This window comes from Stenotrophomonas sp. (assembly GCF_032103445.1).
In the GTDB taxonomy this organism is placed as follows: domain Bacteria; phylum Pseudomonadota; class Gammaproteobacteria; order Xanthomonadales; family Xanthomonadaceae; genus Stenotrophomonas.
The window spans coordinates 1-57157 of the sequence record NZ_DAMDFR010000023.1; the positions used below are offsets into that span (position 1 = coordinate 1).

The 57157-nt window shown below is 65.5% G+C and carries 52 protein-coding genes (1 of these 52 cut by a window edge); 24 read left to right on the top strand and 28 right to left on the bottom strand.

Annotation, left to right across the window (positions count from 1 at the left end):
- Positions 1 to 515, top strand: a 515-nt coding sequence (locus RT551_RS10375; RefSeq protein ID WP_313458269.1) for a M23 family metallopeptidase, incomplete at its 5' end; no start/stop codon positions are given.
- Between the two features lie 90 nt (positions 516 to 605).
- Positions 606 to 1466: a PA4780 family RIO1-like protein kinase gene (locus RT551_RS10380; RefSeq protein ID WP_313458272.1), complete on the top strand. Its 861-nt coding sequence runs from the start codon at positions 606 to 608 to the stop codon at positions 1464 to 1466.
- A 231-nt stretch (positions 1467 to 1697) separates the two neighbouring features.
- Here the strand turns inward: RT551_RS10380 and fghA are convergent, their stop codons facing one another.
- The 5 genes from fghA to RT551_RS10405 form a co-directional block, all read right to left on the bottom strand.
- Positions 1698 to 2528: an S-formylglutathione hydrolase gene (gene fghA / locus RT551_RS10385; RefSeq protein WP_313458274.1), complete on the bottom strand. Its 831-nt coding sequence runs from the start codon at positions 2526 to 2528 to the stop codon at positions 1698 to 1700.
- 1 nt (position 2529) lies between these two features.
- Positions 2530 to 3639: an S-(hydroxymethyl)glutathione dehydrogenase/class III alcohol dehydrogenase gene (locus RT551_RS10390; RefSeq protein WP_282296304.1), complete on the bottom strand. Its 1110-nt coding sequence runs from the start codon at positions 3637 to 3639 to the stop codon at positions 2530 to 2532.
- A 53-nt stretch (positions 3640 to 3692) separates the two neighbouring features.
- Positions 3693 to 3968, bottom strand: a complete 276-nt coding sequence (locus RT551_RS10395; protein ID WP_282296305.1) for a metal/formaldehyde-sensitive transcriptional repressor — start codon at positions 3966 to 3968, stop codon at positions 3693 to 3695.
- Positions 3969 to 4121: 153 nt separating this feature from the next.
- Positions 4122 to 4373, bottom strand: a complete 252-nt coding sequence (locus RT551_RS10400) for a hypothetical protein (protein WP_313458277.1) — start codon at positions 4371 to 4373, stop codon at positions 4122 to 4124.
- A gap of 10 nt (positions 4374 to 4383) precedes the next feature.
- Positions 4384 to 4653, bottom strand: a complete 270-nt coding sequence (locus RT551_RS10405) for a DUF2845 domain-containing protein (protein ID WP_313458280.1) — start codon at positions 4651 to 4653, stop codon at positions 4384 to 4386.
- Between the two features lie 138 nt (positions 4654 to 4791).
- On the opposite strand from RT551_RS10405, the gene RT551_RS10410 reads away from it, so the two are divergent.
- A complete protein-coding gene (locus RT551_RS10410) occupies positions 4792 to 5199 on the top strand; it encodes a VOC family protein (RefSeq protein ID WP_313458282.1) in 408 nt (135 codons plus the stop codon).
- 60 nt (positions 5200 to 5259) lie between these two features.
- Complete coding sequence (locus RT551_RS10415; protein WP_313458284.1) at positions 5260 to 6063, top strand: DUF3658 domain-containing protein; 804 nt, start codon at positions 5260 to 5262, stop codon at positions 6061 to 6063.
- Positions 6064 to 6067: 4 nt separating this feature from the next.
- Here RT551_RS10415 and RT551_RS10420 read toward each other — a convergent pair whose 3' ends face one another.
- Positions 6068 to 6472: a hypothetical protein gene (locus tag RT551_RS10420; RefSeq protein WP_313458286.1), complete on the bottom strand. Its 405-nt coding sequence runs from the start codon at positions 6470 to 6472 to the stop codon at positions 6068 to 6070.
- A 61-nt stretch (positions 6473 to 6533) separates the two neighbouring features.
- Positions 6534 to 7418 (bottom strand): AraC family transcriptional regulator, encoded by an 885-nt coding sequence (locus RT551_RS10425; protein WP_313458288.1) that lies wholly within the window; start codon positions 7416 to 7418, stop codon positions 6534 to 6536.
- A gap of 117 nt (positions 7419 to 7535) precedes the next feature.
- Here RT551_RS10425 and RT551_RS10430 point away from each other — a divergent pair, with 117 nt between their 5' ends.
- The gene (locus RT551_RS10430) at positions 7536 to 8603 is read left to right on the top strand and encodes an aldo/keto reductase (RefSeq protein ID WP_313458291.1); all 1068 of its coding nucleotides are present in this window, start codon (positions 7536 to 7538) and stop codon (positions 8601 to 8603) included.
- Between the two features lie 4 nt (positions 8604 to 8607).
- On the opposite strand, the gene RT551_RS10435 is transcribed toward RT551_RS10430, so the two are convergent.
- Positions 8608 to 9501, bottom strand: a complete 894-nt coding sequence (locus RT551_RS10435) for a LysR family transcriptional regulator (protein WP_313458294.1) — start codon at positions 9499 to 9501, stop codon at positions 8608 to 8610.
- A gap of 104 nt (positions 9502 to 9605) precedes the next feature.
- On the opposite strand from RT551_RS10435, the gene RT551_RS10440 reads away from it, so the two are divergent.
- The gene (locus RT551_RS10440) at positions 9606 to 10658 is read left to right on the top strand and encodes an NAD(P)-dependent alcohol dehydrogenase (protein ID WP_313458297.1); all 1053 of its coding nucleotides are present in this window, start codon (positions 9606 to 9608) and stop codon (positions 10656 to 10658) included.
- Between the two features lie 391 nt (positions 10659 to 11049).
- On the opposite strand, the gene RT551_RS10445 is transcribed toward RT551_RS10440, so the two are convergent.
- The gene (locus RT551_RS10445; RefSeq protein ID WP_313458298.1) at positions 11050 to 12414 is read right to left on the bottom strand and encodes a glutamate--cysteine ligase; all 1365 of its coding nucleotides are present in this window, start codon (positions 12412 to 12414) and stop codon (positions 11050 to 11052) included.
- Between the two features lie 178 nt (positions 12415 to 12592).
- Between RT551_RS10445 and RT551_RS10450 the strand changes: the two genes are divergently transcribed.
- The gene (locus RT551_RS10450; protein WP_313458299.1) at positions 12593 to 13429 is read left to right on the top strand and encodes a helix-turn-helix transcriptional regulator; all 837 of its coding nucleotides are present in this window, start codon (positions 12593 to 12595) and stop codon (positions 13427 to 13429) included.
- Positions 13430 to 13528: 99 nt separating this feature from the next.
- Positions 13529 to 14503 (top strand): MBL fold metallo-hydrolase, encoded by a 975-nt coding sequence (locus tag RT551_RS10455; RefSeq protein ID WP_313458300.1) that lies wholly within the window; start codon positions 13529 to 13531, stop codon positions 14501 to 14503.
- A 6-nt stretch (positions 14504 to 14509) separates the two neighbouring features.
- Here RT551_RS10455 and yihA read toward each other — a convergent pair whose 3' ends face one another.
- Positions 14510 to 15133, bottom strand: a complete 624-nt coding sequence (gene yihA / locus RT551_RS10460; protein WP_313458302.1) for a ribosome biogenesis GTP-binding protein YihA/YsxC — start codon at positions 15131 to 15133, stop codon at positions 14510 to 14512.
- 153 nt (positions 15134 to 15286) lie between these two features.
- On the opposite strand from yihA, the gene RT551_RS10465 reads away from it, so the two are divergent.
- The 4 genes from RT551_RS10465 (at position 15287) to RT551_RS10480 (ending at position 18557) form a co-directional block, all read left to right on the top strand.
- Positions 15287 to 16069: a c-type cytochrome gene (locus RT551_RS10465; RefSeq protein WP_313458305.1), complete on the top strand. Its 783-nt coding sequence runs from the start codon at positions 15287 to 15289 to the stop codon at positions 16067 to 16069.
- Between the two features lie 103 nt (positions 16070 to 16172).
- A complete protein-coding gene (locus RT551_RS10470) occupies positions 16173 to 16823 on the top strand; it encodes a thiol:disulfide interchange protein DsbA/DsbL (protein ID WP_313458308.1) in 651 nt (216 codons plus the stop codon).
- 109 nt (positions 16824 to 16932) lie between these two features.
- On the top strand, positions 16933 to 17763 hold the full coding sequence (locus tag RT551_RS10475) for a thiol:disulfide interchange protein DsbA/DsbL (RefSeq protein ID WP_313458310.1): 831 nt from the start codon (positions 16933 to 16935) through the stop codon (positions 17761 to 17763).
- Positions 17764 to 17789: 26 nt separating this feature from the next.
- Positions 17790 to 18557 carry an endonuclease/exonuclease/phosphatase family protein gene (locus tag RT551_RS10480; RefSeq protein WP_313458312.1) on the top strand — a complete coding sequence of 256 codons (768 nt, stop codon included), beginning with the start codon at positions 17790 to 17792 and terminating at the stop codon, positions 18555 to 18557.
- 111 nt (positions 18558 to 18668) lie between these two features.
- Here the strand turns inward: RT551_RS10480 and RT551_RS10485 are convergent, their stop codons facing one another.
- A complete protein-coding gene (locus RT551_RS10485; protein WP_313458314.1) occupies positions 18669 to 19538 on the bottom strand; it encodes an EamA family transporter in 870 nt (289 codons plus the stop codon).
- Positions 19539 to 19641: 103 nt separating this feature from the next.
- A complete protein-coding gene (locus RT551_RS10490) occupies positions 19642 to 20124 on the bottom strand; it encodes a VOC family protein (protein WP_313458315.1) in 483 nt (160 codons plus the stop codon).
- Between the two features lie 271 nt (positions 20125 to 20395).
- Between RT551_RS10490 and fhuE the strand changes: the two genes are divergently transcribed.
- Positions 20396 to 22567, top strand: a complete 2172-nt coding sequence (gene fhuE / locus RT551_RS10495) for a ferric-rhodotorulic acid/ferric-coprogen receptor FhuE (RefSeq protein WP_313458317.1) — start codon at positions 20396 to 20398, stop codon at positions 22565 to 22567.
- Positions 22568 to 22762: 195 nt separating this feature from the next.
- Positions 22763 to 24268, top strand: coding sequence for an arylsulfatase (locus RT551_RS10500; protein ID WP_313458319.1), 1506 nt, complete (start codon positions 22763 to 22765; stop codon positions 24266 to 24268).
- A gap of 62 nt (positions 24269 to 24330) precedes the next feature.
- On the opposite strand, the gene RT551_RS10505 is transcribed toward RT551_RS10500, so the two are convergent.
- Both RT551_RS10505 and RT551_RS10510 read right to left on the bottom strand, forming a co-directional pair.
- Positions 24331 to 27201, bottom strand: a complete 2871-nt coding sequence (locus RT551_RS10505; RefSeq protein ID WP_313458322.1) for a TonB-dependent receptor — start codon at positions 27199 to 27201, stop codon at positions 24331 to 24333.
- Positions 27202 to 27398: 197 nt separating this feature from the next.
- Positions 27399 to 27809, bottom strand: a complete 411-nt coding sequence (locus RT551_RS10510; protein ID WP_313458324.1) for a biopolymer transporter ExbD — start codon at positions 27807 to 27809, stop codon at positions 27399 to 27401.
- A 173-nt stretch (positions 27810 to 27982) separates the two neighbouring features.
- Here RT551_RS10510 and RT551_RS10515 point away from each other — a divergent pair, with 173 nt between their 5' ends.
- Together RT551_RS10515 and RT551_RS10520 are read left to right on the top strand one after the other, a co-directional pair.
- Entirely contained in the window at positions 27983 to 29956 is a 1974-nt protein-coding gene (locus tag RT551_RS10515) for a transglycosylase SLT domain-containing protein (protein WP_313458326.1), read from the top strand.
- 48 nt (positions 29957 to 30004) lie between these two features.
- Positions 30005 to 31231 carry a multifunctional CCA addition/repair protein gene (locus RT551_RS10520; protein ID WP_313458328.1) on the top strand — a complete coding sequence of 409 codons (1227 nt, stop codon included), beginning with the start codon at positions 30005 to 30007 and terminating at the stop codon, positions 31229 to 31231.
- On the opposite strand, the gene RT551_RS10525 is transcribed toward RT551_RS10520, so the two are convergent.
- From RT551_RS10525 to RT551_RS10560, 8 genes are all read right to left on the bottom strand, one after another.
- Positions 31209 to 32141 carry an aminotransferase class I/II-fold pyridoxal phosphate-dependent enzyme gene (locus tag RT551_RS10525; RefSeq protein WP_313458377.1) on the bottom strand — a complete coding sequence of 311 codons (933 nt, stop codon included), beginning with the start codon at positions 32139 to 32141 and terminating at the stop codon, positions 31209 to 31211. The genes RT551_RS10520 and RT551_RS10525 overlap by 23 nt on opposite strands.
- 9 nt (positions 32142 to 32150) lie before the next feature.
- Positions 32151 to 32480: a hypothetical protein gene (locus RT551_RS10530; RefSeq protein WP_313458331.1), complete on the bottom strand. Its 330-nt coding sequence runs from the start codon at positions 32478 to 32480 to the stop codon at positions 32151 to 32153.
- Positions 32481 to 32554: 74 nt separating this feature from the next.
- Positions 32555 to 35350 (bottom strand): autotransporter outer membrane beta-barrel domain-containing protein, encoded by a 2796-nt coding sequence (locus tag RT551_RS10535; protein ID WP_313458333.1) that lies wholly within the window; start codon positions 35348 to 35350, stop codon positions 32555 to 32557.
- 129 nt (positions 35351 to 35479) lie between these two features.
- On the bottom strand, positions 35480 to 36556 hold the full coding sequence (locus tag RT551_RS10540; protein WP_313458335.1) for a heparan-alpha-glucosaminide N-acetyltransferase domain-containing protein: 1077 nt from the start codon (positions 36554 to 36556) through the stop codon (positions 35480 to 35482).
- Positions 36553 to 37701, bottom strand: a complete 1149-nt coding sequence (nagA, locus tag RT551_RS10545; RefSeq protein ID WP_313458336.1) for an N-acetylglucosamine-6-phosphate deacetylase — start codon at positions 37699 to 37701, stop codon at positions 36553 to 36555. Before nagA ends, RT551_RS10540 begins: the two co-directional genes overlap by 4 nt.
- Positions 37701 to 38729, bottom strand: coding sequence for an SIS domain-containing protein (locus RT551_RS10550; protein WP_313458337.1), 1029 nt, complete (start codon positions 38727 to 38729; stop codon positions 37701 to 37703). The genes nagA and RT551_RS10550 overlap by 1 nt, the downstream gene beginning before the upstream one ends.
- Before the next feature lie 7 nt (positions 38730 to 38736).
- Complete coding sequence (locus RT551_RS10555; protein WP_313458338.1) at positions 38737 to 39804, bottom strand: LacI family DNA-binding transcriptional regulator; 1068 nt, start codon at positions 39802 to 39804, stop codon at positions 38737 to 38739.
- A gap of 42 nt (positions 39805 to 39846) precedes the next feature.
- On the bottom strand, positions 39847 to 41139 hold the full coding sequence (locus RT551_RS10560; protein ID WP_313458339.1) for a sugar MFS transporter: 1293 nt from the start codon (positions 41137 to 41139) through the stop codon (positions 39847 to 39849).
- Between the two features lie 268 nt (positions 41140 to 41407).
- Here RT551_RS10560 and RT551_RS10565 point away from each other — a divergent pair, with 268 nt between their 5' ends.
- From RT551_RS10565 to RT551_RS10590, 6 genes are all read left to right on the top strand, one after another.
- Complete coding sequence (locus RT551_RS10565) at positions 41408 to 42421, top strand: glucokinase family protein (RefSeq protein WP_313458341.1); 1014 nt, start codon at positions 41408 to 41410, stop codon at positions 42419 to 42421.
- A 119-nt stretch (positions 42422 to 42540) separates the two neighbouring features.
- Positions 42541 to 45204, top strand: a complete 2664-nt coding sequence (locus RT551_RS10570; protein WP_313458342.1) for a TonB-dependent receptor — start codon at positions 42541 to 42543, stop codon at positions 45202 to 45204.
- 106 nt (positions 45205 to 45310) lie between these two features.
- Positions 45311 to 47647, top strand: a complete 2337-nt coding sequence (locus RT551_RS10575) for a family 20 glycosylhydrolase (protein ID WP_313458344.1) — start codon at positions 45311 to 45313, stop codon at positions 47645 to 47647.
- 1112 nt (positions 47648 to 48759) lie between these two features.
- Positions 48760 to 49113, top strand: coding sequence for a HigA family addiction module antitoxin (locus tag RT551_RS10580; protein ID WP_313458346.1), 354 nt, complete (start codon positions 48760 to 48762; stop codon positions 49111 to 49113).
- Positions 49107 to 49499, top strand: coding sequence for a hypothetical protein (locus RT551_RS10585; RefSeq protein WP_313458347.1), 393 nt, complete (start codon positions 49107 to 49109; stop codon positions 49497 to 49499). The genes RT551_RS10580 and RT551_RS10585 overlap by 7 nt, the downstream gene beginning before the upstream one ends.
- Positions 49500 to 49717: 218 nt before the next feature.
- Complete coding sequence (locus tag RT551_RS10590) at positions 49718 to 50047, top strand: hypothetical protein (RefSeq protein WP_313458348.1); 330 nt, start codon at positions 49718 to 49720, stop codon at positions 50045 to 50047.
- Positions 50048 to 50261: 214 nt separating this feature from the next.
- On the opposite strand, the gene RT551_RS10595 is transcribed toward RT551_RS10590, so the two are convergent.
- A complete protein-coding gene (locus tag RT551_RS10595; protein WP_313458350.1) occupies positions 50262 to 50648 on the bottom strand; it encodes a VanZ family protein in 387 nt (128 codons plus the stop codon).
- A 7-nt stretch (positions 50649 to 50655) separates the two neighbouring features.
- The gene (locus RT551_RS10600) at positions 50656 to 51840 is read right to left on the bottom strand and encodes a class I SAM-dependent methyltransferase (RefSeq protein WP_311192600.1); all 1185 of its coding nucleotides are present in this window, start codon (positions 51838 to 51840) and stop codon (positions 50656 to 50658) included.
- Between the two features lie 54 nt (positions 51841 to 51894).
- On the opposite strand from RT551_RS10600, the gene RT551_RS10605 reads away from it, so the two are divergent.
- Complete coding sequence (locus RT551_RS10605; RefSeq protein WP_313458354.1) at positions 51895 to 52632, top strand: pteridine reductase; 738 nt, start codon at positions 51895 to 51897, stop codon at positions 52630 to 52632.
- Between the two features lie 111 nt (positions 52633 to 52743).
- On the opposite strand, the gene folK is transcribed toward RT551_RS10605, so the two are convergent.
- Entirely contained in the window at positions 52744 to 53232 is a 489-nt protein-coding gene (folK, locus tag RT551_RS10610; RefSeq protein WP_313458356.1) for a 2-amino-4-hydroxy-6-hydroxymethyldihydropteridine diphosphokinase, read from the bottom strand.
- Between the two features lie 84 nt (positions 53233 to 53316).
- Here folK and RT551_RS10615 point away from each other — a divergent pair, with 84 nt between their 5' ends.
- The gene (locus tag RT551_RS10615) at positions 53317 to 54072 is read left to right on the top strand and encodes a 20S proteasome subunit A/B (protein ID WP_313458358.1); all 756 of its coding nucleotides are present in this window, start codon (positions 53317 to 53319) and stop codon (positions 54070 to 54072) included.
- Between the two features lie 112 nt (positions 54073 to 54184).
- Here RT551_RS10615 and RT551_RS10620 read toward each other — a convergent pair whose 3' ends face one another.
- The 3 genes from RT551_RS10620 to RT551_RS10630 form a co-directional block, all read right to left on the bottom strand.
- Positions 54185 to 54814, bottom strand: coding sequence for a hypothetical protein (locus tag RT551_RS10620; protein WP_313458361.1), 630 nt, complete (start codon positions 54812 to 54814; stop codon positions 54185 to 54187).
- Positions 54815 to 54987: 173 nt separating this feature from the next.
- Positions 54988 to 55473, bottom strand: a complete 486-nt coding sequence (locus RT551_RS10625; RefSeq protein WP_313458363.1) for a hypothetical protein — start codon at positions 55471 to 55473, stop codon at positions 54988 to 54990.
- 243 nt (positions 55474 to 55716) lie between these two features.
- Positions 55717 to 57157, bottom strand: the 3' portion of a protein-coding gene (locus RT551_RS10630) for a response regulator (protein ID WP_313458364.1). 71 nt of this gene lie beyond the right edge of the window; only the last 1441 of its 1512 coding nucleotides appear in the window; its start codon lies off the right edge, out of view; the stop codon is at positions 55717 to 55719.

The following is a 57157-nucleotide window of genomic DNA, read 5'->3' on the forward strand; positions in this document are numbered from 1 at the left end:
CGGTGCCGCCGGTTGCGGCCGGCAGCGCGGAGGGCCGGCCAACGGCCGGCGCTACCGGGGAGGTTCCGCCTGGGCTGCTGGTGCCTGTGCAGGGGGTCCTGCCCGACCAGCTGCAGGACACCTTTACCGATGCCCGCAGCGAGGGGCGGGTACATGATGCGATCGACATCATGGCCCCTACTGGCACGCCGGTGCTGGCGGTGGCGGATGGCACCATCGAGAAGCTGTTCACAAGTGAGCGCGGTGGGTTGACGGTGTACCAATTCGAGCCAGATGGGGTGTATTGCTACTACTACGCGCACTTGGACCGGTATGCGGATGGGCTGGCGGAGAAGCAGGTGATCAAGCGGGGGGATGTGATCGGGTATGTGGGCAGTACCGGGAATGCCAGCCCGGATGCGCCGCACCTGCATTTTGAGATTCACCGGCTGGGGCCGGAAAAGCAGTGGTGGAAGGGGGAGGCCCTCAACCCCTACCCGGTGTTAAGGGGAGCAGGCGACCCGGCACCGCGTTGACGCGCATGGCGCGTCGCTACCACCTCGGGCTCCGCGAAGCCACGCAGGGCGTGGCTCTACGGGTCACGGGGTCTGTGCGAAAATGGGCCCATGAGAACCCCTGAAAGCCTGCAGGCGCTGATTGACGACGGCGTCATCGATGAGGTGCTGCGCCCGCTCAAGAGCGGCAAGGAAGCAGCCGTGTACGTGGTGCGCAGCGGCGATGACGTGCGCTGCGCCAAGGTCTACAAGGACATGGCCCAGCGCAGTTTCCAGCAGCGCGTGCAGTACCAGGAAGGCCGCAAGGTGCGCGGTAGCCGTGAGGCCCGTGCCCTGGCCAAGTCCAGCAAGTACGGTCGCAAGCAGCAGGAGACCGCCTGGAAGAACACCGAGGTGGATGCGCTGTACCAGCTGCGCGATGCCGGTGTGCGTGTGCCTGAACCCTTTGGCTATTACCACGGCGTGCTGGTGATGGAGCTGGTCACCGACGCTGAGGGTTACTCGGCGGCGCGGTTGGGCGAGGTGGAGCTGAGCGCCGAGCAGGCGCGCGCCTTCCATCAGGTGCTGGTGCGCCAGGTGGTGCTGATGCTGTGCTGTGGCCTGATTCACGGCGACCTTTCACCGTACAACGTGCTGGTCGGGCCGGACGGCCCGGTGGTGATCGACTTCCCGCAGGTGGTCAGCGCCGGCGGCAACAACAACGCGCGCACCATGCTGCTGCGCGACGTGAACAACCTCACCGCGTATCTGGGGCGGTCGGCACCGGAGCTGTTTGATACGTGGTACGGCGAAGAGATGTGGGCGCTGTTCGAAGCCGGCGAGCTGCGGCCGGACAGCGTGCTGACCGGCTCCTTCGTGCACGACGAATCTGACGTGGACCTGGACAGCGTGCGCCACGCCATCAACGATGCGCGCGAGGAAGCGCTGATCCGGCAGCAGGGTCGGGAGGCGGCCGAGGCGATGGACGACTGAGGCATTGGGCCACGTGTGCCTGCGTGCTGCTTTGGTAGCGTCGGTCGACAGACGACGGCCGATATCAATGATCTGCACGTTAACGCATGACCACCAACGCAGAAGCGTGCGGTTCCATCCGCAGGTCATGCGTTAAAGAGCGTTGCGATGTCATCGGCCGTCGTCTGTCGACCGACGCTACCCATGCTCGCCTCTCCGTGTAGTTGGAGAGGCGGCACCAATACAGCTGGGTTACGCCTTCAGCGCCTCGGCGTGATACGCGATGTGCTCGCCAATGAAACTGCTGATGAAGTAGTAGCTGTGGTCATACCCCGGCTGCAAACGCAGCTGCAGCGGATGCCCCGCTGCCGTACACGCGGCCTGCAGCCACTGCGGCTGCAGCTGGCTGTCGAGGAATTCATCGCCACCTCCCTGGTCCACCAGCAGTGGCAGCTTTTCTTCAGCGACGGCCACCAGCTCACTGGCGTCCCACTGCGTCCAGCCGGCGCGATCCTCACCCAGGTAGGCAGCAAACGCCTTCTGCCCCCAGGGCACGCGCGCGGGGGCCACGATCGGCGAGAACGCGGACACGCTGCGATAGCGCCCGGGGTTGCGCAGCGCGATCACCAGCGCACCATGGCCCCCCATCGAATGCCCGCTGATGCTGCGTGCATCGGTAGCCGGCAGGTGCGCTTCGATCAACGCCGGCAGCTCCTGCACGATGTAGTCGTACATGCGGTAGTGCGTCGCCCACGGTTCCTGCGTGGCATTGAGATAGAACCCCGCACCCTTGCCCAGGTCGTAGCCCTCGGCATCGGCCACGTCGTCACCACGCGGGCTGGTGTCCGGGGCCACGATGATCACACCGTGCTCGGCGGCGTAGCGCTGCGCACCGGCCTTGGTGATGAAGTTCTGCTCGGTGCAGGTCAGCCCGCTCAGCCAGTACAGCACCGGCAGCTTCCGGGTGGCGGCCTGCGGCGGCAGATACACCGCCACGTTCATGTCGCAGCCCAGCACCTGCGAACGGTGCCGGTACACGTCCTGCCAGCCGCCGAAGGCGGCGCGATGTTCGATGCGTTCCATGTCAGTAGTGCACCACCGAACGGATCGACTTGCCTTCATGCATCAGGTCGAAGGCGTCGTTGATCTGCTCCAGATCCATGGTGTGGGTGACGAACGGAGCCAGCTCGATGGTGCCCTTCATTGCATCTTCGACCATGCCCGGCAGCTGGCTGCGGCCCTTGACCCCGCCAAACGCGGTGCCCATCCACTTGCGGCCGGTGACCAGCTGGAACGGACGGGTGGAGATTTCCTGCCCGGCACCGGCCACGCCGATGATCACCGACTGTCCCCAACCCCGGTGCGCGCATTCCAGCGCCGCACGCATCACCTGGGTGTTGCCGATGCACTCGAAGCTGTGATCCACGCCCCAGCCGGTCATTTCCACGATGACCTGCTGGATCGGCTTGTCGTGATCCTTCGGGTTCACGCAGTCGGTGGCACCGAACTGCTGGGCCAGATCGAACTTGGTCGGGTTGGTGTCCACGGCGATGATGCGGCCGGCCTTGGCCTGGCGCGCGCCCTGGATCACCGCCAGGCCGATGCCACCCAGGCCGAATACGGCCACGGTATCGCCTTCCTGGACCTTGGCGGTGTTGTGCACCGCGCCGATGCCGGTGGTGACACCGCAGCCGAGCAGGCACACGTGCTCCGGGTTGGCTTCCGGGTTGATCTTCGCCAGCGACACCTCGGCCACCACGGTGTACTCACTGAAGGTGGAGCAGCCCATGTAGTGGTAGATCGGCTCGCCGTTGTAGCTGAAGCGGGTAGTGCCGTCGGGCATCACGCCCTTGCCCTGGGTGGCGCGCACGGAGACACACAGGTTGGTTTTGCCCGAGGTACAGAACAGGCACTCGCCGCATTCAGCGGTGTACAGAGGAATGACGTGGTCGCCCGGCTTCACGCTGGTGACGCCCTCGCCCACTTCGACCACGATGCCGGCACCCTCATGACCGAGCACCGCCGGGAACAGGCCTTCCGGGTCATCGCCGCTCAGGGTGAAGGCATCGGTGTGGCAGACACCGGTGTGGGTGATCTTGACCAGCACTTCGCCCTTCTTTGGCGGGGCGACATCGATCTCAACGATCTTCAACGGCTGACCGGGACCAAACGCTACAGCGGCACGGGATTTCATCACTAGCACTCCAGAACAGGAAAAGAGGACACAGCGGCGCGGCGGAGCCGCGCTTACTTCAGGTAGGAACGAATCAGCGCGCTCATGTCGCGCACGCGTTCAGCGCGCTGCGCATCGGACTGCGCCGGCTGGCCGAACTCCTCGCGCAGATGCGCTTCCATCACTTCGGACATCAGCCCGTTGACCGCACCGCGGATGGCGGCGATCTGCTGCAGCACCGGGCCGCAGTCGGCCCCGGCTTCCAGCGCCCGGTCCAGCGCATCGCACTGGCCCCGGATGCGGCGCACGCGGGCCAGCACCTTCTTCTTTTCTTCGGGGGAATGCGGCATGGGCAGATCGGACCGGAACTATACTGGGGGATAGTATACACAGCCGTAGAACCTGACATGCAACCCGCATCGTTGGCACATTCATGTAGAGCGGGGCTTGCCCCGCTGCGGTCAGCGTTCAGCGGGGCAAGCCCCGCTCTACAATGCCGCCATTCAACGACCTGTAAACAGGCTCCGTATTCGACTGCAGAGCGGATGCAGCACCCAGGTGTCAAACGCTGCCCAATGCTGGCGAAACTGGATGACCAGCAGCAGCACGAACACATCGATGCCGATCATGTCGACCAGCAGAATCCCGGACAGCAATTCGGGGTTCAGCACGAACAGCAGCAGCACTCCGAATCCAAGCAGTGCCGCCCACCGCTTCGCGGCGGGCGAGTTCAGCCTGGCAAGCAGAAAACGCATCGCGCCGTTATCAGTTGAACATTTCGCGGATGTCGGTCACCTTGCCATCCTCGAAGGTGATGAGAATGGTCTTGCTGGACTTGTAGTACTCCCAGCGCTCGCCGGTGTTGGCACCAAACCGGTTCTCCAGCTGGACAACCCGGTCCGGCTTGCCGGCGACCTGGTTCACCTTGCCTGCGGTATCTCCGCTGGACACCAGCCGACCGCCAAACTCCACACTGCTGGCCATGGCAGTGCCTGCAAGCAGGCAGAGGGCCAACGACAGAATAATCCTGTTCATGTTGCTTCTCCTTGAAGCGTCGTGGGTAATGTCTGCCGCTACTCTGCCACACTGCGGGCGACTCAGCACCCTGCCCCCGGTAGTGATGGGCAGACAGCTGAATAGTGGCGTTGAAGTCATCTGACAGCGGGGAATGGCATGGATTTTCTGGTCAACATCGACGTGGATAATCTGGCCTCGGCAGAGGCGTTCTACACACGTGCCTTCGGGCTGACCCCAGGCCGCCGGTTTGGTGCCGACGGGGTGGAACTGCTGGGCGGCCCTGCGCCGATTTACCTGCTGGTGAAGGCGTCTGGCACGTCCGCCACGCCGCAGGTGCGGGATCGCCGCGACTACCGTCGGCACTGGACGCCGGTGCATCTGGACTGGGTTGTTGACGATCTGGACGCCGCGCTGGACCGGGCCGTGGCCGCCGGGGCGCGGGTGGAACAGGCACCGGCGACCCATGCCTGGGGCCGGATCGCCCTGCTGGCCGATCCGTTCGGGCATGGTTTCTGCCTGCTGCAGTTCCTGGGCCGGGGCTACGACGAGATCGCCGGCACCTAGCGACGGATGTAGCATCGGCGGTGGGGAGACATCCTGCTTACCGCTGGCGGAGGCAGGCACATGCAGGATCTTCATATCGTCGACGGTGACAGCGCAGCGGGCTGTCTCAGGCATGCCATCGTCACCGGCCAGCTGTCCGGCGAGGTGTTCGCTCTCAACGATTGGCTTTCGGTTGGGCCGCTGGGAAGCGCCGCCGGACGCACTGACTTTCTGAGTACGCAGTACCTGCCACCGCCACCCGGCGCAGGCGAGCCCGATGATCTCGAGCCAGGCGACGACGTGTTCGCACGCTGGGATGCGCTGAAGACACGTTTCCAGGTTCCGGGCAGGGCAATCCTGTGGATCAGTGGAAACGCCTCGGATCATGTCCTGTTGCGAATGGCCTGCCACATGCTGGAGGCGACCCGTGTCAAGCTTTGGCAGGTATCGGTCCCCGCATTCGGCGATTGGTTCGAGTCAGTGGCCACGCATCCGCCTGAAGCGCTTGCGCGCTTCGCGCCGACCGCCCGCCCCTTGAGCTCAGCCACTGTTGCGAACCTGGCACGGGAATTCATCGCCATCGCCGCCCATCCAGAGCCGGTGCGCCACCTGGATACAGACGGCACCCTTCGCTACCGCTCGATCGACCTGCACGACGCGCTGCTGCTGACCTGCTGTCCGTATCAGTGGACACCAGCCAACTACGTGGCCGGCAATGCCATGTCACGCTGCGAACGGCGCAACGGTCTGAGTGACCACTTCTTCGCAGCGCGATTGCGTGCACTGATCAATAGGGGGCAAATTGAGAGCCGCACGCCGCTGTCGGATGCGGGGTGGGACTGGCGAATCAACGTGCGCCGCGCGGGCGGCACGGACCTGCGGTAGCCACTCAGCGATTGCGGAACCGGTAGGCCACCGATTCCGACGACGGGCGTGCATACGAGCGCCCGCCCACTTCCACCACGGGCAACTCGTACATGCCATTGCGCAGCAACCCGGCGTGGCGGAACCGGCTGTCGAACTGCGCCTCAATCGCCGGCACGTCGATGTCGTAGTAGCGCACCGGAATACCGGCGCCCTGCAGGTCGGCCAGCATGCGGCGGGTGAAGCCGCAACCGGTGCGTCCGTAAACATCGACGGCAGGGCCGGTCACCTGAGCCGCAGGCGTTGCCGGAATCGGATTGGCCATCAGCGCTTCAGCCTGCTGCGCACGGCTCGGGAAGAAGGTGCGCTTCGCGTGCAGCACGCCGCCCAGCAGGCTGAGAATCATCAGCAGAACAAACACGCGGTTCATGGACATCCCTGTCAGACGGGCGTTGTGCCCCGGCGCACGCTACCACGCCGCCATGCAGCGCTCAATCCGGCTGACGCAACCGCTGCGCGTCACGTGCGGGCGGCAGGCCAAACAGGCGGGCGTATTCCCGGCTGAACTGCGAGGGACTGTCATAGCCCACCCGGTGCCCCGCCGTCGCCGCGTTCAGCCCCTCGCCCACCATCAGCCGCCGTGCTTCCTGCATGCGCAGCTGCCCACGGAAATCCAGTGGACTCATGGCGGTGACCGCCTTGAAGTGTGCGTGGAAGCTGGAACGGCTCATGCCCGCCACTTCGGCCAGGGTTTCGATCCGACTGGCATCGCGATAGTTCGCGCGCAACCACAGGATGGCGCGGGCGATCTGCGCCTGGCGGGTATCGGTGCGCGCCATGTGGTGGAACACGTCGCCGTGCTCGCCGCTGATCAGGCGGTAGAGCAGCTCCCGCAACGCCAGCGGTGCCAGCGGGGCGATGTCCTGTGGCGTGTCGAGCAGTTTCAACAAGCGAGCAACTGCCTCAAGCAGCGGGGATGTCATTGCACCCAGCGTCAGCCCGGCACTGTCATCCATCGCCGCCGACAGCGGACGTGCATGCTGCAGCGTCAGCTCACCGAGCAGTGCCGGATCCAGATCCAGCTGCATGCACAGATACGGGGCCGCTTCACTGGCTTCCACCACCGCGCCCATCACCGGCAACCCCACCGTGGCCACCAGGTAGCTGGCCGGATCGTAGTGGAACACCCGCTCGCCCAACGCCGCGCGCTTGCGGCCCTGCGCCACGAAGCACACCGTGGGTTCGTAGATCACCGGCATCGGCAGCGTCGGGCTGGCGCAGCGGATCAGGGTCACGCCCGGCAACGCGGTGGCGAAGGTGCCATCACCCGGCGCGTGGCGGGCAATGGCATCGCGGAAGGTGAGCAGCGCGGTCATGGCCGCATCATCGACCACCCCTGGACAATCGTGCAAGCATGCCGGCGAGGCGTTCTACCGTCTGGTGTGGATGGCTGCCGAGAATGACCCCCATCACCTGACGATGGGAACTGCACCATGCACACCGCCATATCACTGGACCACTACCGCCTGCTCGGCCGCTCCGGCCTGCGCGTTTCGCCGCTGTCGCTGGGCACCATGACCTTCGGTGCCGACTGGGGCTGGGGTGCCGACGAGAGCGAGGCCCGCCGCATCTTCGATACCTATGTGGATCGAGGCGGCAATTTCATCGACACCTCGGTGAACTACACCAATGGGGCCGCCGAACAGATTCTCGGCCGCTTCGCCAAGGCAAAACGCGACCAGCTGGTACTGGCGACCAAGTACACGATGGCCCGCGACGCCGCCAACATCAATTCCGGCGGCAACCACCGCTACAACCTGGTGCGCTCGGTGGAGACCAGCCTGCGCCAGCTGGATACCGACCGCATCGACCTGATGTACGTGCATGCCTGGGACTTCACCACCCAGCCTGAAGAAGTGATGCGAGCTCTCGACGATCTCGTTCGCGCCGGCAAGCTGCTGTACCTGGGCATCTGCAACACCCCCGCGTGGCGGGTGGCGCAGATGCAGACCCTGGCCGACCTGCGCGGCTGGTCGCCGCTGGTGGCACTGCAGATTGAGTACAGCCTGGTCGAGCGCACGGTGGAACACGAACTGCTGCCGATGGCGCAGGCGCTGGGACTGGGCGTGCTGCCGTGGTCACCGCTGGGCGGCGGCATTCTTACCGGCAAGTACAGCGCGGCCGATCTGTCCGACGACAACAGCGCGGAAGTTTCGGGTGACCGCAAGGGCGTGATCGCCTCCATTGGTCACCTCAACACGCGTTCGCTGGCGATTGCGGACGTGGTCGGCAGCGTTGCTGACGAGCTGGGGGCTTCGCGCGCTCAGGTGGCATTGGCGTGGACACTGGCACAGCCTGGCGTGGTGTCGCCGATCATCGGCGCGCGCACGCTGGCGCAGGCTGAGGACAATCTGGGCGCGCTCGCGGTGTCGCTGAGCTCTGACCAGCTGCAGCGGCTGGAGGCCGCCAGCGCCCCTGACCCGATCTTCCCGGAGCGCTTCATCGGCCGCCCGATGGCGCAGCAGCTGATCTTTGGTACCGCCACGCTTCAACCGCGATGAACGCTCAAGGTTCCGTGCTGCGCAGACTGTCCACGAACGCACGCAGCGCCGAAGACATCTGCCGCTGTCTCGGGTAATACAGCACGAAACCGGGGAACGGCTCGCTCCAGTCTTCCAGCACGGCCTGCATCTGGCCGGCGTCGAGGTACGGGCGGGCCGCGTCCTCCAGCACATACGCCAGACCAAAGCCATCCAGCACCGCACGGATGATGGTGGTCTGCTCGCTGAGCGTGAGCCGGCCCTGCACGTCCAGTTCCAGCGACTGCCCGTCCCGGTCGAACTGCCACTTGTACAGGTGCCCGCTGGCGAAGCGGAAGCGGATGCATTCATGCTGCAGGAGGTCACGTGGGTGCTGCGGGGCGGGATGGCGTTCCAGATAGGCCGGTGACGCCACGATCATCCCGCGCAGCGGCCGGCCCAGCGGCACCGCCACCATGTCCTCGGGCACGAACTCATGCAGGCGCACGCCGGCGTCGAAGCCTTCGGAGACGATGTCGACCAGACCGTCATTCTCGGTCAGCTCAAGGCGCACGTCCGGGTGGGCATGCAGGAACCGGGTCAGGCGCGGGCCCAGCTGGGTCGGCACGGCAGCGCGCGCCGCATTGATCCGTAGCAGTCCGGCAGGGGCGGCGCGGAAATGGTTCATCTCCTCCAATGCATCGCTCACCTGGTGCAGGGCCGGCTGCAGCCGGTCCAGCAGCCGCTGGCCGGCTTCGGTCAGGGCCACGCTGCGGGTGGTGCGGTGGAACAGCCCCACGCCCAGGCGCTCTTCCAGCGCGCGGATCGCATAGCTCACCGCCGAGGTGGACAGCGCCAGCTCGGCCCCGGCCTTGCGGAAGCTGCGGTGGCGGGCCACCGCCGCGAAGGCCGCCAGGTGGGTCAGGTTGTCAGTGGCCATGATTGTGCAGTCTGCCTTGATGACACATGCCGATATCGGGACTCCCGGTGGCCCGGGCGCGGGGGTATTGTAAAGCGCCTTTCCACAAACCCCAGGAGACCCCCATGTCACTTGCCCATGGCTATGCCGTGCATGACAACCAGGCCCCGCTGGTGCCGTTCACCTTCGAGCGCCGCGCCGTCGGTGCCGATGACGTGCGCATCCAGATCCTCTACAGCGGCATCTGCCACTCCGACCTGCACCAGGCCCGCGACGACTGGGGCGGCGCGCTGTTCCCGATGGTGCCGGGCCACGAGATCATCGGCCGGGTCACCGAGGTCGGTGCCAATGTCACCCGCTTCAAGGTCGGCGATTTCGCCGGCGTCGGCTGCATGGTCGACTCGTGCCGTCATTGCGACGCCTGCGAACACGACCTGGAGCAGTACTGCGAAAAGGGCCCAACCTACACCTACAACAGCAAGGAACGCAGCAGCGACCAGCTGACCTACGGCGGCTATTCCGACCACGTGGTGGTGGAGCAGCGCTTCGTGGTGAAGGTGTCGGAAACGCTGGACCTGAAGGCGGCCGCGCCGCTGCTGTGTGCGGGCATCACCACCTATTCGCCGCTGCGTCACTGGAAAGTTGGTCCGGGCCAGAAGGTCGGCGTGATCGGTCTGGGTGGCCTCGGCCACATGGGCGTGAAGTTCGCCAAGGCGATGGGCGCGACCGTGGTGATGATCACCACCACCCCGGAAAAGGGTGCCGACGCCAAGCGCCTGGGCGCAGATGAAGTGCTGGTCTCGCGTGACCCGGCGCAGATGAAGGCGCATGCCGGCAGCTTCGATTTCCTGCTCAACACCATTCCGGTCAGCCACGACACCAACCCGTACATGTCACTGCTCAAGCGTGACGCCACGATGTGCCTGGTCGGCGTGATCACCGAACTGGATCCGCCGCTGTACGGCTCCAGCGTGATCTTCGGCCGCAAGCACGTCACCGGCTCGGCGATCGGCGGCATGGCCGAAACCCAGGAAATGATGGACTTCTGTGCCGAACACAACATCGTCAGCGACGTGGAAGTGATCGACATCAAGACCGTCAACGAAGCCTGGGCGCGCATGGCGAAGAACGACGTGCGGTATCGCTTCGTGATCGATATGGCGACGTTGGCTGCGTAAAGCGCAAGGCGTAGAAGCCTTCGCCTGCTGATCTACGTGCTTGGGGCGGCGGGCACGGGGGTACGGGACACGCCGTGGACCCATCCATGGGGGCTCGTCGAAAACATCCATGTTTTCAACGGTCCCGTACCCCCGCACCCGCCGCCCCGAGAAAGTTGGTCGGTAGCCAAAGAACAGCAAAAAGCCGGCCATTGGCCGGCTTTTGCATCTCAATCCGCATTGCGCGATCTATCGGGGAGGCCATCGGGTAGCCCCCGGAGAGACACTCCACGGCATGGATGCCGTGGAGTAGCCTACAAGGATGTACTTGCGGCGTGTCTCGGAGCGGGGCTGCCCGATGGCCTCCCCGCACTGAACAACTGAAGCGCTGCTCTTGGCGCAGAACGCAAAATCAGTACGCGAACTGCGAGAACACCGGGTCCACGTTCTGATTCCACTCGCCGTGGTACAGCGCCAGCTTGCGCTCGGCCGGGGTCAGGCCGGACTCGACGATTTCCTGCAGCACGTCCAGGAAATGGCTTTCGTCCTGGCCGTCAGCATTGCGTGCGGCGCGGCGCTGCAGGCCGGCCACTGCGATCTTCACTGCCTCGCGGGCCAGGTCGCGCACGGTGCCGTTGCGGAACGGCAGGTTCATCGCCTGGCGCGGCACGCCGTCGCGCAGCGCGTGGCGCTCGGTCAGGCTGAAGTCCTTGACCAGATCCCACGCCGCGTCCAATGCAGTCTCGTCGTACAGCAGGCCCACCCAGAACGCCGGCAGCGCGCACAGGCGGCTCCACGGGCCGGCATCGGCACCGCGCATTTCCAGGTACTTCTTCAGGCGCACTTCCGGGAACGCCGTGGTCATGTGGTCCGACCAGTCGCGCAGGGTCGGCAGTGCGCCCGGCAGTACCGGCAGCTTGCCCTGCATGAAGTCGCGGAAGCTCTGGCCGCTGGCATCGTGGTAGACGCCATCGCGGTAGGAGAAGTACATCGGCACGTCGAGCAGGTAGTCCACGTAGCGCTCGTAACCGAAACCGTCCTCGAACACGAAGTCGAGCATGCCGGTGCGGTCAGCGTCGGTATCGGTCCAGATGTGCGAACGGTAGCTGAGGTAGCCGTTCGGCTTGCCTTCGGTGAACGGTGAATCGGCGAACAGCGCCGTGGCAATCGGCTGCAGCGCCAGCGACACGCGGAACTTCTTCACCATGTCCGCTTCGGTGGCGTAATCCAGATTCACCTGCACCGTGCAGGTGCGGGTCATCATGTCCAAGCCCAGCTGGCCCACCTTCGGCATGTACTCACGCATGATCCGGTAGCGGCCCTTCGGCATCCACGGCATGTCCGCACGCGACCACTTCGGCTGGAAGCCCATGCCCAGGAAGCCCAGTTGCAGCTCGGCGGCCACCTGCGCCACCTCGTTGAGGTGGGTGCCGGTTTCCACGCAGGTCTGGTGGATGCTTTCCAGCGCCGCACCCGACAGTTCCAGCTGGCCGGCCGGTTCCAGCGTCACCGATGCGCCATCACGGACCAGCGCGATGGTGCGGCCGCCTTCCTGCACGGGCTGCCAGTTGAAACGGGTCAGCCCGTTGAGCAGCGCCTCGATGCCGCGCTCGCCGTCAAAGGTCGGCGGACGCAGGTCGTCCAGACGGAAGCCGAACTTCTCGTGTTCGGTGCCGATGCGCCATTGCGCCTTGGGCTTCTCGCCGGAGGCCAACGTGGCGACCAGTTCATTGCGGTCGGTGATCGGCGTCTCGGCGACGTGGCTGGGGCTCGACAAGGGCAGGCTCGCAGAATTCGGGGCGGGGGAACGGGATGTGGGGCTGGGGGCCCGGCATCGCAAGGGCGCACTATATCGTGGTGCCCGCGTGCATCGTGTCACCGTGGCGGGTTGCTGCATTCCACCGGATGCCCCTTGACGCTGCACCGGGCCGCACCGGGCCGCCTACACTGTGGGCATGGCACTCACCTCCACCCTGCCCCACCCTGACCTGCTGGCCGAGATGGCCACCCTGGCCGACTGCCAGCGCGCCGAGGGCTATGCCTGCATCACCGCCCGGCGCGAGCACGGCGCGTCATCGGTGGAGATTCCGCAGCCGCAGTTCGCGATTCTGCTGCAGGGGCGCAAACAGGTCAGCACCGCGCAGCAGTCGCTGACCTTCGTGCCCGGCGATCTGTTTCTGATCACCCAGCGCTGCCGCATTGATGTGGTCAACATTCCCGATCCGGCCAGCGGCGTGTACCTGAGCGCGATTGTGCCGCTGTGCAGTGAAGCGCTGAGTGCGGCGCGCACGCTCTGGAACGAACCGCTGCCCGCTGCCGGCCTGCCGTTGGCACAACTGGCGCTGGATGCACACGCCGACACCCTGCGGCAGTGGCGTGCGGCACTGGAACGCGGGCACTACACCGAGGCACGGCTGGCCCTGGCGACCCTGATCGTGGCGTTCTGCCGCCGTGGCCACGGCAGTCTGTTGCTGCCGCCCGAACCGAGCCTGGGCGAGCGCCTGCGCGATCTGATCGCTGCCCAGCCCGAGCGCGACTGGCAGTCGCATGACTTTGAAAGCCACCTTGGCATGAGCGGGGCCACCCTGCGCCGACGCCTGGCCAGCGAACAGCTGAGTGTGCGTGAGCTGATTGCCGACGCGCGCCTGGCGTATGCCATGCAACTGCTTTACGCCACCCGCCTGCCGCTGAAGACCGTGGCCGCGCGCGTGGGGTATCGCTCGCTGGGCAGTTTCAACCGGCGCTTTGCCGCTCGATACGGGCTGGACCCGGCGGAGATTGGCAACAGCTGAAGCCGGCGAGCGGTTGGCGCGGCATTGTGAGCGCATCGCGCGAAGCGACCCGGGCAGCATGGCGCTGTCGCGGCGCTGCCGCATTGCCAGGAGGCTTTCATGCCCCGTTTTCTGAGTGGTCTTGTCCGGTTGAGCCCGGCGTTGTTGGTGTTGGCCGGCGCGGCGCAGGCCGCCACCGGCCATGTGGTCGAGCAGCAGGTACCGGGCGTGTACCACCAGCAGATCGGCACGCTGCAGGTCACGGCCCTGTTCGATGGCACCGTGGCGCTGGGCCGACAGGAACTGGTCGGCATTGAACCCGGCGCGGTGACCCGCCTGCTGGATCACCGCTACGTGCCCGAGGATGGCAAGGGCCTGCAGACCGCAGTCAATGCCTATCTGGTGCAACGCGGCCGGCACCTGACCCTGGTCGATACCGGCACCGCGCAGTGCTTCGGTCCCGGCCTGGGCCAGGTGCTGGGCAATCTCCGCGCCGCCGGTTATGACCCGGCTGAGGTCGACGATGTGCTGCTGACCCACGCCCACCCGGACCATCTGTGCGGCCTGCTGGATGCGAATGGCGAAGCGGCCTACCCCAACGCCACGGTGTGGCTGTCGCAGGCCGACGCCGATTACTGGTTGAACCCGGCCAGCGAGGCCAAAGCACCGCAAGGCGTGCGCTTCGCTTTCGCCCTGGCCCGCCAGGCAGTGGCTCCGTACGACGTGGCTGGCAAGGTCAGGCGCTTCAGTCCCGGGCAATCGCTGCCCGTGGGCGTCACCGCGCTCGACAGCCACGGCCACACCCCGGGGCATGTGTCCTGGCAGCTGGATGGCGGCAGCCAGCAGTTGCTGGTGTGGGGCGACATCGTGCACTTCCACGCGGTGCAGTTCGCGCAGCCGACGGCCAGCTATGAGGCCGATAGCGACAGAACAGCGGCCATCACCAGCCGCCGCGCGATGATGGCGCAGGCCGCCGACCACGGCTGGTGGGTGGCGGGTGCGCACCTGCCCTTCCCGGGATTGGGTCATGTGCGACACGAAGGCGACGCCTTCGCGTGGGTCCCGGGGGAATTCGCGCCGTTGCCAGCGCGGTAACCCGTCTTACGCGGTTTCCGGTGCTGGCTTGTTCAAGCCCAGCCAGCCACCAATGATGCCGCGTGCCTCGTCCACGCCCTGGCGGGCCGGGCCGGAGAAGGTCTGCACGCTCACGGTGTCGCCGAACGAGGACTGCAGGTCCTTGCGGACCTTCTGCAGGGCAATGCCCTGCTGGCCACGGCCGAGCTTGTCGGCCTTGGTCAGCAGCGCGTGGGCCGGAAGGCCGCGCTGCACGGCATAGCCCAGCATCTGCCGGTCGTAGTCCTTCAGCGGGTGACGGATGTCCATCACCACCACCAGTCCGCGCAGGGCCTCGCGGGTGCGGAAGTACTGGTCGATGAAGGCCTGCCAATGCGCCTGCAGGTCCAGCGGGACTTTGGCGTAGCCGTAACCGGGCAGGTCGACCAGCTTGGCCTCCGGGGTGACCTCGAAGAACACCAGCTGCTGGGTGCGGCCGGGGGTCTTGGAGACCCGGGCCAGGCTGTTCTGGCGGGTAAGGGCGTTGAGGGCACTGGACTTGCCAGCGTTGGAGCGACCGGCAAAAGCCACTTCGGCCCCGACGTCGTCCGGCAATTGCCGGATGTTGTGGGCCGAAAGCAGGTAATGGGCGCGTTCTAGGAGCAATGACATGTGCATAGGATCGCATGTCCGGGCCGGCAGCGCCGCTGCCGACGGTTTATGCCGCACTGCCGCGTTGACCCCGGCGCAAACCGGCATGGATAATCGGCCGATCCCCGCGGGTGCACCCTGCACCTGCCAGGCCGGTCCACACGGAGCTTCCGCATGCGCCATGCTCGCGTTCTTGCCGTTTCCGCTGTTGCTGTATCGCTGTTGGCCGCCGTGGCGGTCGCCCAGACGTCGATCACCCCGTTGCCCGACAACGCGCCGGTGAAAACCGCCTCGCTCGAGGTCGATTTCAGCAAGACCACCTGGGGTGATCCCAAGGCCGGCCAGACCAAGGCCGCCGCCTGTGCAGCCTGCCATTCGGCCGACGGCAACTCCACGGTAGAGATGTACCCCAGCATTGCCGGCCAGAGCGAACGCTACGTGGCCCAGCAGATCGCGCTGATCGCCAACGGCCAGCGCAGTTCCGGTGCGGCGGCGGCGATGGTGCCGTTCGTGCAGGACCTCACTCCGCAGGACATGCGCGACATTGGTGCCTTCTTCGCCACACAGAAGGCCAGCGCCGGCCTGGCCGACGACGGCGTGGTCGCTGAAGGCCCCTACAAGGGCCTGAAATTCTACGAGATCGGCCAGCAGCTCTATCGCGGCGGCGATGCCCAGCGTGGCATTCCGGCGTGCATGGCGTGCCACGGCCCCACCGGCGCCGGCAATCCTGGCCCAGCCTACCCGCATATTGGTGGCCAGCACGCCAGCTATGTGGCGCGCCGGCTGCAGGAGTACCAGGCCGGGGTGACCCAGGAAACCGACAAGGCCCACTTCCAGATCATGGCCAGCATCGCCAAGTCGTTGACCGAACAGGAAATCCAGGCGCTGGGCAGCTACCTGCAGGGGCTGCACAACCGTGCCGACGATGTGGCTGGCGCGCCTGCCCGCGCGCCCTGAACCGTTCGCCCGCGACCGACGGCAGGTGCGCCTGCCGCTTCGGCAGGGTATGTTCCCCTTCACGCCGGCATCAGGCCGGCGTTGTTTTTTCCGATGGAGATGGATGTTGAAGACGTTGATCCCGCGCCTGATGCTGTTGTTGCTGGCCCTCACCCCGCTGGCCGCACTGGCCGCCCCCGCCGCGCCGCTGGTGGAAGGCACCGACTACAAGGTGCTGGCCCAGCCCGGCACGTTCGCCCCCGCCGGCGGCAGGATCGAAGTGGTGGAGGTGTTCGGCTATACCTGCCCGCACTGCGCGCATTTCGAACCGAAGCTGGAAGCCTGGGCGAAGAAGCTGCCCAAGGACGTCCGCTTCACCCCGGTGCCGGCTGCGTTCGGCGGGCCGTGGGATTCCTTCGCCCGTGCCTACTACGCCGCCGAACAGGTGGGTGTGGCCCAGCGCAGCCATGCAGCCATGTTCAAAGCCCTGCACGAGGACGGCTCGCTGCCGATGCAGAACATCGCGCCGGACGAACTGGCCACGTTCTACCAGGCGTATGGCGTTGAGCCGGAGAAGTACATCGCGGCACTGAAGAGCGATGCCGTGGAACAGAAGCTGGCCGCTGCGCGCGCCTTTGCCCGCCGCACCCAGATTCCCGGCACGCCGTCGATGATCGTCAACGGCAAGTACCTGGTCACCGGTGACACCTTCGATGACCAGCTGCGCATTGCCAGCGCCCTGATCGCGCGCGAGCGCGCCGGCAAGGCTCGCTGAACCGTCACACCCCCTGCACGCGGCGGTGCGCTGACCGCGTGTCATCATTTCCCCCTGGCCGGCGCATGACGCACCGGCCTTCCCCTGCTCAATTGCTGGAGATGCTTCCATGAAGACCCGTTTCGCCCTCGCCCTGATGGCCCTGCTGCCGATCCTGGCCGCCTGCCAGGCCAAGGACGGCACCGAGAACACCGCCACCCCGGCAGCCCCGGCCACCACCGAAGCGCCGGCCGCAGCTACCCCGGAAGCCACCGCGGCCAGCGGCGAGACCGCAGCGGCTGAAACCGCAGCAGCCGAAGCGGGCGCACAGGCCGAGACCACCGCGCCGGCAGCGGCACCGGCCGCGTCCAAGCCGGTCGGCCCGGAGCCCGTGGAAGGCACCGACTACGTGGTGCTGAAGGCGGGCGCACCGTTCGCCCCGGCCACCGGCAAGATTGAAGTCGCCGAGATCTTCGGCTTCGTCTGCCCGGCCTGCAATGCGTTCCAGCCGAAGATCGCGGCCTGGAAGGCCGGCCTGCCGAGCGACGTCAACTTCGTCTACGTGCCGGCCATGTTCGGGGGTACCTGGGACAACTACGCCAAGGCCTTCTACGCTGCTCAGAACCTGGGCGTTGAAGACAAGACCCACGACGCGCTGTACGCCGCGATCCACGTCACCCAGGAACTGAAGGGCGAACGCGGCCGCGACACTCCCGAAGACATCGCCGCCTTCTACGCCAAGCACGGCGTCGATGCGAAGAAGTTCCTGGCCGAAATGAACGGCTTCTCGGTCAACGGCCAGACCAGCAAGGCGAAACAGTTCGCGCAGCGCAGCGAGATCACGGGCACCCCGTCGGTCATCGTCAATGGCAAGTACCTGGTCAAGGGCAAGAGCTTTGACGACATGCTGCGCATCGCCGACCACCTGATCGCCCGCGAGCGTGCTGCCAAGGGCGGCTGAGTTCGAACGCAACAAGAGAAACCGTGGTGACAACCCCCAACACCCGGACCCTGCGTCTGCTGACGGCCAACATCCAGGCCGGCTCCAGTACCCGCCGGTACAGCGACTACGTGACCCGCAGCTGGTCACATGCGCTGCCGGCGGGACGCAAACGGTCCAGCCTGGATGCGATTGCCCAGCTGGCCCGTGGTCATGACATCGTCGGCCTGCAGGAGGCCGACCCCGGCAGCCTGCGCTCGGGCTTCACCAACCAGACCCACTATCTGGCCGAGCGCGCCGGCTTCAATTATTGGAGCCACCAGCCAAACCGCCGCATGGGCGGGGTGGCCTCCAGCGCCAACGGCCTGCTGAGCCGGCTGGAGCCGGTGGAAGTGCAGGACCACGCCCTGCCCGGCCGTATTGGCGGGCGCGGCGTGCTGCTGGCCAAGTTCGGCGAAGGCAACGAAGGCCTGATGGTGGCGGTGGCGCACCTGTCACTTGGCACCAATTCGCGGATGTCGCAGCTGGCGTTCATTGCCGAGTTGTTGAGCGACCATCCCAATGCCGTGCTGATGGGCGACTTCAACTGCCTGGCTGACCGCCCGGAAATGCAGGCGCTGTACCAGAAGACCACCCTGCAGCCCCCGGGCTGCGCCGTGCCCACCTTCCCCAGCTGGCGGCCGGATCGCGCGATTGACCACATCCTGCTGAGCAGCAACCTGCAGCAGCGCAGCGCCGAAGCGGTACCGGCGGCGTATTCGGATCACTTGGCGCTGGCGATGGAGATCGATGTGCCAGCGGACGCGGTGCGCTAGGCAACGCCAGGATCTGGCATCGCGCTGACACGCATGGCGTGTCACTACCGTCGGCATCCCGTAGTGACGCGCCATGCGCGTCATCGCGATGCCCGCAGACCAACGCGGTGGTCAGGTATTGATCGGCATCTGCGCCGGCTTTGCGGTCAACGTGCTGCCCACCGATGCCAGCACGGTGCAGCCAATCGCTGCCCACTGCAGCACGGTCAGATGCTCGGCCAGCAACCCCATCGCCAGCAGCGCGGCCACCGCCGGTTCCATGCTGATCAGAATCCCGAAGGTTTCCTTGGGCAGCCGCCGCAGCGCCATCATTTCCAGCCACATCGGCAACGCACTGGACACCGCCGCCACACCCAGCCCGAACAGCAGGATCTTCGGGTCCAACAGGGCGGTGCCAGCATGCGCGACCCCGACCGATACCACCACCAGCGCTGCCGCACACATGCCCAGCGACACGGTGTGACCGGCCGGCAGGTGCCCGGCACGCTTGCCGAAGATGATGTACAGCGCCCAGCACGCCGCCGCGCCCAGCGCGAACATCACCCCAGTGGGATCCAGCGGCTCGCCGTGACCCAGCGGCAGCAGCAACAGCAGCCCGGCCACCGCGCAGCCCACCCAGAGGAAATCGATCGGTCGGCGCGACGACCACATGGCCACCGCCAGCGGCCCGCAGAATTCAATCGCCACCGCGATTCCGAAGGGAATCGTGCGCAGCGCCATGTAGAACAGCAGGTTCATCGTGCCCAGGGTGAGCCCATAGCGCAGGATCGTCCCGGCATCAGCACGGCTGGTGGTCCAGCGCCAGGGACGGAACACTGCCAACAGCACCAGCGCGGAGAAGCCCACGCGCAGCGCGCTGGTGCCTTGGGCACCGATCAAGGGAAACAGTTGTTTGGCGAACGAGGTGCCGACCGCGAGTGCGGTGACGGAGCCCAAGACGGCCAGAACGGGAAGGAGGGAGGCGTGGCGCGAGGTCGACATCGCGGGAGGATAGAGCCGAATGGGGCGGCCGGATATCCCGTAGAGCCACGCCCTGCGTGGCTGCGATCCTGCTGGACACCGCGAAGCCACGCAGGGCGTGGCTCTACGGGCCTTTTACGGCCGCCTCTATCTGGGCCACATCAATCTTTGTCATTGTCATCATTGCCTCGAAAGCGCGCTTGGCCACCGCCGGATCACTGCCGGTGAACGCCTCGGTCAGCACCCGAGGGGTGATCTGCCAGGACAGCCCCCACCGGTCGCGGCACCAGCCACAGGCGCTTTCCTGTCCGCCGTTGCCGACGATGGCGTCCCAGTAGCGGTCGGTTTCGGCCTGGTCGTCGGTGGCGACCTGGAACGAAAACGCCTCGCTGTGTTTGAACGCCGGACCCCCGTTCAAGCCGATGCAGGGAATGCCCAGCACGGTGAAGTCCACGGTCAGCACATCCCCCGCCTTGCCGGCCGGGTAGTCCGACGGGGCCCGGTGAACCGCATTCACCGCGCTGTCCGGGAAGGTGGCCGCATAGAAGGTGGCCGCGTCCAGCGCGGTGCCGTCGTACCAGAGGCAGATCGTGTTCTTGGCAATCATCGCGGTGCTCCCGCCGGGGTGTGCCGTCACCCTAGCCCTCCAAATGTTAAGACCGGGCCAGAAGCGCGACTGGGTGTCGCATTGCGCCTGACAATGATTCGCATTAACATACTGTGATCCCGTTCGCACCAGGAAGGCGCGGCGGCGATCAGTTACCGAGCCCGGCGCTTTGGAATCAAGGCCCAGCCACGACCTGCCCCCACCTATTTGGCGCACCGCCTGGCTCAGCGTGGAGAGTTGCCTGGCGCGCCCCGCTGCCCAGGAACCGCTGATGACCCGTCGCACCGCTGTGCTGTCCCGCCGCCTGCCTCACCACCGCCTGCCGCAGGCGCTGCTGGTTGCGCTGGCCACCTTTGCTGCCGCCCCGGCCTTTGCCCAGGACAGCACCGACGCCACCACCCTGGACAAGATCGTGGTCAAGGGCGAACGCGCGGAAGGTTTCTCGGTGCGCCGCACCTCGGCCGGCACCCGCTTCAATCTGGCCCCGCGTGAAATTCCGCAGTCGATCAGCATCATCAGTCACCAGCGCATCGAGGACCAGAACCTCGACGACATCCTGGACGTGCTGAGCAACACCACCGGCGTCAGCAGCACCCAGTCCGACACCGAGCGCACCGAGTTCTACGCGCGTGGCTTCTACATCGACAGCTACCAGTTCGACAACCTGCCCACCCAGATGGTGCAGAACTGGAGCTACGGCGATTCCGGCCTGGATCTGGCCATCTATGACCGCGTGGAGATCGTGCGTGGCTCCACCGGCCTGCTGACCGGCGCGGGCAATCCGTCGGCCTCGGTCAACCTGATCCGCAAGCACGCCGACAGCGCCGAACTGACCGGCAGCGTGTCGGTCAACGTGGGCAGCTGGGGCCGTACCCGCAGCACCGTCGACGTGACCACCCCGCTGAACAAGAGCGGCTCGGTGCGCGCGCGCGTGATCGGCAGCTACCTGGACACCGAATCGCAGATGGACCGCTACGACCAGCACAAGACGCTGGGCTATGCGGTGATCGACGCCGACCTGACCCCGGACACCCAGCTGAGCGTGGGCTACGACTACCAGCAGAAGCGCGCCAACGGTGCCACCTGGGGTGGCTTCCCGATGCTGTACTCCGACGGCAGCTCGACCGGCTACGACGAATCGTTCAACTCGGCCGCCAAGTGGACCTACTGGGACACCACCAGCAAGCGTGCGTTCGCCACGTTGGAACATGCCTTCAATGAGGACTGGATGGTCCGCATCGGCGCGACCCATGACGAAACCAAGGCCGATGACAAGCTGTTCTACCCGTCCTACAACGACTGGGTCACCGGTGCGTCGCTGTTCGACCGCGAAACCGGTGCCGGCGTGTCGCCGTCTGCGGGCTTCTACAACACCGAGCGCAAGGTCAACGCGGTCGACGGCTACTTCAGCGGCGCGTTTGAACTGTTCGGCCTGAAGCACGAAGTGATGGGCGGCCTGAGCTACAACAAGCGCGAGTACGCCAACTACGGTGACTACCAGATCGGTGGCCCGGGCCTGACCTGGGACCCGTTCACCAGCTACCTGAACTGGACCGGCGACATCAGCGAACCGAACTGGAACCCGCTGGCCCTGGCCAGCGAAGGCACCATCACCCAGAAGGCCGCCTACGCCGCCACCCGCCTGTCGCTGGCCGAGCCGCTGAAGCTGATCCTGGGCGCGCGCTACACCGACTGGAAGAGCGAAGGCGAAGGTGCGGACCGTTCGCACAAGGTGACCACCCCGTATGCCGGCCTGGTGTACGAGATCAATGACACCTGGAGCACCTACGGTTCGTACACCGAGATCTTCCAGCCGCAGATGCTGAAGAACCAGCAGGGCGGTTTCCTGGATCCGGTGGATGGCAAGAGCTACGAAGTCGGCGTCAAGGCCGCGTGGTTCGATGATCGCCTGAATGCCTCGGCTGCAGTGTTCCGCATCGAACAGGACAACGTCGGCCAGGCCACCAACATTCCGGTCAATGGCAGCCTGAATGAGTTCGCCTACATCGGCGCTCGTGGCACGGTCAGCCGCGGCTTCGAAGTGGAAGTGAACGGTGAACTCACCCCGGGCTGGAACGCCAGCTTCGGTGCATCGCGTTATGTCGCCAAGGACATCAACGGCACCGACATCAACACCCGCCTGCCGCAGACCGCGATCAAGCTGTTCACCAGCTACACCCCGCAGTCGATGACCGACCTGACCTTTGGTGGTGGTGCCAACTGGCAGAACCGCATCTACTACCCGGTGCCGGCGTACGGCCAGATTGAACAGGGCGGCTACGCACTGGTGAATGCCTTCGTGCGTTACCGCATCGCCCCGCAGTTCAGCGTGCAGGCCAACCTGAACAACCTGCTGGACAAGAAGTACCTGTCGCAGGTGAATGGCTACGGTGCTTACGGCGACGAGCGCAACGGTTCGATCACGTTTACCTGGTCGTTCTGATTCGTGGGTGCCACGTAGAGCCGGGCTTGCCCGGCTGCACGGAACAACGCGGCAACACACACAAGGCCCGGGATTTCCCGGGCCTTGCGCTTTTGGGTCTCGGTATTCTTACCGTCGCGCCTGCAGCACTTCTTCGGATGCCTCCGGCCTGCCCGCGCCCTACCCTGCCCGGACCTCCCCTTGCAGGACACCGCCATGGCCGCCCCAAAACCGAACATCCTGTTCGTGATGGCCGATGACATCGGCTGGTTCAATATCAGCTGCAACAACAACGGCGTGATGGGCTACCGAACGCCCAACATCGACCGCATCGCCCGCGAGGGGGCCAATTTCACCGACTTTTACGGCCAGCAGAGCTGCACCGCCGGGCGTGCCGCATTCATCACCGGCCAGTCGCCGATCCGCACCGGGCTGACCAAGGTCGGCATGCCCGGTGCCACGCTGGGCTTGAGCTTCGAAGACCCGTCCATTGGCGAGTTCCTCAAGCACTTCGGCTACGCCACCGGCCAATTCGGCAAGAACCATCTCGGCGACCGCAACGAGCACCTACCCACCGTGCACGGTTTCGATGAGTTCTTCGGCAACCTGTATCACCTCAATGCCGAAGAAGAGCCAGAATACCCGAACTACCCCAAGGATCCCGCGTTCCGCAAGAAGTACGGTCCACGCGGTGTACTCAAGTGCAAGGCGACCGACAAAGAAGACGGCACCGTCGACGAACAGTTCGGCAAAGTCGGCCGGCAGCAGATCGAGAACACCGGCCCGCTCACCCGCAAGCGCATGGAAACGGTGGACGAGGAATTCCTGGAATCCGCGCTGGACTTCATCACCCGCAAGTCGAAGGCCAACGAGCCGTGGTTCTGCTACTTCAATCCCACCCGCATGCACGTGTTCACGCACCTCAAGCCGTCGTCTGTCGGTGTGACGGGACTGGGCACCTATCCGGACGGCATGGTTGAACTGGATGGCTACGTCGGCCAACTGCTCGACAAGCTCGACGAGCTGTCGGTTGCCGACAACACCATTGTGGTGTTCACCACCGACAACGGGGCAGAGGTCATGACCTGGCCCGACGGTGGCACCACGCCGTTCCGTGGTGAAAAAGACACCAACTGGGAAGGCGGTTGGCGCGTGCCGTGCGTGATGCGTTGGCCGGGTGTGATCGAACCTGGCCGTGTCATCAATGACATCGCGTCGCTTCAGGACTTCATTCCCACCTTCGCAGCAGCCAATGGCGAACCCGAACTGGTGGAAAAGCTGAAGAAGGGCTTCAACATCGGCGGGCGCGCCTACAAGGTGCACCTGGACGGCTACAACCTGGTGCCATTTCTGTCGGGCAAAGCCGCCGAATCACCGCGCCAGGGCTTTATCTACTGGAGCGACGACGGCGAATGCATGGCCGCACGGCTCGGGCGATGGAAAGTCGTGTTTGCCGAGCAGCGCAATGAAGGCATCAGCGTGTGGCGGGAACCGCTGTCGGAAATGCGCATTCCCAAGTTCTTCGACCTGCGTGCCGATCCCTTCGAGCGCGGCGAGGTCAGCATCAAGTACAACGACTGGTTCCTTGAGCAGAACTTCCTGTTGTATGCGGCCCCACCCATGCTGGCGGAGTGGCTGGAGAGCTTCAAGGAATTTCCGCCGCGAGCGCGTGCAGCCAGCTTCAGCATCGACCGGGTGATGGAGGCGATGATGCCGAAGTAGAGCCGGGCTTGCCCGGCTCCACAATGATCGGGGCACCGGGCATTGCCCGGTGCCCCACCGCATCAGAACCGCAGGTCCGCGCGCAGGTACCAGTAACGCCCACGCGGAATGTCATACGTGGACGCGTCATACCCGTTCAACGAGCAGGACAGGCAGATCGGCGGGTCCTTGTCGAACGCATTGTTCAAGCCCGCGCTCAGCTGCAGCCCCTTCATCCAGTCGATCTTGTAGCCGACCTGGAAGTCGTGGTACGTGGTGGCCGACAGCGTATTGGTACCCGCCGCCTGGTCACTGCAGACGTCGAAGGTCGACGCATCGCCGCACTGTTCCTTCAGCTCGGAAATGTGCCGCACCGTCCACGACGCATTCCACGCGCCCAGGCTCCAGCCCAGGGTGGCGTTGCTGGTCCACTCCGGAATCGAGCTGTTCACCACTTCGATACCCGGTTCCTGCGGCTGCCGCTGCCCGGCCGCACCCAGCGCCTCATAGCGGCCGACGAAGGTGTTCTGCCAGCCGATCTTGAACTGGCCGATGTCGCTCTGCGGCAGCGTCCAGAACAGGTCCACGTCCCATCCGTCGGTCTTGATCGACCCCAGGTTGGTCAGGCGGTTGTTGAAGGCGCTGACTGCACCGGTGCTGGCACGGCTGATGCCATCGCAGTACACCGAATCCAGCGTGTCCACGCACAGATCCAGCTGGGTCTGTGCATCGATGGCCTGGATCGCCCCTTCAATGTGGTGGCGATAGAAGGTCACTTCCACATCAAAGCGCTCGGACCACGTGGTGTTGCTGCCAAACCACGGGCTCCAGACGAAGCCGGCACTGAAGCTGCGCGAACGCTCCGGGTCCAGTTCGGGATTACCACCGGTGGTGACCGAGATCTGCGAGTTGGCCTGCTGGAACCCGGTCGGCACACCCAACGCGGCACAGTTGGCGGCGCTGCCACGCGGCGGCGTGCCACCCAGGCCCACCGAGCAGGGATCGAACAGCTGCAGGTCGGCACGCGCCGCCGAACCGTACAACTCACCAATGGACGGTGCACGGAAGCCCTCGGCATAGCTGGTACGCAGCACGAAGTCGTTGGTCACCTGCCAGCGCAGGCCGTATTTCGGCGTGAACTCGCCACCAAAGGTGGAGTAGTCCGAATAGCGTCCGGCCAGGCTCAGATCCATCTTCGAGCCGATCTCGGTGTTGGCGAAGATCGGAACGCTCAGCTCCAGGTACGCTTCGTTGACATCATACGAACCGGAGGTCGGCAACGACGGCACGCCGTTGTAGTGGCCGCGCACGGTCAGCGGATCCGGATTGTAGGAGCCTTCGTACTTGCGGTACTCGTAGCCGGTAGCGAACGACACCGGGCCCGCCGGCAGGTTGAACAGGTCGCTGCTCAGGTTGGCGGTGAACAGGCTCAGCTCGTTGACGCTGCGGTCGCGCACCACCGGCTGGATCCACTGCAGCATTGCCGGGGTGATGGTGCCCGGGCCACCGAAGATGTTCAGCGGCACGCAGCCCGGCGTCGCCGCGCAGACGGCGGGGTCGCCCAGCGCCATGTTCACCTTGTAGATGTCATAGCTGCCGTAGTTGGTCTGCTCGGCCTTGTTCTTGCTGTACATGCCGTTGACGTCCCAGTACCAGCTGCGGCTGGCCGCCTCGAAATTGCCGACCAGGCCGGTGGCGAAGTACTGGGTGTTCACTTCCTGCTCGAACACGCGTGCGCCGCCTTCCACCGGACGGCGGCCGACCATGCTCAGGTTGCTGGAGGAATCCAGATCGAAGCCGAACGGGTTGTATGGGTTCAGTGCGGAAATGACGATGTTGTCAGCCAGAGGATTGCCGGTGGCACCGTCAGGACCGAAGAACAGTGGCTCCGGTGCGGCCTGGTTGGTCGACTCGCGGCGGTTGCCCAATGCCTTGATGTACCACTGCACGTTGTCGGTGATGTCAAAGCGGAACTGGCCGAAGATGCCCTTGCGCTCGGACGGGGTCAGCAACAGGTTGTACTCGGCGAAGTTGAAGCGGTCGGCCGTGGCGAAGCAGTGGTAATCATCGGTGCGGTCACAACCGCCGACGCCATTGAAGGTGGGGTTGGTCACCCCGGTATTGGGCGTGATGTTGTAGTCGATACCGGTATTGGGATCGGTAAACATGAAGCGACCATTCGGCGTAGCCGAGCTGCCGAAGGTCAGGCCGGTACCCGGGATCGGCACGCGCGACTGCTCGCGTGTGCTGGCATACACCGGGTCCTGCTTGGTCCAGCTGGCTCCCAGAAACAGGCTGTAGCGGTCACCACTGGTGCCCCAAGCCAGGTCCACGCCCTTCTGGGTGCCATCGCCCTTGCTGTACTCGCCGTAGTTCAGGGTGACCTGGCCGCCGTCGAACTCACGGCGGGTGATGATGTTGACCACGCCGGCAATGGCATCGGACCCATACAGCGAAGACGCGCCGTCTTCGAGCACTTCGATGCGCTCGACGATGGCCAGGGGGATGGTGTTGAGGTCGGTGGCCGCGCCCACGCCGGAGGCCGAGGACTCATTCACCCAGCGGATGCCGTCCACCAGCACCAGCACACGCTTGGCCCCCAGGTGACGCAGGTCGACCTGCGCCGAACCCGCGCCCACGCCGCTGCCGTCAGGGGGGAAGCCGAAGTTGCCGGAGGAGTTGAACTTGGCGTTCAGCGCCGAACCGGAGCCGGTCAGCTGCTGCAGCACTTCGCCGATGGAGTTCAGGCCGGTCTGCTCGATCTGCTCGCGGCTCAGGGTCTGGATCGGAACCTGGCCTTCGACTTCGGCGCGCTTGATGCGGGTACCGGTGACGTCGACACGATCCAGTTCGGTGGTGGGGCGGGGTGTTTCCTGGGCGCTGGCCAGCGCGGGTACAACCAACAGGCACAACGCGACAGCAACCGCCAAGGGGCGGTGATGCAGGGTGTTCATTCGCTCTCTCTCCAAAGGAATGTTGGTTTTGGTGCCGGCCGGCTCCCCCTTAGAGCCTGCCAACCCTTCCTTTGTAAACAACCTGTAAAGATGAAGGCGTGATGAAATCCCGCTTTCACGCGACCTTTACAAAAAAGGAGCCGACCAATGGTCGGCTCCCGGTAGCGCCGGCCGTTGGCCGGCCCTCGCAGTGCCCGCTACCTCACAAAGGTGATGCGATCCATGTGCGTATTACTGGCCGCCGCCAACACCTTCGCCATCACGTCGTACTCGGCCTCCGGGCTGGTATCGATACGCAGCACCGGCAGGTTGCCGACATTGGCCTGCGCCACGTCCTGCATGCGTGCCTGCAGCGACGACACGGCGACCGCCTGCCCGTTCCAGAACACCTGGTTGCTGGCATCCACCCGCAGTTCAATCGGGGGCGGTGGGTCGAGGGGCGGGGCGATATCGGTACGTTGCGGGAGATTGACCGGAATCGGCCGGGCGATCATCGGCGCGGTGACGATGAAGATGATCAACAACACCAACATGACGTCGACCAGCGGGGTGACGTTGATGTCGGCCAAGGGGCCGGAAGAGGTGGAGCCTGCTGCGCTGAATGCCATGGTGATATCCCCGTATTGAAACGATATGGATTCCCGGTAGCGCACGACCGTTGGTCGTGCGTCCCCGACATTACGCCTGCGCCAGCCACGTGTTCAGGCACTGCTGAAGTTACGTTCATCCACCGGTAGGTTTACCTACGCCGGCCTTCACCCCGGCCCGCTATCCTTTCGGCATGAATCGACTTTCCCCGCTCCTGCTCAGCGCAGCCGCCGTCGCCCTGGCCGGCACCTTCCCGGCCACCGCACAGAACCTGGATGCGCAGCGCGCGCAGATCAAAGCCGCCATCGACAACGCCGAGCGCGGCCAGTTCGATGCCGGCCAGGCCCGCAGTCTGAGCCAGCACCCGCTGTACGGCTGGCTGGAGTACGCGAACCTGCGCCGCAACATCGACACCGTGACCAGCGCACAGGCCCAGGACTTCCTGAAGCGCTACGACGGCCAGGCCGTGGCCGGCAGCTTCCGCAGCGTATGGCTCCCTGCACTGGCGCGCCGCCAGGACTGGCCGACCCTGCTCGCCAACTGGGGCCCTACCGACAACGTCGGCCTGCGCTGCGCGCGGCTCAATGCCCTGCAGGCCACCGGCAAGGCCGATGCGCAATGGGTCAGCGATGCCCAGGCACTGTGGAAGAGCAGCGGCAAGTCGTTGCCTGATGGCTGCGACCCGGTATTCGCCGTACTGGATGCCAAGGGCGGGCTGAGCGCGGAACTGCGCTGGGCGCGGATTGATGCCGCCGCCGACGAGCAGCAGCCGGCGGTGATGCGCAGCGCCGCGCGCGGGCTGCCCGCCGCCGATCTGACGCTGGCCAACACCTATGCCGCCTTCGTCGACAAGCCCAATGCCAGCGCACTGAACTGGCCACGCAATGAGCGCAGCCGCCGCATCGCCACCGATGGCCTGGCCAAGCTGGCCAAGGCCGACCCGGATGCTACCGAGCAGCAGCTGCCGCAGTACGCCAATGCGCTGCAGCTGAGCCCGGCCCAGCAGGCCCAGGTGCGTTACCAGATTGCGCTGTGGACGGTGGCCTCCTACGGCCCCGAGTCCGCACGTCGACTCAACGCGGTGCCCGATTCGGCGTATGACGAGCGCCTGCACGAGTGGCGTGCCCGTGAAGCGCTGTCGCGCGGCGACTGGCCGGCCGCGCTCACCGCGATCCGCAAGATGGGCCCCACGCAGCGCAATGATTCGCGCTGGCGCTACTTCGAAGCACGCATGCTGGACAAGACCGGCAAGCGCGCCGAAGCACAGCCGTTGTTCCGCGAAGCGGCCCGCTCGGCCACCTTCCACGGCTTCCTGGCCGCTGACCAGCTGGGCTTGAACAGCTACACCCTGTGCCCGCTGGAGCCGAACGACAGCGCAGCGGCACAAGCCGCCATCGCCCGCGATCCGGCCATCGTCCGCGCGATGGAGCTGTTCAAGATCGAACGCAGTGGCTGGGCCGTGGCCGAGTGGAACGACGCGCTCAGCCGCTTCGACACCACCCAGCGCCGCATCGCAGTGGAAGTGGCACGCGACAACGGCTGGTTCGACCGCGCGGTGTTCTCGCTGGGCAAGACCCCGGACGAACAGCGCCTGTACAGTCTTCGCTTCCCGCTGCATCACGACGCGGCGATCCGCCGCGAATCGGCCAAACATGCGATCGACCCCGCTTGGGTGGCCGCCGAGATCCGCGCCGAGAGCATCTTCAATCCGAAGGCACGCTCGCCTGCCAACGCGATGGGCCTGATGCAGGTGCTGCCCGCCACCGGGGCCAGCGTGGCCAAGTCGATCGGGCTGGTGAACTACGGCGGCGCAGCCAGCCTGTATGACCCCGACACCAACATCGCGCTGGGCACGGCGTATCTGCGCCAGCTGATGAACAAGTACGACGGCCTGCCCTACGTCACCATTGCTGCCTACAACGCCGGCCCCACCCCGACCGCACGCTGGCAGTCGCAGCGCCCGGGCTTCGACCCGGACATCTGGATCGAGACCATCAGCTACAAGGAAACGCGCGAGTACGTGGCACGTATCCTGGCGTTCAGCGTGATCTACGACTGGCGCTTGAACGGCAATGCACTGCCGGTGACTGATCGCATGAACGGCCGCCTGCAGGCCAAGCGCAAGCAGCTGACCTGCCCGACTAACGCAGAAAAGACAGCAGACTGACTGGTAGTGCCGGTGCGGCGTCCGACATTGATCGGGCACAATGGCCGCATGAAGATCTATCTTGTCGGCGGCGCGGTCCGCGACCGTCTGCTCAATCGCACGCCCGGTGACCACGACTGGGTCGTGGTCGGTGCCACCCAGGCCCAGATGGAGGCGCAGGGCTACAAGGCCGTGGGCAAGGATTTCCCGGTGTTCCTGCACCCGAAGACGGGCGAGGAATACGCACTGGCCCGCACCGAGCGCAAGTCCGGGCGCGGCTATCGCGGTTTCGTGGTCGACGCTGACCCGTCGGTCACGCTGGAAGACGACCTGCTGCGCCGCGACTTCACCATCAACGCCATCGCCTGCGACGAAGCCACCGGCACCCTCGTGGACCCCTACGGCGGCGCGCGCGATATCGAGCACCGCGTGTTGCGCCATGTAGGCCCCGCCTTCGTCGAAGATCCCTTGCGGGTGCTGCGTGCCGCCCGCTTCATGGCACGCTTCGCTCCGTTGGGCTTCACCGTGGCACCGGAAACAATGGACCTGATGCGCCAGATCGCCGCCAGCGGCGAACTGGATGCACTGGTGCCCGAACGGGTCTGGCAGGAACTGCGTCGCGCCCTCACCTGCGCGCAGCCGTCGGCCTTCCTGCGCACCCTGCATGAGGCGAACGCGCTGGGAGCGGTGCTGCCGGAACTGGAAGCCCTGTATGGCGTGCCGCAGCGTGCCGAGTTCCATCCGGAAGTGGACACCGGCGTGCACCAGGAAATGGTCAGCGACATGGCCGCGCGCCTTGCCCCGGGCGATGACCTGGTCGGCTTCGCCGCCCTCACCCACGACCTCGGCAAGGGTCTGACCCCGCCAGACGAATGGCCCCGCCACCTGATGCACGAGCAGCGCGGTCTGAAGCCGCTGCAGGCGTTGTGCGAACGGCTGAAGGTGCCGCTGGAACACCGCCAGCTGGCCGAAGCGGTGTGCCGCGACCACCTCAACGTGCACCGCATCGATGAACTGCGTGACGCCACGATACTGGAGCTGCTGGGCCGTTTCGATGCCTTCCGCCGCCCCGAACGCGTCGCCCGCATCGCGCTGTGCTGCGAAGCCGACAAGCGAGGCCGTCTCGGCTTTGAAGACAGCGACTACCCGCAGGGCGAAACGCTCAAGCGCGTGCATGCCGCCGCACTGGCAGTGCAGGCGCGCGACCTCGACCTCACCCATCTGAAGGGCCCCGCCATTGGGGATGCACTCAACCGTGAGCGTGTGCAGGCGATCAAGACGGCACGTTCCCGTTGACCGCGTCACGCGGCCCGGCCGCCGCGCCGGGCCGGCGATGACCGATCCAGCGCTCGGGTCGTAATCGGTGTTTCCGGGCCTGGAAGACTTCTACCACGCGCTCCAGCTGAGCATCGCTCAGGGCCGTGTTCACGCTCAGCCGGATCAAACAGTGCCGCGCGCCCGTTGCCGGTGGGCAGAAGATAGAGCCAAAAACGCCGTGCGCTTCGAGTTCGTCGCGCACCGCCATCACAGCCTGCTCGTCCCCTACTTCCAGGCCAATGATCTGCTCGGTGCCATTGGCGGCCGGATAGCCGCGTGCGCCCAGCTCGGCACGCAACTGCCGTGACGTTCTTCTGAGTCGTTCGCGCCGGTCGTCGCTCTGGAGCAGCAAGCTGTGCACTGCGTCGATGGCAACGACATCGATCGGCATCAGTGATGAGCTGAGGATTGCGGGCCGGGAGGTCATCATCATGAACAGCTTGGCTGTGCGCGGACAAGCGATGAATCCCGCCCGGCAGGCGTAGCTCTTGGCGAGACTGGCGGTGACAAAGTGCACCTGACCGGTCAGCCCCAGCGCGGCTACCAGCCCCTCGCCGTGCGCGCCATGGGTACCCAGCGAATGGGACTCATCAACCACCAGCAAGCAGTCGTTGTCCCGGCAGATCTGTCCACAGGCAGCCAGTTCACATAGCGCGCCATTGGTCGAGTATACGGCGTCGACCGCCACCACCCCGGGGCCGTGTCGCTCCATTGCCGTCTGCAGGGCCTTCATGTCGTTGTGAGCGAAGCGTACCGCGACGGCCCCTGCACTGATTGCACCCTCCCAGAGCGACGCATGCGCGTGCACGTCCAGATAGACGGGCGTCCCCGGCTCGACAATTGCCTGCAGCAGCCCCACGTTGGCTACGTAGCCCGACTGGGTCAGCAGACCCTCTTCTTAGCCTACGAAGTCCGCCAGTCGCCCCTCCAGCGCATGCAGTGGATCGTGTTCACCGAGAAACAATGCCGACATTGAGACCGATGTCGACGCGTCGCGACAGGCCTGGGCCAGGATATGCCGCAACGTTGGTTCAGCTCCCATCGCAAGGTAGTCGTTGCTCTGCAGCACCACACCACGAGCATCGGGCGTGCGCCCCGCCATGATGAATCGACCACCCCACGCGTCGTGGTAACGCCGGGTGTAGAAACGATCGAGTCGCTTCTGGGCGAAATCTGGCAACGGGGCGCTGAGCCGCAGTGAAGCGGCAAGGGGATCGGCGAGGTCCATGTTGCTGCAACTCCTGCCAAAGCATCTGATCCCCCGATCAGCCGCACGCACCGTCACGACCGTTGAAAGCCACGCTAAAAGTCGTAGCGCAGCCCGATGTTGCCTTCCACCACCTTGCGTTCCTTCTGCGCGTCGCTCTCCAGATCGCGGGTGTAGTCGGCCACCGCAAACGCACTGACATTGGCATTGAAGCGCGCCACCACGCCCACGCCGACTTCCAGCGCGCGATACGCCTGTTCGCTGGTCAGCGGGTCGCCGCCGATGTCGATGCGGTCCTCGCCGCTGAAGCCGCGCCAGTAATTGACCTTCAAATAGGGCTGCCAGCCGTTGTCGGCCAGCGTGTAATCAGCCGCCAGCCGGAACCCGGCCCGGCCGGTCCAGGCGTTGTCGTTCTGCATCCGCACCGCCGACACCGCGTCCGAGGTGTCGTCGATGTCGGTGCGCTGCCAGATCACCTGCAGCTGCGGCTCCAGCCACCACGCAGACTGCCCGAAGCGCAGCAGCGGCTTGCCCACCTCCAGCGATGCCGTGGTGCCCTTGCCGTCCAGGTCCACGCCCAGGCCACGCAGCGAGGTGCTGCTGCCGTCATAGCGGCTCTGCATCACCACTGCATCGAGATAGCCGTTCTTTTCGCCCACCCGGGTCCAGTACAGACCCACATGCTCTTCATCCAGCCGGGTCTGCCCGGCGGCCACGTTCTCCCAACCCAGCGCGAAGCCGGTGACGTCGCCCTTGGCGCGGTTGCGGCCGACGAACACACCCAGCTGGTCGCGGGTGTTGCCGGCATGCGCGTACAGGTCCGCACCGGCCTGCACACCCACGAAGTGACCATCGAATCCCGGCTGCGCATTACCCTTCCAGTTCTGCTCGTGGCTTTGCCCGATCAGCCGCGCCCAGGCCGCACGGAACCCGCCCTCGCCGCGCAGCAGGCGCTGCTCGCCCTGGCGCTCATGGAAGGTGCCCAGGCTGGCCATGCTCGATTCGCGCAACAGCGGAGGAACCACGGCATACGGCGGCGTTTCCACGCGGTAGATGGGAATCACGTCCATGTTCGTGGGGGGACGTGCTTCCGGTGTAGGCGGCACCAGCAACGGGCTCGGTGCCGGTGGTTGCGGTGGCTCCCCAGCCACGACAACCGGTACAGGTGCCGGAGCCGGTACTGGCCCAGGCACGATGGTGGAACGCAGGTACCAGTTCTCGGTGGTACCTGCGCTCACACCCCCCTTGAACAGGAAATACTCGTAGGCACCGACGGAGATGCCGCTGGAGAGCGCGAACGCGCCCGCAGCCGTGGTGGCTCCGTTGACCGCCTGTACCACCATGATGCCGTTGGCAAGGGTGCTGGCACCGCCGCCGCCCACATTGAGGATGTTCATCACCGTGTTGCCACTGGCAGCGCCACCATCGATCACCAGCGCGTCAGATGCCGAGGCGTCGTCGCCCAGAACGGTCTGCAGCTGCAGCGTGCCGCCGCTGCCCACATAGTTGCCGACGATGGTGAAACGGTCACCCGGCGCGCTGCCTCCATCGGACAGATCGATGCGCCCGGCGTTGGTCACCGTGGCCAGCTGCCCTGCGCCGAGCGCTGCCACGCGCCCGCTTCCACCGCCGGCCAGCAAGGCGCTGCCCGCGCCGACGTTCAATGCACCGGTGCCGGTTGCGGTGTCGCCCAGGGTCAGCGTGCCGTCCATGGTGAGTTCGCTGCCACTGGCCAGATTCACCTGTTCCCAGTTGAGCAGTCGTTCCACCCCGGCCAGCTTGACGTTGCTCAGGTCCAGCCGGTCATTGCCCACCGCGGCCTGGAAGCTGGTGAACGATCCCAGCTGGTCCGGCCCCAGATTGGTGAGCCGCGCACGGTCGTCGCCCTCTCCGAAGTCGACCCCGCCGCGCAGCACCCCGCCCCCGCTCCAGTCGAAGGTATCGTTGCCACCGCTGAGCAGCACATTGCCGCCCACGGTTCCGCCGGTAACGGTGAGTGAATCGTTGCCACCGGATACGCTGATGTTGCCGCCGATGTCGCCGGCTGACAGCACGATGGTGTCGTTGCCGAAACCGGTCACCAGGTTGCCGTCGATGCTGCCACCGGACATCAGGAAGGAATTGTCTTCCAGGCGCATGTTGACCCGACCGATGCGGCCACCGGTGAACTCGGCATAGTCGCCGTCGTCGAAGCCGCCGATGATGTGCCCCGCCGTCATGCGGAACGTGTCGGAGCCATCGCCCTGCACCACCGAGCCGATGGTCCCGCCGGTCATCAGGAACGCATCGCTTTCCCGGCTCTGATTCAGTTCGCCGGTAATGGTGCCGCCGCTCATTTCGAAACGGTCCTGGTCATCACCCTGGTCGATGCTGCTCACAGTGCCAGCCCGCATCACCACCGCATCGCTGCCAAAGCCCTGCAACACCGCACCGCTGATGCTGCCCCCCAGCATTTCCAGCTGGTCAGCCCCCAGACCGGTCACGATCGCCCCGGTCGTGCCGCTGATGGTCCCGCGGTTGACCACGCGGGTGGCCTGGTTGGACACGATCGCAATACCGGCGGCGGTACTGATGGTGCCGTCGTTGGTGATCACATGGCCGCCGCCCCCATCGAACAACACCGCGCCGCCGGTGGGCACGGCCAGCTGTGCGCCGGACTGCACGTTCAGGGTGATCGTGGCCGACCCCACCACGCTCGTCACCGGGGTGGTCTGCGGGTTGGGGGCACCGGCGGTGCAGGTGACGGTCTGGCCGGCGGTGGGGGCGCTGTTGTCGCAGCCTGCCCAGACCGGCGCGCTGGCGGCGATCAAGGCGGCACTGCAGACCATTCGAAGTGCGTGGCCGGTGCTGATGGCCAACGGGTGCCGCTGCAACGCGATCCTGGAGCACATAACCCTATCCTTCTGCGGAAGTGGGACTACGGCTGACGCGCGGTGCCGCAGTAAAACTACGCAGCACTGGTGCGTACTTTTACTGGCGTTGCGTGATGGTCCGGTGCAGGAACTGTGAGGCCGGGGGCGCTAAATCTTCACGTAGATGCGACGGTGGTCGAGCCACGCCACCACGCCCCACCAGAACAGGACGAAGCCGGAGGCGCACAGCAGCGAGGCCAGGCTGGGATGCGCCGGCATCAGTCCGACCAGCCAGCCATTGCAGGCCGCCCACGCGCCGCTGGCGATCATCACCAGCGCCATCACGCTCGAGCCGAGGTAGGCGGCGATCGCATTCACACCGAAACGCCGGCCCAGCGCCGGCCAGCCCTTCCGGTCCACCAGCAGGTGCGCCAGCAACATGCCGGCGACCGAAAGCCCCCCGGTGACCAGCACATAGCTCGGCGTCCACAGGTTCTTGTTCAAGGGCAGCCCGCCCGGGACGCGCGCGGCAACCACGCCCAGCACCAGGCACCCTGCCCCCATCACTGCCAGCGGACCCAGCCTTCCTGCACGCAGCCAGCGCCCGGCGATCAGCCCGAGCAGTGTCGTCGCCAATGCACCCAGCGTGCTGAGCAACCCTTCGGGATCGTGCCCCAGCCCGGTGACCGGGTTGTACTTGTACAGGTAGGGCGCAAACAGCGCGGTGTCCAATCGGCTGACCGGGTTGTGCCACGGTTCCAGCGTGCCTGCACCGAGCAATATGAGTGAGTACCCCAGCAGCAGCGCCGCCAGCACCCAGGCGTGCGCACGTGCCTGCAGATGGATGGCGATCAACCCGACCCCACCCACGCACAGCGCGATCCGCTGCAGCACGCCCCAGGGCCGGTACGCCGGCAGCGCGAACAGCCACCACGCCAGCACATGCAGCAGCAGCCCCGCCACCAGAATGCGCAACGCACGCTTCAGCAACGCAGCGCGCAATGCCGGCCTAGCCGACACGTCCTGCGCACGCGGCCCCACGCTGAAGGCCAGCGACACCCCGGCAATGAACAGGAACAGCGGGAAGATCAGATCGGTCGGGGTGATTCCATGCCAGTCGGCATGCAGCAGGGGCGAATACACATGCGCCCAATCACCGGGATTGTTGACCAGCAGCATGGCCGCCACAGTCAAGCCGCGCAGGGCATCAATCGAGCCCATGCGCGAGGTGGCGGGGGCGTTCATGCGTCCTCGCGCTGACCGGCAATCCAAGTGGCGCGCACCTGCAGCGCGTCGTCCAGCAACACCAGATCCGCCTGGTAACCTTCGGCGATCTCGCCCAGGCGGTCGTCCAGGTTGAGGAACTGCGCCGGGTAACGTGCGGCCATGCGTGCGGCCTCTTCCAGCGGCAGGCCAAGCTGCTGCACGGCATTGCGCACCGCCGTGGCCATGTCCAGTGCCGAGCCCGCCAGCGAGCCGGCGGCATTGCGCACCACACCGTCCACCGCGGTGATCACTTCACCATAGAGTTCATAGCTGGGGTCGTCCGCACCCACCGGCGGCATCGCGTCGGTCACCAGCATCACCTTGCCGCGCGGCTTTGCCGCCAGCGCCACGCGCAGGCTGGCCGGGTGCACATGCACGCCGTCGGCAATGATGCCGACCCAGCTGTCGCGGTCTTCCAGCGCCGCGCCCACCGCACCCGGCTCGCGCCCGGTCAGCGGCGACATCGCGTTGTACAGATGGGTGAAGCCACGGATGCCGGCGTCCAGCCCGGCACGGGCTTCTTCGTAGGTTGCGGCAGTGTGGCCGGCGGCGACGATCACGCCGCGTTCGACCAGCGCACGAATGCTTTCCAGCGGCACCCGCTCCGGAGCCAGGGTCAACAGGGTCACGCCATTGTCCAGCGACGCCGCCATCGCGATCTCATCGGCATCGGGCACCCGGAACTTGTCCGGATTGTGCGTGCCTTTACGCGCCGGTGCGATGTACGGCCCCTCCAGATGGATGCCGAGTACGCCCGGCACCTTGGTTTCGATGGCTTCGCGGGTCGCCGCAATGGCCGTGCGCATCACCTCGACGTCGTCGCTGATCAGCGTCGGCAGCAGGCCGGTGGTGCCAAAACGTCGGTGTGCGGCGGCCAGCGTGCGCAGGCTCTCCACATCCGGTGTGTTGTTGAACAGCACGCCACCGCCACCGTTGACCTGCGCGTCGATGAAACCCGGCAGCAGCCAGCCGCCGCCCAGGTCGACCTGTTCGTCTGCGCTGCCCAGTTGCGGCGCGGCGTCACTGACCAGCGCGGTGATCACACCGTCTTCGATCACCACGGCCAGGTCATCGCGGAACTCATCGCCAGCCAGAATGCGGGCATTGCGCAGTACGGTTTTCATCAAACGGTTTCCGTAACCTTGTTCAGATGCGGCGGCAGATCTGGATTATGCCCGCGCCGCAGCGCCAGCGCGTTGATCGCGCGGTAGAAGCTCTGCACCACCAGCAGCGGCGCACACGCCGGGTGCGGGGCCTGCGGCTGGGCCAGGTCGCCGTCGGGCGCGGCCAGCCACACCTGCGCGTTGCGGGTGGCGAACTCGGCCGCCACCGCGCGCGTGCCCGCGCCGGTTTCGTCCGGCTGGGCAAAGGCCAGTACCGGGAAGCCCGGACCCACCAGCGCCATCGGGCCGTGCTTGACCTCGGCCGAGCTGTAGGCCTCGGCGTGCAGACCGCAGGTTTCCTTGAACTTCAGTGCCGCTTCCTGTGCCGCACCCAGGCCCAGCCCGCGGCCGATCACGAACAGGTTATGTGCCGGGACCAGACCGTCGGTCAGCGCGCTCCAGTCGCTGTTCCAGGCCTCGCGCAGGGCAGCCGGCAGCGTATCCAGCGCCGCGATCAACGCCTTGTCCTCGCTCCAGTACGCCACCAGCTGCAGGATCGCCGACAGCGAAGCCAGATAGCTCTTGGTCGCGGCCACGCTGCGTTCGGCACCCGCACCCAGCGGAATCACGGTTTCCGCCAGCTGCGCCAGCGGCGAGTCTTCCACGTTCACCAGCGCCACCACGCGCGCACCGGCGGCACGCGCCGCTTCGGCGTTGCGCAGCAGGTCCGGGCTTTTGCCCGACTGCGAGATCACGATGTACAGCGCACCGCGCAGCTGCAGCGGTGCTTCGTACACCGAGCCCACCGATGGCGACGCCGACGCGGTCACCAGCCCCAGCCGGGTTTCCAGCAGGTACTTGGCATAGGTGGCGGCATGGTCGGAACTGCCGCGTGCACAGGTCACCACGAACGGCGGCGGAGCCGCGCGCAGGCTGGCGGCCAGGGTCTGTACCGCCTGCTGGTTGCGCGCGAACTGCGCGGCGATCACGTCGGCCGCTTCGGCGGCTTCGCGGAACATCAGGGTTTCGTGGGGAGCAGGCAGTGACATGCAGGTCTCAGGGAACGTCAGGCGTGGGAGGCCGTGCGCCGGCCGGGCGCATCGGGGCAGTGGAACCGCGCACCACCAGTTGTGGCACGAAGCCCTGGTTGTGCAGCGGCGAGGACGCTTCGTCGTAGGCATCGCTGCGCAGCTGCGCGATCAGCAGCCGGGCGGCGTGGCGGGCGATGTCTTCGGTGGCCTGCTTGGCCGTTGTCAGCGGCGGCCACGACTGGCGCGAGAACGGGCTGTCCTCGAAGCCGGCAATGGACAGGTCGTAGGGCACGTTCATGCCGGCGGACTTGGCCGCGGCCAGCACCCCGGCGGCGATTTCGTCATTGGAGCCGAAGATCGCCGTAGGCGGTTCGCGCAGCGCCAGCAGCCGGCGCGCACCACGGAAGCCGTCGTCGAAGGTGTAGTCGCCTGGAACGACCAGGTGCTTGTCCACGGTCATGCCGTAGTCCTTCAGCGCCGCCTCGTAGCCGGCATAGCGCTCGCCCGAAGAGCGGTGCGAGGTGCCGCCCCACAGGAACCCGATGCGCTGGTGGCCGAGCTGGATCAGGTGTTCAGTGATTTCATAGGCGGCTTCGCGGTCGTCCACGAACACGCAGGCCCCGTCGGCCGGGTCTTCGGTGGCGGCGATGATGCGCACCAGCTTGATCCCACGCGCGGTGAGCGCGGCAATCAGGTCGCGGCGCTCGGACATCGGCGCGGTCAGCACCAGCCCGGCCAGCCGTGAACGCTGCACCCAGTCGGCCAGCTCTTCAGCCAGCATCGGTGAACTGGAATCACACGGGTGGATCTGCAGGCCGAAGCCGGTTTCGCGGCAGGCCGCCAGCACCCCGTTCTGCACCCCGATGATGTGGTACGGGTTCGGATTGTCGTAGACCAGCCCCACCACCAGGGTGGTGCCGGTGCGCAGGTTGCGCGCCGCCGGATCCGGTTCGTAATCCAGCTCGGCGATGGCACGCAGCACGCGCGCACGCGTGGCCTGCATCACCGACGGTTCGTTGTTGATGACCCGCGAGACGGTCTTCAACGACACTTTGGCCCGTTCGGCGACATCCTTGATGGTCGCTCGGCGCATTGGCGTTTCCTGCTGGTTCCGTGGAGCGTCCATGATCGCCGATCAGGCCGCGTCGCGGGGCAGGCCAATCCGATAGCCGCGCAGCGAATAGAACAGGATGTACAGGTAGCAGGGCACCATCAGCCCGGCGAACACCCACTGGAAGTCGAAGTGCTGCTTCAGCACCGCGAACGCCTGCGGAATGATCGCGCCGCCGGCGATGGCCATCACCAGCAGCGCCGAGCCGGTCTCGGTGAAGCGGCCCAGCCCGCGGATCGCCAGCGGGAAGATCGCCGGCCACATCATCGCGTTGGCAAAGCCCAGCGCGGCCACGAAGCCCACCGACACATAGCCGTGGGTGAACAGCGCGCCGATGCAGAACAGCACGCCCAGGGTGGCGGAGATGCTCAGGTATTTCGACTGCGAGACCAGGTGCGGAATCACCAGCAGGCCGACGATGTAACCGGCCAGCATCGCCGCCAGGGTGATCGAGGTGAACAGCTTGGTCTGGTCCAGCGGCAGGTCGAAACCATGCCCGTAGGTGCCGATCGCATCACCGGCCATCACCTCCACGCCCACATAGACGAACAGGCACATCACGCCCAGCCACAGGTGCGGGAACTGGAAGATGCTGGTGCGCTCACGCGTGCCCGGTGCGGCCGGCGGGGTGGCATTGGCTTCAGAGGTCTTCAGTTCCGGCAGCGGCGAGAACAGCACCGCCACCGCAAGCACCACCAGCAGCCCGGCCATGCCCATGTACGGAGCCTGGATCTTGCTGGCAAAGCCGTCCAGCAGGGTGGCGCGGGTAGCCGCGTCGGCAGCGGCGACCTGGTCGGCCAGATCGCCGATGCCGTGCAGCACCAGCGAGCCGATCAGCAGCGGCGCGAGGATGCCGGCCACCTTGTTGCAGATGCCCATCAGTGCGATGCGGCGCGCGGCGGTTTCAATCGGGCCGAGGATGCTGATGTACGGGTTCACCGCGGTCTGCAGCAACGCAAGACCACTGCCGATCACGAACAGCCCGCTGAGCGCACCCGGGTACCAGCGCTGCTGCGCGTAGTGCGCGAACAGCACCGCGCCGACCGCCATCACCAGCAGGCTCAGGCTCAGGCCCTTCTTCATGCCGGTGCGCTTGAGGATCCACGCCGCCGGCAGGGCCAGGAAGAAGTACGACAGGTAGAACACCATCAGCACCAGGAAGGCCCCCACCTCGTCCAGTTCGAAGGCCAGCTTGACGAAGGTGATCAGCGGCCCGTTGAGCCAGGTGAAGAAGCCGATCAGGAAGAACAGCACCCCGATGATGAGGATCGAGGTGGTAACGCTCGAACGCGCGGAAGCGGCAGGCACGGCAGACATCGGAAGGGCTCCTGCATCGACGGTGCGCGAAGGCGGCGTCGGAAGAGTGGCTGGGAACAACGTTGTCACATTTATTCGACGGCGCACCCGGGTTTGTCAACAAGCGCCGCAGCACGTCTCACATGTAATCGATTTCACAAGGGCCGGGGCGTTGCACTGCACAATCGAAAGTGCGAGGTTATCGTTGACATCGTTGTCAGAACGATTACAGACTCCGCCTCAATCGCCGGGTTTGTTACCCGGCTGTGACGCACCCAAGGGAGCCCGTGTGACTGCAGCCGCCTCCGCCGTACCGGCCCATGCCGCCGCCCCGGTGCCATTTCTGGCCGCCGATGTCGGCGGCACCCATGTGCGCGTGGCCCGCGTGCAGGCCAGCACCGACCCGGCCCACCCGGTGCAGGTGCTGGAATACCGCAAGTTCCGCAATGCCGAGTATCCCGGCCTCAGCGCCATCCTCGAGACCTTCCTGGGCGACAACCCGCGCCCCGCGCACTGCGTGGTGGCTACCGCCGGCGTGGCCCGCGAGGACGGCACCGTGATCACCGCCAACGTGCCGTGGCCGCTGTCGGCCCGCCGCATCGAGCAGGACGTCGGCCTGGAACACGTATTCATCGTCAATGACTTCGAGGCCGTGGCCTATGCTGCTGCCCAGGTCGATGCCAGCGGCGTGCTGCAGCTGACCGGCCCGGCCACCGCCCCGCGCGGCCCGACCCTGGTGGTCGGCCCCGGCACCGGCCTGGGTGCGGCGGTATGGATTCCCACCGCGCACGGCCCGGTGGTACTGGCCACCGAAGCCGGCCAGCCGACCCTGGCGGTCAGCACCGAACTGGAAATGGCGATCGTGCGCCAGATGCAGCGCGAGCACGCGCATGTGTCGGTCGAGCACGCGCTGTCTGGTCCGGGGCTGATGAACCTGTATCGCGCCCTGTGCGCGCTGAATGACCAGACCCCCACGCTGGCCAGCCCGGATGCGATCACCGCCGCGGCGATGGCCAATACCGATGCGATGGCGCGCGAAAGCCTGCAGGTGTTCTGCGGGCTGCTGGGCAGCACCATCGGCGACATGGCCCTGCAGTACGGCGCGTCCGGCGGCGTCTACCTGGCCGGCGGCATCCTGCCGCAGATCCGCGAATTCCTGTTGAACAGCACCTTCGTTGCCCGGTACCTCAACAAGGGACCGATGCGCGAGGCGCTGGAACGCATTCCCGTGAAGGTGGTCGAGCACGGGCAACTGGGCGTCATCGGCGCCGCCAGCTGGTACCTCGGCCGCAGCAACGCCTGAGCGCGCCTTCCGGCGCACGGGACCTGCAACACGCTCCACGCAATGCCTGTTCGAACCACCACCACAGCTGCACACCGCACGCCGTCGCTGGCGCACATAGATTGATGAGGAGAGACATCATGAACCACCGCAAGAGCCTGCTTTCGGCAGCCATCTTCAGCTGTATCGCCTTCGGCGCGCACGCGCAGGGCGCCGCCCAGACCAGCCCGACCGACCTGGACACCATCCAGGTGACCGGTATCCGTGGCTCGATGGAACGTTCGCTGGATACCAAGCGTGAGGCCAACGCCCGCCTGGAAGTGGTCACCGCCGAAGACGTGGGCAAGCTGCCCGCGCACAACGTGGCTGACACCCTGCAGCGCCTGCCCGGCGTGAACATCAGCTCGGCCAGCGCCGACGAAGGCGGCTTCGACGAAGCCGACCGCGTCAGCCTGCGCGGCACCAGCCCCAGCCTCACCCAGACCCTGATCAACGGCCACACCGTCGGTTCGGCCGACTGGTTCGTGCTCAGCCAGGGCAACAACGTGGGCCGCAGCGTCAGCTACTCGCTGCTGCCGTCCGAGCTGGTCAGCTCGGTTGAAGTGAACAAGTCCTCGCAGGCCAAGCTGCAGGACGGCGGCACCACCGGTACCGTCAACATCATCACCCGCACCCCGCTGCAGTTCTCCAAGCAGTTCAGCGCGGAAGCCTCGGTGGGCGCGGTGCGTTCGGACCAGGCCGAATCGACCGACCCGCAGTACTCGGCGCTGTTCAACTACAAGAACGACGAAGGCAACTTCGGCGTGTTGCTGCAGGCGTTCTACCAGAAGCGCGAACTGCGCCGTGAAGCGCAGGAAATCCCTGGTGGCTTCACCAAGATCGCTGCGACCGATCCGGTCGCTGCCACCAACCCCGACCTCATCGGCGTCAGCGTACCGGGTCTGCTGGGTTCGACCCTGTTCGAGCAGACCCGTGAGCGCAAGGGCGGCCTGCTGACCGTGCAGTTCAAGCCGACCGATGCACTGAGCCTGTCGCTGAGCGGCTTCAGCTCGGAACTGGAAGCCAACAACTACAACCGCAACTTCATGCTGTGGGGCAGCAGCTTCGCCAAGTCGCAGGCACCGAACCCGGGCTACACCGTGGTGGACGGCGTGCTGACCAACGCAACCTACGCTGGCGTGCCGGGCACCAACTATGGTGTCTACGACATGATCTACCGCGAAGCCACGGCCAAGACCAATTACGTCACCTTCGACGCAGACTGGCAGATCAATGACACCCTGGACGCCAAGTTCCAGGCAGGCACCACCAAGGGCACCGGCGAAACGCCGCGTCAGTTCATTGCCGAAGTCACCCTGGGCCAGGGCGGCGGTGCCAGCTGGGCCACGCACGGTGCCGGTTCTCCGGTGGACTGGAGCATTGGCGGTGACATCAGCCCGAGCGGCGTGACCAGCTTTGGTACCTGGGGCAACCAGTTGGTGAAGGCCGAAGACAAGGAAGACTGGGCCACCCTGGACTTCAGCCAGTACTTCAGCGCCGGTGCACTTAGCTCGATCGACTTCGGCGTGCGCTTTGCCGACCACGAACGCGAAGCGCTGTCGCCGGAAGGTGCCACCCCAGGTGACATCTGGGCCGCGCTGCAGGGCAGCGCCACCGGCAACTACCCGAGCGGCTTCGCGGGCGACGTCGGCGGCACCTTCCCGCGCAACATCTGGTACTACACACCGGACGCACTGAAGACCGCCATCATCAACAATTCCACCTGGCTGGCCGGCAATGACGGTCCGACCGGTCGTCACAACTACGGTGCCGAATGGAAGGTCAAGGAGAAGAACTTCGCCGGCTATGTGCAGGCCAACTTCAGCGGTGACTGGTGGGCCGGTAACATCGGCCTGCGCTACGTCAACATCAAGCAGGACATCAACAGCTACAACGCCGTGGCCAACGCCGCCGACGCTGATGTGAGCAGCCTGTTCGGCATGTGGGAACGCACCGCGTTCGAGAACAAGCACGACCGCGTGCTGCCCAGCGCCAACATCAAGTTCGACCTGGACGATGACCTGGTGCTGCGCGTGGCCGCATCGCAGACCCAGACCCTGCCGGACTACTCCGCACTGGGTGCTTCCTCGTGGGGTTCGGACCTGAACCGTACCGGCGGCGGCGGCAACCCGAACCTGAAGCCGACCCTGTCGACCAACCTGGACGCCAACCTGGAGTGGTACTTCATGCCGCGCGGCCTGCTGTCGGTGGGTGCGTACCACATGGACATGAAGGACTACATTGCCTTCGACGTGGTCAAGCGCCAGCTGTACAGCGAGCTGACCAACCAGCTGGAAACGTATGACATCTCCACCCCGATCAATGCCGACGGCAAGGTCACCGGCGTGGAAGTGGCTTACGAACAGCCGATTGGCGACTACTTCGGCTTCAACGCCAACTACACCTACGCGGACGGCAACACAGACCACACCTGGTCGGATGGCACCCACAACCTGCTGGGCACTTCGAAGAACACCTACAACGTGGGTGCCTACTTCGAAAATGAGCGGTTCGGTGCACGCGTCAGCTACACCCGCCGCTCCTCGTTCCTGATCAGCCTGTCGGGCACCAACCCGTACTACCAGGATGATTTCGGCACGCTGTCGGCGTCGTTGAACTTCAAGGCCACCGACTGGCTGAGCATCAGCCTGGACGGCCTGAACCTCAACAACCCGACCTACAAGTACTACCAGAGCGCGTCGATCCCGACCTCGTTCTACTCCAACGGTCGCCAGTACTACCTGAACTTCCGCTTCAAGTACTGATGATGTAGAGCCGGGCTTGCCCGGCTTGTACGCAACACCCCAAGGGCCCGGATTTCCGGGCCCTTTTCGCAGATAGAATCAAATCCGCACCAATAGGAATGACCCGATGCCCATCCGCACCCGTCGTACCTCGCTGTCGCTGCTGTCGTTCGCACTGGCACTCTCTCTCGCTCCGCTGGCCCACGCCACCGACGCCCAAGCCCCGGACGGCCCGCGTGCCCTGCCCGGCTCACTGCCGCTGCTGCCGGCACCGGCACATCTGGAACAACTGGCTGGAGCGGGCTACACCGTCACCGCCGCCACCCCGCTGCACGCCCAAGGCGATGCCGCACAGCGCGTGGCCAGCCTGTTCGCCACGCAGCTGAAGAACAGCGGCGGCCCCGCGTTGACCGTATCGACGGCGCGCGGCAAGGATGGCATCCGCCTGGTGCTGGACACCACGTTGAAGACCGGAACGGAGGGCTACCAGCTGCGCAGCGACGCGCGCGGGGTCACCGTGCAGGCCGCCACCGAAGCCGGCCTGTTCTACGGCGCGGCCACCCTCTCGCAGCTGCTCACCAGCGGCACGCCCGGCACCCTGCCCGCCCTGAAGATCGACGACGCGCCGCGCTTCAGCTGGCGTGGTCTGATGCTGGATTCGGCGCGCCACTTCCAGAGCCTGGACGAGATCAAGCGCGTGCTGGACGCGATGGCCGAGCAGAAGCTCAACACCTTCCACTGGCATCTGACCGATGACCAGGGCTGGCGCATGGAGATCAAGCGCTACCCGAAGCTGACCGAAGTGGGCAGCTGCCGCCTGCCGGCCGGTGATGGCGGCCGTGACCCGGCCACCGGCGCACCGCGCCCGTATTGCGGCTTCTACACCCAGGACCAGATCCGCGAAGTGATCGCATACGCGGCCGCCCGCCATATCCAGGTGATTCCGGAAATCGACGTGCCGGGCCACGCCACCGCAGCGATTGCGGCCTACCCGGAGCTGGGCACGATTGACACGCCGCTGAAGCCGATCAGCGAATGGGGCGTGTTCCCGAACCTGTTCAACACCGAGGAAAGCACGTTCGAGTTCCTGGAGAACGTGCTGGAGGAAGTGATCACCCTGTTCCCGTCCAAGTACGTCCACGTGGGTGGCGACGAGGCGGTTAAAGACCAGTGGGAAGCCTCCGCCCGCGTGCAGGCGCGCATGAAGGAAGTCGGCGCAGGCAATGAAAATGAAATGCAGGCCCACCTGATCAAGCGGCTGGAAAAGTACCTGGAGCAGCACGACCGCCGCCTGATCGGCTGGGACGAGATTCTGGAAGGCGGCCTGCCGCCGGAAGCAACGGTGATGTCGTGGCGCGGCACCGAGGGCGGCCTGAAGGCGGCCAGCGAGGGGCATGACGTGATCATGTCGCCGGTGACCGACATGTACATGGACTACCTGCAGACGAACTCGGAGAACGAGCCGCCGGGTCGCCCGCTGAGCACGCCGCTGGGCCGGGTGTACGGTTTCGAGCCGGTGCCGGACGCGCTCGCCAAAGACAAGCAGCAGCACATTCTGGGTCTGCAGGCAAACATGTTCACCGAGCACACGCGCAGCTATGCGCGCCTGCAGCACAACCTGTTCCCGCGCTTGGCCGCGGTAGCGGAAACCGGCTGGTCGCCGCGCGAACGCCGCGACTTCGCCGACTTCCTGGCCCGCCTGCCCACCCAGCTGCAGCGCTGGCAGGCGATGGGCATTGCCTACGCACAGACGCCGTTCGAGGTCGAAGCGGATGTGACCGATGATCGCAAGGCGGGCACGGCGACGCTGGCATTGCGCACGCCGCTGAACTACGAGATCCGCTACAGCGTGGACGGCAGCCCGGTGACCGCGCAGTCGCCCCGCTACACCGCCCCGCTGACCCAGCCGTTGCCGGCGGGCGTGCAGGCGGCGACCTTCTTCGACGGCAAGGCGCTGGCGAAGGCGGCGAGCCGCTTCGACATTACCGCAGCGTCGCTGCTGACGCGCAATGATGAGCATCTGGACCTGTGCCCGGCCGAAGGCAAACTGCTGCTGCGCCTGGAAGACGATGGTCCGGCGGACGGCCCGCGCGCGGTGTTCAACGTGAACATCTTCAACCCGTGCTGGTTCTGGCAGAACGCGAACGTGGACGGCATCGGCAAGGTGCGGGTGCGTGCGGGCAACATTCCCTATTACTTCCAGCTGGCACACGACGAGCCGCAGCGCCGGTTCGAGAAGGCACGCAGCGCACATGGGGAAATGGACATCCTGAGCGGCCAGTGCGATGGCAAGCCGCTGGCCACGGTGCCGCTGCCGGCCAAGCCCGATGCCGATGGCTTCATCACCCTGGAAGCCGCCCTGCCGCGCTCGCTGAAGGGCACGCAGAACCTGTGCGTCCGCTTCACCGGCGACACCCGCCCGACCATGTGGGTGCTGGACGAACTCACCCTGCTGCCGCGCTGATCGCGCCGCGAACAACCCGCCGCCCACGCCCTCCCGGCTGGGCGCGTCGGGGCCATGGGAACAACGATGTGCCGGCCCCCTGGACGCCATAGGGCTGCTTGCGCTTTGGTGGGATCGGTCGACAGACGATCGCCGTGAAATCCCCAACGTCCATTAACGCATGGACCCCCAACCGAAATCGCGCTCCTCCGGCCCCAAATGTCGCCTCCGGCCCGGTAACGCGCCACCCGCACCTCCCCAACGATCCGCTTCGCAACACACACCCCAAATCGGAACCATCACCATTCCGGTGTCATCTACGACACCAAGGTGCGCATTCAACTCTTCCGCAAATATCCCCGCGCCAATCACGACGCACGATTTGCGCATCCGGCACACAGCTACGACGATGCGTAGGAATTATCTGATGTGCACCGCCCCTCATCTGCTGCAGTGTTGTCCCCGGAGCGTAGAAACTCCTAAGAGTTAGCAGTTGATGCCCTGCGTGGGAGATGTCGTGTCCTACGTCGGGAGGGTGGCTAATAAAACACCCCCGTAAGGGGGGAATACGCCCGCCGGCTTTTGCTGACTCTACGGTTTCTAACCTCCCGACCCCTCGTCACCCTGACAGGGGTCGCATCTCACAGGAGGCATGCCATGCAGACACACTGGCCAGACACACCCGCGAACGATGACGTCGCGCCTACGCGACCTGAAGCCACAGCGAGCACCATCGAAGCGTCGCCAGATACGCGCGTGCACCAGGTCGAAATCCTGCTCATGCGCATAGGCTTCTGTAGCGACGCGCCATGCGCGTCGGCATGAAGCCAACGCCGTTCGTCATGCCCGCGCGTGCGGGTCACCCAGCACCCATACAAGAACAGCCATGAACAACCACATCCCCCGGCGCAGCGCCCGGACAGGGCGCCCGTGCGCCTTCGGATCGCGCCTCTCGGTCAACGGTCATGCGTCACCGTGCCGATTACCGTTATCGGCGGTCGACTGTCGTCCGACCCTACCGGATCCCAAGCATCCCAGGAATCCCAAGCATCCCAGGCACCCCAGGCATTTCGTGCGCGCCGCGCAGATTACGCGTGGCGTGCGTCCTCCACCGGCACATCGGAGAGATTCCCATGAACACATCGTCACACCGGCGCGCGAAACGCCGCGCCCCGAAGAACGCACCACGTAGCGAGCAGATCCCACCCCTGCACCCGGGCGACATCCTCACCGAGGATTTCATGCGCCCGTTGAAGCTCTCCGGCCGCGCCCTCGCCTGCGCCATTGGTGTTTCCCACACCCGCATCGCCACCATCGCCTCGCGCAAGGCGGCCATTACCGCAGACACCGCGATCCGTCTTGGCCAGTACTTCGACGCTTCGCCGTGGTTCTGGATGAACCTGCAGGTCCGGTTTGATCTGGAGATGGCAGAAGCACACGCCGGCCGCATCCTGCCGCACAGCTGCGAGGAATCGCGCACATGGTGATCAAGCGCTTCCGTCAGGTGCTTCCCGGTTACACGCGTCCTGCAACGACACGCCCGCGCCCGCCGCTTCCCCCGGTACCGCGCAGCCTGCGCTCCGCCTTGAAAAACCATCCGGATCACATCGAGCGTCTGCAGATGGCATTGCATGGCGTGAGCGTGGCACCGACCACGCGGCTGCCGCGCATTGAAATGGCGGTGTGGGCGATTGAGGATCGCCTGTCGCGATTCCTGGCTGAAGCCAAACAGGAGTTGGATTCGGCTCGCTGTAGCGACGATGACGAGCGCTTCAAACGTGCCGAGGAAGACGAGGCGCTGATGACGCACCTGTGTCGCAAGAACACCTGGATGGGCGACGAGGTCTTCGCCGCCTGGTTCCGCAACCTGTAGAGACGCGCCATGCGCGTCTGTTCGCAGGCACGGAGCGCAGAGTACCCACTAACAACCGGGTCGCCATCGTATCGTCGACTTTCCACGTGCAATGGCTTTGGTACGGTCGGTCGACAGACGACCCTACCGGACGTTCCGCATGGATCACATGCCATTAACGCACGCTGCGCGCAGCATCAGCGCGCGGGGGAACGCACCAAGGAATGAGGGGTACCGACATGCGAACCACTATCGAAAGGCTGGACATCCAGCCGGTAAGTCAATTGCAAGAGGACACAACCGCTGGCGATATGTATGACTTCCAGACCAGCCTCAGGTTCTCGCAGATGCTTCGGGAAGTGCTGTTGGAGGGATGGGGCACGGAGGACTGCGTTGCACTGAAGGTTGCAACACTGGATCGGAACATTCGCGTAGCTGGGGCCGTCCGGTCTCAGGTGATCTTCGACAAGATTGTCGAGGTGACCACGCGCATCAACCGTGACAAGCCGGGAACTGTCAATACGTCGGCAGTTCGCGTTGATACGGGGTTGGAGCCTGGATCTGATTGAGATGTGCCCAGCCCATTTCGTGCAGAAGCACGTGGTAGCGTCGGTCGATAGACAACGGCACGCAGTGGGTACCAGCACGGTAACGCATGACCTTCAATGCAGAAGCGCCTCTGCGTTCGATGGTCATGCGTCATAGCAGTGATGATTGCTATGGGCGGTCGACTGTCGTCCGACCCTACCAGGCCCAGCACCGCGGTCACGGGCACCGCATGGATTACCCCTTCAACCGCACCAACAAGTCCCGCAACGGCGTAAACCGGATAGCCATTCCGACAATCACCCCAAGCGTATTAGCCACCGCATCCGCCGGATCAGCACTGCGGTTGTCCGTCAACGCCCCCTGCGCAAACTCGACCCCAATCCCCATCAACACCAACCCCACCGCAGCCCACCACAGCGCGGTACGCGTGCGATAGATCTGCACCGCTGACCCCGCCAGCACGAAGTACGCCAGGAAATGTTCCACCTTGTCGCTGTTCTTCGGCAGGTCCGGCAGCGGCGGCGGTGGGATCAGGCAGACCACAATCACGCTGATCACCGCCAACCACCACAGCCCCAGCCAGAATCGCGGCCGCCGCAGCGGCTTCAACATCCCTGTCATCGTCATCTCACAGTCGCCAGGTCAGATCGCCGAGCAGGAACGAGGCATCCATGCTCACGTCACGCTGGAAGCCCATCACCTGGAAGCGCTCGCCCATCTCGGTGGGCAGGGTCAGCTTTTTCACCTGGTCACGCAGGCGCAGCTTACCCACCTCATCGGTACGCTCTTCGGCCAGCGCCAGCAGCCGGTCCAACCCGTTGCCGAGCAGGAAGCTGGATTGCGTGCAATATCCGGCCAGCTCGAAGCCTGCACCAGTGCCGGCCTCCGCCAGCGCGGTGAAATCCACCGACGCGGTGATGTCCTGCAGACCGGGCCACTTGTAGACGTCGTTGTGCACATGATGGCGATAAAACGCGCGCACGGTGCCATCGTCGCGCTCGGGCTGGTAATACTCGTGGCGCGGGTAGCCGTAATCGACAAACAGCATGGCACCGCGCTTGAGCCCGCCGGCTACCGCCTGGATCCAGTACGGCAGCTGCGGCAGCAGTTCGGAGCGGTAGCCATCGGCAAACGGCTGGCCGAGGTAACGCTCGACATGACGCACGGCGGCGCTGAGCAGCGCATCGGCCGGCTGCGCACCACGCATGAACGCACCTTCGGCATCCAGTTCCACGGTTTCCTCATGGACCATCCCATCCTTGGCCAGGAAGCGTGGCGTGGGCAATGCGTCAATCACTTCATTGGCGAACACCATGCCGTCCCAGTCATCGTCGAACGGGCGGTCCAGCCATTCCACCAGCGCGAACACCGGCGGAATCAGCGCCTTCTCCAGGCGCTCGCGCTGGCGTTCGCGCAGGTCGGCGCTGGGCTCCAGAATGGCGTAGCGCTCGGGCAGCGCATCCAGTTCCAGCAGGCGCTTGAGCATGATTTCAGCGAACGCGCCGCTGCCGCCGCCCAGTTCCAGGAAGCGCGCCTGCGGGCCCAGCTGCTGCATCACCGGGGCCACCGCGTTGGCGAGGGTGGCAGTGAACAGCGGGCCCATTTCCGGGGCGGTGGTGAAGTCGCCTGCGGGGCCGAACTTGCTGGCACCGGCGCTGTAATAGCCCCAGCCCGGCGCGTACAGGCTCAGTTCCATGAACCGCGAAAACGGCATCACCCCGCCATTGGCAAGGATTTCAGCGCGCAGCGCTTCGCTGAGCTGGTCGCTGTGGGCCAGTGCGTCGGAGTCGGGAAGAGGCAGGGAAGAATGCATGGCGCGGGCGATTGCGGTGACAATGCACAGCATAGCCGAGCAGGGAGACCCCCGATGACCGAAAGCGCACCCGTGGTGCTGATCACCGGCAGCGCGCGCCGGATTGGCGCGGCCATTGCCCGCCAGTTCCATGCCTGCGGCTGGTCAGTGGTGCTGCATGCCAATACCTCGACCGCCGAGCTGCAGCAGGCGGCCTTCGACCTGGACATGGTGCGGCCGGGCAGCGTGCTGGCACTGCAGGCCGACCTGCGCGACACCGCCGCCCTGCCCGACCTGGTGGAACAGGCGGTGGGCCAGTTCGGGCGGCTGGACGCGCTGGTGAACAATGCCTCCAACTTCTACCCCACCCTGCTGGGCCAGATCTCCGCCGAGCACTGGGACGACCTCTTCGCGGTGAATGCCCGTGCGCCGCTGCTGCTGGCCCAGGCCGCTGCGCCACACCTGCGCCGCCAGCAGGGCTGCATCGTAAACCTGACCGACCTGCACGGCACCGACCCGATGCGCGACCACACGGTATACAGCGCGGCCAAAGCGGCGCTGGAGATGATCACCCGCTCACTGGCGCTGGAGCTGGCCCCGAAGGTGCGGGTGAACGCGGTGGCCCCGGGGGCGATTCTGTGGCCGGAACAGGGCAAGGATGACTTCGCCCGTCAGGCGCTGCTGGCGCGTACCCCATTGGGGCGGACGGGGACGGTGGAGGAGATTGCCGAGGCGGTGTACTGGTTGGCCAGTGACGCGCCGTTTGTGACCGGGCACACATTGCGGGTGGATGGGGGACGGCAGCTGTCCTGACTTTTGGCGGCATCGCGTGGGCCGGCCAACGGCCGGCGCTACCGGGACCGCGCATGAACCCCATTGGTAGCGCCGGCCGTTGGCCGGCCCAGGCGGTCCATGGAGCATCCGTTACGGCACGAGATCCACCACCTCAAACACCTCATCGCGCTGCGCATGGGCCCGCCACAAGGCCGCCAGCGTCAATCCGCTCACCGGATCCACAAACGCCGGCGCGATATCCGCCAACGGCTTGATCACAAACGCGTGCTTCAGCTCCGGGCGCGGAATGCGCAGGTGCCCCGGGCCTTCCACGATCAGGTCCCCATAGAACACCACGTCGATGTCCAGGGTGCGGTCGGAGAAGCGCGGCCCGCTGCGATCACGCCCGTGGGCATCTTCCAGCGCGTGTAGCCACGCATCCAGCTCTTCGAGCGGAACGTCGGTCTCGATCGCCACGGCGTTGTTCAGGAAGGCGGGGCCGTCAAAGCCCACCGCCGCCGTACGGTAGGCCGGCGAGACCGTAATCGCGCCAAACCGCGCGCGCAGGGCCTCCACCGCGGCGTGAAGATACTGTTGCGGCTGCAGGTTGCTGCCCAGGCTCAGAAGCACAGTGGTCATGGTGTTCAGCGTACGTGGGGCGAATCCACATGGTGCCGTCACGGCCACCGCATAGAATCGGGGTGCACATCATAGAGGGTTGTCATGACCTATTGCGTCGGCATCGAGGTGGACGAGGGCCTGGTCTTCGCCGCCGATACCCGGACCAACGCCTCCCTGGACGATGTCCGCGTGCACCGCAAGCTGCACGAGTTCGAGTTTCCAGGCCAGGCCGTGTTCGTACTCATGGCGGCGGGCAACCTCGCCACCACCCAGCTGCTGGTGTCGCGGCTGCGCCGCGATGCGCAGGAACAGCGCCCGGAAAGCCTGCTGGCCTACCGCCATCTGTTCGAGGTGGCCGAATACGTGGGTCGGGTACTGGTGGACAGCCAGGTCAAGAGCAGCACCCCCGAGCACGGCCACGACGGGGTGAACACCCAGGCAACGCTGATCCTCGGCGGCCAGGTCGGCAATGAGCGCCCGGGCCTGTACATGATCTACCCGCTGGGCAACGCCATTGCGGCCTCGCCGGAAACCCCGTTCCTGCAGATCGGCGAGTCCAAATACGGCAAGCCGATCCTGGACCGCATCATCCGCTCGCACACGCGGCTGGACGATGCAGCGCGCACGGCGGTGGTGTCACTGGATTCCACCGTGCGCTCCAATCTTTCGGTGGGCCTGCCGTTCGACCTGGTGCTGCTGCGCGCTGGCGACCTGCACATCACCCAGCGCATGCGCCTGGCCGCCGACAGCCCGTTGTACGCGGACATCCACGGCAACTGGTCGCGGCGGCTGGAGCAGGCGGTGGCGGCGTTGCCAAGGTTTCCGTGGGAGACGGGGGATGGCGACCAACGGTCGTGATCTACATTGATCGCCGGTCGAGGTTGACCCGGGTAGGTCACGAACGTTGGTCATGATTCTCTTGTTGTACCGATGCCTTATCAATACACAGATTGCCGTCGCGGAGAACGCCTCACTTCGGCAAAGGTTTGTCGCAACCGACGTTCAGCACGTCGCTTATGTCCACTTTGCTGATATGCGCCCATTGATTCGGCAGATTCTTCTGGAACCCTGAAACGATCTCGTAATCCTCGTTGTACAGGACAGAGCCCCTGATGAAGATCACTTGATTGGCATGGTCCACTCTGATTGCACAGGTAGGCGACAAGATACTTCTCATCCTTAAATCCACGTAACTGGCTGTAATATCCATTAGACCCTCCCCTCTTTCAGGCCTTGGATCAGAGGCGTGGACTACAGCAATGTCGTCAATGCCATTGATGCCCTTGACCTCAGCCTTGGCCCGGGCGAGACACTTTCGGTAAGCATCACGCACGGCGGGGGACCCCGTTGAACCCGCAATCGAAACGTTGCCGTTCACCGTCGCAACACGCAGGTAGTAGCAACGGCTTCCCGTTGCAAAAGGGTCGAGGCAACTTGCAATCGTGTCAACGACAGACATGCTGATTGCCGGGTCAGTGGTGAGTAGCGAATCGCGAGTCAGTTCGATGGCTGCATTGGGCACGTCTGCGTGCACGCGGTCCTCATACAGCGTGCTGTTGAGATTTGAGAGACTAGAAGCGGGGGGGACATAACGGACCATTAGGAATCTCCGTTGATCGTCTGCGCCCCCGCAGGCCAATCATGCCGCCGAGAGCAGTTACCGGGCAGTGAAGCCGTTTCGCCTGCTGCGCGGCCCGCCGCTCTCCCTCCAACCGCGGTTTCCGTGGGAGACGGGCGGCCCAATGATTGCATGACCGGTCGCGGGGACGGCGTCTACTTCTCCTTGGGCGTATCGAACCATGAACCCACCACGCCGCTCATGTCGATTCTGCTGACATGTGGAAACATGGGCAGGTCTGTCTCGAGGCTTGATATGATTTTGTAATCTTCCTTGAAGGGAGCGGAGCCCCTGACATAGATCACGTTGTCGACATGATCTACCCTGATCGTACAACTGGGCGACACAAGCGTCCCCAACCTCCAGTCCATCAGACCGGCGGTCTTGCCCATCAAATCATCGCCCCGATCTGGTTTTGGATCAGACGCGTGGACGACTCCGACATCGTCTATTCCGGTGACTGTATCTACTTCCGCTTTGATCCGTACCAGGCACTTCCGGTACGCATCGCGAACCGCCGAAGACCCCGTCGATCCGTTGATGGATACCTTCCCGGCCACAGTTCTGACCCTCAAGAAGTAGCTTTCGCCTCCGGTCGCGTGCGGGTCGAGGCAGAATGGAATCAGGTCTACGACTGCCATACTGATTTCGGAGTCAGTAGAGGGTTTTCCATTCCCCCCATAACCAAGCGCTGAATCGGGAACTTCTGTATAAACGCGGTGGATGGAAAGCGCGGAATTGTATGTATCGAGGCTGTAGTGACGTGGAAAGTAGCATGCCATAGGGGATCTCCCTCGATCATGTGCGCCCCCGCAGGCGCATCATGCCCCCAGCAACAGTTACCCGGCGGTGAAGCTGCGCGCCTCGCCTAATACGAGTTTTCGCTACGCCAGCGCCTCGGCCACCGATCGAAACACCTGCTGCATCTCCAATGGCTTGCGCAGCACGTGCACTGGAATACCCGCAGGGAAGCGCCCGCGCCGCACCGGCACGTCTTCGCTTTCGAGCACCAGCACCGGCCCGTGATAGCCCAGCGCGCTCATCTCGCGCAGCAGCGAACTGGCCGACAGCAACTTGGAGCCCGCATCGGCAATCACCAGCGCCGGCATGGCCTCCTGCTGCATCCAGCGCAATGCAGCGGCACCGTCGCAGGCCAACTGCAGGTGGTAGCCCTGGCTGGACAACGCATTGCCGAGCAGCGACAGGCGTGTAGCCTCGCCATCGACAACCAGTATGGATTGGCCGCTGCCTGCAGCGACCGGCGGCTCCGCCACCGGTGCATCCGCAGGTGCCACATACGCCGGCAGCAGCAGATCGAATCGCGTGCCGTCGCCCGGCGCGCTCTGCACCTGGATCCGGCCCTGCGCACCCTCGATGATGCGCTTGCACGACATCAGCCCCAGTCCCGTGCCATTGGGCTTGGTGGTGAAGAACGGATTGAAGAGGTTCGACAGCACTTCCTGGCTCATGCCAGTGCCCTGGTCGGACACCGCGATACGCAGCCAGGATAGTCCCTGGGCATCACTGTCGGCCTGCGCCAGCAGGGTCAGCCGGCCACCGTCAGGCATCGCCTGAATGGAGTTCAAGGCCAGGTTCAACAACACCTGCTGCAACTCCGTGTAATTGGCGTGCACGGTGAGCTCGGGGTCGGCCACTTCCAGTTCCAGCTCGACCTCCGGCGGCAGGTTGCTGCGCAACAGCAGCGCCACCGCCTCGAACAGCATGGCCACTTTGATCGGCTCGCTGGGGGTGCGCGACCCACGCACGAACGACAGCATGGATTCGGCCATCTCGTGCCCGCGCCGCCCGCATTCGGCGATCACGTCAGCCAGATGGCGCAGCTGCGGGTCGTCGGTGCGGGCCTTGAGCAGGTCCGGCATGATCAGCAGCGGCTGCAGAATGTTGCGCAGGTCGTGGCTGAGGCCGGCGGCCAGCAGCGACAGGCTTTCCAGCCGCTGCGCACGCATCAGCTCGGCCTCGACCCGGGCGCGGTCGATCGCACCCCGCGCGTCGCGCACCGCGCGCGCCACCGCGGAGGGGAGCCGCGCCGGCTGGTGCTTGATGATGTAGTCGTTGGCCCCCTCACGCAGGGCCTCTACGGCCGGCTCTTCACCGAGGGTGCCGGAGACAAAGATGAACGGCATGTCCGGGTGGCTGTCGCGCACGATCCGCAGTGCATCCAGGCCGGAGAAGCCCGGCAGGCTCAGGTCTGAGAGCACGATATCCGGGGTGCTCCGAGCGAGCGCTCGACGCAGTTCGGCCGCGCTTTCAGCACGCTGGAAGCTGGCCTCCAGCCCGGCGGCCAGAATCTGCCCGCTCAACAGC

Bases quoted from the DNA above. Each gene is read 5' to 3' on its own strand.
- RT551_RS10380 (WP_313458272.1), top strand. From the start codon at position 606: ATGAGAACCCCTGAAAGCCTGCAGGCGCTGATTGACGACGGCGTCATC.
- fghA (WP_313458274.1), bottom strand. From the start codon at position 2,528: ATGGAACGCATCGAACATCGCGCCGCCTTCGGCGGCTGGCAGGACGTG.
- RT551_RS10390 (WP_282296304.1), bottom strand. From the start codon at position 3,639: ATGAAATCCCGTGCCGCTGTAGCGTTTGGTCCCGGTCAGCCGTTGAAG.
- RT551_RS10395 (WP_282296305.1), bottom strand. From the start codon at position 3,968: ATGCCGCATTCCCCCGAAGAAAAGAAGAAGGTGCTGGCCCGCGTGCGC.
- RT551_RS10400 (WP_313458277.1), bottom strand. From the start codon at position 4,373: ATGCGTTTTCTGCTTGCCAGGCTGAACTCGCCCGCCGCGAAGCGGTGG.
- RT551_RS10405 (WP_313458280.1), bottom strand. From the start codon at position 4,653: ATGAACAGGATTATTCTGTCGTTGGCCCTCTGCCTGCTTGCAGGCACT.
- RT551_RS10410 (WP_313458282.1), top strand. From the start codon at position 4,792: ATGGATTTTCTGGTCAACATCGACGTGGATAATCTGGCCTCGGCAGAG.
- RT551_RS10415 (WP_313458284.1), top strand. From the start codon at position 5,260: ATGCAGGATCTTCATATCGTCGACGGTGACAGCGCAGCGGGCTGTCTC.
- RT551_RS10420 (WP_313458286.1), bottom strand. From the start codon at position 6,472: ATGAACCGCGTGTTTGTTCTGCTGATGATTCTCAGCCTGCTGGGCGGC.
- RT551_RS10425 (WP_313458288.1), bottom strand. From the start codon at position 7,418: ATGACCGCGCTGCTCACCTTCCGCGATGCCATTGCCCGCCACGCGCCG.
- RT551_RS10430 (WP_313458291.1), top strand. From the start codon at position 7,536: ATGCACACCGCCATATCACTGGACCACTACCGCCTGCTCGGCCGCTCC.
- RT551_RS10435 (WP_313458294.1), bottom strand. From the start codon at position 9,501: ATGGCCACTGACAACCTGACCCACCTGGCGGCCTTCGCGGCGGTGGCC.
- RT551_RS10440 (WP_313458297.1), top strand. From the start codon at position 9,606: ATGTCACTTGCCCATGGCTATGCCGTGCATGACAACCAGGCCCCGCTG.
- RT551_RS10450 (WP_313458299.1), top strand. From the start codon at position 12,593: ATGGCACTCACCTCCACCCTGCCCCACCCTGACCTGCTGGCCGAGATG.
- RT551_RS10455 (WP_313458300.1), top strand. From the start codon at position 13,529: ATGCCCCGTTTTCTGAGTGGTCTTGTCCGGTTGAGCCCGGCGTTGTTG.
- yihA (WP_313458302.1), bottom strand. From the start codon at position 15,133: ATGTCATTGCTCCTAGAACGCGCCCATTACCTGCTTTCGGCCCACAAC.
- RT551_RS10465 (WP_313458305.1), top strand. From the start codon at position 15,287: ATGCGCCATGCTCGCGTTCTTGCCGTTTCCGCTGTTGCTGTATCGCTG.
- RT551_RS10470 (WP_313458308.1), top strand. From the start codon at position 16,173: ATGTTGAAGACGTTGATCCCGCGCCTGATGCTGTTGTTGCTGGCCCTC.
- RT551_RS10475 (WP_313458310.1), top strand. From the start codon at position 16,933: ATGAAGACCCGTTTCGCCCTCGCCCTGATGGCCCTGCTGCCGATCCTG.
- RT551_RS10485 (WP_313458314.1), bottom strand. From the start codon at position 19,538: ATGTCGACCTCGCGCCACGCCTCCCTCCTTCCCGTTCTGGCCGTCTTG.
- RT551_RS10490 (WP_313458315.1), bottom strand. From the start codon at position 20,124: ATGATTGCCAAGAACACGATCTGCCTCTGGTACGACGGCACCGCGCTG.
- fhuE (WP_313458317.1), top strand. From the start codon at position 20,396: ATGACCCGTCGCACCGCTGTGCTGTCCCGCCGCCTGCCTCACCACCGC.
- RT551_RS10500 (WP_313458319.1), top strand. From the start codon at position 22,763: ATGGCCGCCCCAAAACCGAACATCCTGTTCGTGATGGCCGATGACATC.
- RT551_RS10505 (WP_313458322.1), bottom strand. From the start codon at position 27,201: ATGAACACCCTGCATCACCGCCCCTTGGCGGTTGCTGTCGCGTTGTGC.
- RT551_RS10510 (WP_313458324.1), bottom strand. From the start codon at position 27,809: ATGGCATTCAGCGCAGCAGGCTCCACCTCTTCCGGCCCCTTGGCCGAC.
- RT551_RS10515 (WP_313458326.1), top strand. From the start codon at position 27,983: ATGAATCGACTTTCCCCGCTCCTGCTCAGCGCAGCCGCCGTCGCCCTG.
- RT551_RS10520 (WP_313458328.1), top strand. From the start codon at position 30,005: ATGAAGATCTATCTTGTCGGCGGCGCGGTCCGCGACCGTCTGCTCAAT.
- RT551_RS10530 (WP_313458331.1), bottom strand. From the start codon at position 32,480: ATGGACCTCGCCGATCCCCTTGCCGCTTCACTGCGGCTCAGCGCCCCG.
- RT551_RS10535 (WP_313458333.1), bottom strand. From the start codon at position 35,350: ATGTGCTCCAGGATCGCGTTGCAGCGGCACCCGTTGGCCATCAGCACC.
- RT551_RS10540 (WP_313458335.1), bottom strand. From the start codon at position 36,556: ATGAACGCCCCCGCCACCTCGCGCATGGGCTCGATTGATGCCCTGCGC.
- nagA (WP_313458336.1), bottom strand. From the start codon at position 37,701: ATGAAAACCGTACTGCGCAATGCCCGCATTCTGGCTGGCGATGAGTTC.
- RT551_RS10550 (WP_313458337.1), bottom strand. From the start codon at position 38,729: ATGTCACTGCCTGCTCCCCACGAAACCCTGATGTTCCGCGAAGCCGCC.
- RT551_RS10555 (WP_313458338.1), bottom strand. From the start codon at position 39,804: ATGCGCCGAGCGACCATCAAGGATGTCGCCGAACGGGCCAAAGTGTCG.
- RT551_RS10560 (WP_313458339.1), bottom strand. From the start codon at position 41,139: ATGTCTGCCGTGCCTGCCGCTTCCGCGCGTTCGAGCGTTACCACCTCG.
- RT551_RS10570 (WP_313458342.1), top strand. From the start codon at position 42,541: ATGAACCACCGCAAGAGCCTGCTTTCGGCAGCCATCTTCAGCTGTATC.
- RT551_RS10575 (WP_313458344.1), top strand. From the start codon at position 45,311: ATGCCCATCCGCACCCGTCGTACCTCGCTGTCGCTGCTGTCGTTCGCA.
- RT551_RS10580 (WP_313458346.1), top strand. From the start codon at position 48,760: ATGAACACATCGTCACACCGGCGCGCGAAACGCCGCGCCCCGAAGAAC.
- RT551_RS10585 (WP_313458347.1), top strand. From the start codon at position 49,107: ATGGTGATCAAGCGCTTCCGTCAGGTGCTTCCCGGTTACACGCGTCCT.
- RT551_RS10590 (WP_313458348.1), top strand. From the start codon at position 49,718: ATGCGAACCACTATCGAAAGGCTGGACATCCAGCCGGTAAGTCAATTG.
- RT551_RS10595 (WP_313458350.1), bottom strand. From the start codon at position 50,648: ATGACAGGGATGTTGAAGCCGCTGCGGCGGCCGCGATTCTGGCTGGGG.
- RT551_RS10600 (WP_311192600.1), bottom strand. From the start codon at position 51,840: ATGCATTCTTCCCTGCCTCTTCCCGACTCCGACGCACTGGCCCACAGC.
- RT551_RS10605 (WP_313458354.1), top strand. From the start codon at position 51,895: ATGACCGAAAGCGCACCCGTGGTGCTGATCACCGGCAGCGCGCGCCGG.
- folK (WP_313458356.1), bottom strand. From the start codon at position 53,232: ATGACCACTGTGCTTCTGAGCCTGGGCAGCAACCTGCAGCCGCAACAG.
- RT551_RS10615 (WP_313458358.1), top strand. From the start codon at position 53,317: ATGACCTATTGCGTCGGCATCGAGGTGGACGAGGGCCTGGTCTTCGCC.
- RT551_RS10620 (WP_313458361.1), bottom strand. From the start codon at position 54,814: ATGGTCCGTTATGTCCCCCCCGCTTCTAGTCTCTCAAATCTCAACAGC.
- RT551_RS10625 (WP_313458363.1), bottom strand. From the start codon at position 55,473: ATGGCAGTCGTAGACCTGATTCCATTCTGCCTCGACCCGCACGCGACC.